Source organism: Streptomyces sp. NPDC021012 (assembly GCF_044333355.1).
In the GTDB taxonomy this organism is placed as follows: Bacteria; Actinomycetota; Actinomycetes; order Streptomycetales; family Streptomycetaceae; genus Streptomyces.
This window is the reverse complement of record NZ_JBIRQU010000005.1, coordinates 342004-397701: the sequence shown is the minus strand read 5'-3', so window position 1 is coordinate 397701 and position 55698 is coordinate 342004. Positions and strand designations below refer to the sequence as shown.

The window sequence follows — 55698 nt, the reverse complement described above, 5'->3', positions numbered from 1 at the left end:
CGTGTTGTGGCCCTTCTCGACGTCGCCGTAGGCGAAGACGGAGAAGGGTGCGGGCGCCTCGCCGTCCCAGAGCGCCTCGGCGGCGGCCATCTTCATCGGCTGCTGCTTGAACATGACCTTGCCGAGCAGGTCGCCGCTGATGGCGGTGCCGAGGCCGGCGATGATCAGGGTGACCAGGCCGAGCCGCAGCGAGGTCCGCATGATCGGGATGTGCTTCTTGCGCGCCAGGTGGAACGCGGAGATGCCCACCATGAACGCGCCGCCGACCAGGAACGCCGCCGTGATCGTGTGGAAGAACTGGGTGAGCGCGGTGTTCTGGGTGAGCACGTGCCAGAAGTCGGTGAGCTCCGCCCGGCCGCGTTCCTTGTTGATCCGGTAGCCCACGGGGTGCTGCATCCAGGAGTTGGCCGCCAGGATGAAGTACGCGGAGAGGATGGTGCCGATCGACACCATCCAGATGCAGGCGAGGTGGATCTTCTTCGGCAGCTTGTCCCAGCCGAAGATCCACAGACCGATGAAGGTCGACTCGAAGAAGAAGGCGATGAGCGCCTCGAAGGCGAGCGGGGCACCGAAGATGTCGCCGACGAAGCGGGAGTAGTCGGACCAGTTCATGCCGAACTGGAACTCCTGCACGATGCCGGTGACCACGCCCATGGCGATGTTGATCAGGAACAGCTTGCCCCAGAACTTCGTCGCCCTGAGGTACTTCTCCTTCTCCGTGCGCACCCAGGCGGTCTGGAGCCCGGCAGTGAGCGCGGCGAGGGAGATCGTCAGGGGGACGAAGAGGAAGTGGTAGACGGTCGTGATGCCGAACTGCCAGCGCGCCAGAGTCTCTGGCGCCAGAGCTAGGTCCACGTCGGTTTCTCCTTACATCGCCGTGAGCGCCGTGGTCACATCGGCAGTTTGCCCTGTTAATCCCACTTATTTCGGGACGAACAGGGACACGCTTGTGAACGCGTTCACATTCACAAGCATTATGGCTCATACGAAATCCGTACCTTCGGTCGGGGTCCCCCTGTCGAAGGCCACCTCTTCCCAGAGCCTTCAACATATTGTTGAATCCGGGGCATGACCCTTCGGATACGCATCATCTGGCCGGCCGGACACACCACGGCCACCCTTGAGGAGACCCCCACGAGCAAGGCGCTCGCGGGGGTCCTCCCGATCTCCTCCACCGCCCGCACCTGGGGCGAGGAGGTCTACTTCGACACGCCGGTCTCCGTCCCCGTCGAGGACGGCGCGCGCCAGGTCGTCGAGCCCGGCACGGTGGCCTTCTGGACGGACGGCGACGCGCTCGCCCTCCCCTACGGCCCCACCCCGATCTCCCGGGGCGACGAATGCCGGCTGGCGAGCCCCTGCAACCTGCTGGGCGCGCTCGACGGCGACCCGCGGATCCTGGCCACCGTCAGGGACGGCGACCCGATCCGCGTGGAGCTCTCCTCGGACCGATCAGAGAGCTCGGACTGATCAGAGAGCCTGGCGGAAGCCCTCCGCCGCCTTCAGGAACAGGTCGTTCGCCTCGCACTCACCGATCGTGACGCGCACGCCCTCACCCGCGAACGGCCGCACCACCACGCCGTGCCGCTCGCACTCCGCCGCGAAGTCCATGGTCCGCTCGCCGAGCCGCAGCCAGACGAAGTTCGCCTGGGTGTCCGGCACGGTCCAGCCCTGGGCCACGAGCCCCGCATGGACCCGCTCGCGCTCGGCCACCAACGAGCCGACCCGGCCGAGCAGTTCGTCCTCGGCCCGCAGCGAGGCCACCGCCGCGTCCTGCGCCAGCTGGCTCACGCCGAACGGCACCGCCGTCTTGCGCAGCGCCGCCGCCACCGGCTCGTGGGCGACCGCGAAACCGACCCGCAGCCCCGCCAGGCCGTACGCCTTGGAGAAGGTGCGCAGCACAGCCACGTTCGGCCGGTCGCGGTACAGCTCGATGCCGTCCGGGATCTCGGTGTCGCGGACGAACTCCCGGTACGCCTCGTCGATCACGACCAGGACGTCGGAGGGCACCCGGTCGAGGAAGCGCTCCAGCTCCGCCCGGCGCACCGCGGTGCCCGTGGGGTTGTTGGGGTTGCAGACGAAGATCAGCCGGGTCCGGTCGGTGATCGCCTCCGCCATCGCGTCGAGGTCGTGCACCTCGCCCTCGGTCAGCGGCACCTGCACGGAGGTCGCCCCGCTGATCTGCGTGATGATCGGGTACGCCTCGAAGGAGCGCCAGGCGTAGATCACCTCGTCGCCCGGGCCCGAGGTGGCCTGGAGCAGCGACTGCGCGACGCCGACCGAGCCGGTGCCGGTGGCCAGGTGGGAGACGGGCACGCCGAAGCGGTTCGCCAGCTCCTCCGTCAGGCCGGTGCAGGCCATGTCGGGGTAGCGGTTGAAGTTCGCGGCAGCGGCCAGCGTCGTCTCCATGACCCCCGGCAGCGGCGGGTAGGGGTTCTCGTTGGAGGACAGCTTGAAGGCCACGGGACCGCCCGCGGCGGCCGGCTTGCCCGGCTTGTAGGTGGGGACACCGTCCAGCTCGGCGCGCAGCTTGGGGCTGCCGGTGCTCGTCCCGCTGGTCTCGCTCACAGTGTGGCCTCCTCGACCGTCCGTACCGCCAATACTCCTCACCTTAAGAGGATTCGCCCCCGCTGCGAATGGGCTGTGGACAACAGGAGGGACACGCTGTGGACACGGCCCCCGCTCCCTCCCCCGAAGAGGGGGGCGCGCACCAGGGTGGCGCGCGCCGGTGGCGGGCGCCGTGGCGCGCATCCCCCGTAGAGGTGAGTTGAGACCTCTTCGAGACCTCGTACCCTCGCCAGGCCTACGCCGTTCGATCGCCATAGATCACACAGAGAAGTCCCTAACCACCTTTGATTCCCTGCCACTTGACCCTTTTCGATCATGCAGAAACGTGCCTGTCAACGCCTGCATATGCGACCGTCCCGACCGCCCCTCATCGCCCTACTATCGGCTCGCCATGACAGCAGCAGGGAAGCACCAGGTGAGCCGGGCACAGACCCGGGGAAGCCGGCAGGGCCGGGCAGGCATCCGGGACGTGGCCGCCGCCGCCGGGGTCTCCATCACGACTGTCTCCGACGCGCTCAACGGCAAGGGCCGACTCCCGGACGCCACCCGCCGCCACGTCCGCGAGGTCGCCGACAGGCTGGGCTACCGCCCATCCGCGGCGGCCCGCACGCTCCGTACCGGCAAGTCGGGACTCATCGGCCTGACCGTGACCACGTACGGGGATGAACCTTTCACCTTCACCGAATTCGCGTACTTCGCGGAGATGGCCAGAGCAGCCACATCGGCGGCACTCGCCCGGGGCTACGCCCTGGTCATCCTCCCCGCCACCTCCCGCCATGACGTCTGGTCGAACGTCGCCCTCGACGGCACCGTCGTCATCGACCCCTCCGACCACGACCCGGTCGTCACCGAACTGGTCCGCCAGGGCCTGCCCGTCGTCTCCGACGGACGCCCCGCCGGCACCCTTCCGGTCACCGCCTGGGTCGACAACGACCACGAAGCCGCCGTCCTCGACCTGCTCGACCACCTCGCCGACGCCGGCGCCCGCCGGATCGGCCTCCTCACCGGAACCACCACCGACACGTACACCCGCCTGTCCACCACCGCCTACCTCAACTGGTGCGAACGGGTGGGCCAGGACCCCGTCTACGAGGCCTATCCGGCGCACGACCCGTGCGCGGGCGCCGTCGCGGCCGACCGGCTGCTCGCCCGCCCGGACCGTCCCGACGCCGTGTACGGCCTCTTCGATCCCAACGGAACCGACCTCCTCGCGGCCGCCCGCCGCTACGGACTGCGCGTCCCGGACGACCTGCTGCTGGTCTGCTGCAGCGAGTCCACCGTCTACGCCACCACCGAACCGCCCATCACGACGCTCTCCCTCAAACCGCGCCGGATCGGCACCGCCGTCGTCCAGCTCCTCATCGACGCCATCGAGGGGATCGACACCGACGGTCCGGTCGAGCAGGTGATACCGACCGAACTCATCGTCCGCACCTCCTCGCAGCGGCGTTCGCCGCGCACCACGGTCAGCCCGCCGCGCTCACCCGCGAAGGACTGAACCCGCCGCCATCCGACTCGCCGTCCTCGCCCCTGCCCGTGGGCGGGGACGGCGAAACCGGTCGCCACACCGGTCTCGACCCTGGACTGGACCTTCTCAATTCGGGCGAAACAACCGGTTAACCCGGAGTGGACCCGGATTCACCACCCCTGGTGCGTCACACAGGAGGACCCTCATTCCTATGATGGGCGGACGACACCGCGGACCACCCCGACCAGGCCGGTCCGCGATGTGCAGGGCATCGCGACGGTGGTGGAGGGGTCGATGACTCAGGGGGCCGGTCAGGAGCCCGTGGTACGCACGGCGACATTGCGTGACTTCCGCGTACCGCCGTACGCCCGCGTGCCCGTACAGGGCCACGCCGCCGGGCCCCTCTCCCCGGAGGAACCGCCCCTCGCGGCCTCCCCCGTCGAAGCGGTCCCGGTCCCCACCCTGCCGCCCGCGCCCGTCGAAGGCGACCTGGCGCAGACCGCGCCGATGGCCGCGCCGGCGCAGGGCGCTGCGGCGCCCGTCGAAACCGTCCCGGTGCAGACCCCGCCGGCCGAGCCCGCACCGGTCGAGTCCCTCCAGGTCGTCTCCGTCACCGCGCCGCAGGCACCCGCGCCCACCAGCCAGCCCGTGCCCGCCGCGCCGCAGGCACCCGCAGCCCAGGCCGCACCGCCCGCCGCGCCCCCGGCCCCCGTACCCCCCGCGCCGCAGGCACCCGCGCCCCTGCCCGCCGCACCGACCCTCCACCTGGGGCAGCGTCTCGCCCCGGCGTTCGCCGCCCCGGAGGGGTCCTCCATCGTCTCCGTCGCCACGGGCCACCCTGGCAACGCCTTCCCCGAGGGCGAGCTGCCCGAGGGGTACACGCCGACCGAGCGCGACCTCCCGGTCATCAACCGCGGCGACACCGTCCAGGTCCCGGTCACCCCCGAGCCGGCCCCCGCCCCGGCGCCCTCGAACGGCGACGGACCCGGCCCCCTCTACGTCGTCGGCGACGTCCACGGCTACCTCGACGAGCTCGTCGCCGCCCTGCGCGCCCAGGGCCTCATCGACGAGAACGGCGGCTGGTCCGCGGGCAACGCCCGGCTCTGGTTCCTCGGCGACTTCACCGACCGAGGCCCCGACGGCATCGGCGTCATCGACCTCGTCATGCGCCTCTCCGCCGAGGCCGCCGCCGCGGGCGGCTACTGCAAGGCCCTCATGGGCAACCACGAACTGCTCCTCATCGGCGCCAAACGCTTCGCCGACACCCCCGTCAACTCCGGCGCGGGCACCGCCACCTTCCAGGCCGCCTGGCTGCTCAACGGCGGCCAGAAGCACGACATGGACCGCCTCCAGGACGTCCACCTCCAGTGGATGTCCCGGCTGGACGCCGTGGTGCGCGAGGACGACCACCTCCTCCTGCACTCCGACACCACCGCATACCTCGAATACGGCGAGACCATCGAGGACGTCAACGACACGGTCCACGAGATCCTCAACCGGAACGACGCCGACGAGGTCTGGGACCTCTTCCGGAAGTTCACCAAGCGCTTCGCGTTCCGCGACGACGGCGGCCCGCAGGCCGTCCAGGAGCTGCTCTCCACCTACGGCGGCCGCCGGATCGTGCACGGCCACAGCCCCATCCCGTACCTCCTCGGCCAGGTCGGCACGGAGGACGGCGAGGACGGCTCGGGCCCGGTCGTCGACGGACCGCACGTGTACGCCGACGGTCTCGCGATCGCCATGGACGGCGGAGTGACCATGGCCGGAAAGCTACTGGTCGTCCAACTCCCCCTGAACGGCTGACGCATAACCCTGCGCATCCGGGGAAGTCGATTTCCGGAAACAACCTGTCAGGCCGTGGTGTCACCGCAATACCATCGGGTCATCCGTAGCAGGCTCTCCTCCGTTTCCGCCCAGCCGACCGTTTCCCACGGCTGACCCGGGCCTACGGAGCATCGGGGGATGCACATGAACGTGGCTCCGCACCTGCTGACCGAGGATCGCGCCGAGTACGAGCGGATCCTCGACGACGCACTGAGCACCGCCCACGCACGTCCGGATCTCGCCGGGGTCGGAACCCGGCTCACGGTCGCGCAGCTGCGCGCCATGACGATGAACGCGACAGCGCTGATCACCAGCGCGGCGGCGAACGAGTACGAGCACTTCGTGAAGGTCCGCGAGGAGAACCGGACGACCCTCACCTCACCCCGCACACCAGCGGCGGATCCCGGCACGGGCGCCGGCGTCGTCGCCATCGTCACCGTGATGGTGCCCGTCCTCGCGGGCACGGCCGCCGCGATACTCCTGCTGGTCGGGGCGGTCCTGCACGCCCTCACCCCCACCGTGGTGTTCGGCGAGACCCTGCTGACGGCAGGCCTCGTCTTCGCCGCCCTCGCCGCCGCCGGCCTGCTCAGCGCGGGCGTCGGCCTCCTCCTGACCGCCCTGCGCAACAGACCGGCCGCGGCGGGCGGGACCACCACGGCCGACGACGAACTCACCCTCGCCCGCGAAGTCTGGCGCCGCGCCCTCCTGGAGCGCGGCATCCTCCCCTTCCTCCGCGACGCCCTCGCCGCGGTCGGCCCCCCGGACACACCGGAGCCCTGAACGCGACGAGGTCCCCGACACGCCGGAGCCCTGAGGACCGGGCGCCGGGACCGGGACCCGCCCGGCCCCGACGCAAGGCGGTGACTACTCGGCCAGCGGCAGGTAGACGCGGTTCCCGCTCGCCGCGAACTCCTTCGACTTCTCCGCCATGCCCGCCTCGATCTCCTGCTGCGTGCCGCCGTGCTCGCGCCGGATGTCCTGGGAGATCTTCATCGAGCAGAACTTCGGACCGCACATCGAGCAGAAGTGCGCGGTCTTCGCGGGCTCCGCCGGGAGCGTCTCGTCGTGGAACTCGCGGGCGGTGTCCGGGTCGAGGGCCAGGTTGAACTGGTCCTCCCAGCGGAACTCGAAGCGCGCGTCCGAGAGCGCGTCGTCCCACTCCTGCGCGCCCGGGTGCCCCTTGGCGAGGTCCGCCGCGTGCGCCGCGATCTTGTACGTGATGACGCCCGTCTTCACGTCGTCCTTGTTCGGCAGGCCCAGGTGCTCCTTGGGCGTGACGTAGCAGAGCATCGCCGTGCCCCACCAGGCGATCATCGCCGCGCCGATGCCCGAGGTGATGTGGTCGTACGCCGGGGCGACGTCCGTGGTCAGCGGGCCGAGCGTGTAGAACGGCGCCTCCTCGCAGATCTCCTGCTGGAGGTCGATGTTCTCCTTGATCTTGTGCATCGGGACGTGCCCGGGGCCCTCGATCATCGTCTGCACGTTGTGGCGCTTGGCGATCGTGTTGAGCTCGCCGAGGGTCTTCAGCTCCGCGAACTGCGCCTCGTCGTTGGCGTCCGCGATCGAGCCGGGGCGCAGGCCGTCGCCGAGCGAGTACGTGACGTCGTACGCCGCGAGGATCTCGCAGAGCTCCTCGAAGTTCGTGTAGAGGAAGTTCTCCTTGTGGTGCGCCAGGCACCAGGCGGCCATGATCGAGCCGCCGCGCGAGACGATGCCGGTCTTGCGGCGCGCGGTGAGCGGCACGTACGGCAGGAGGACGCCGGCGTGGACCGTCATGTAGTCGACGCCCTGCTCGGCCTGCTCGATGACCGTGTCCTTGTAGACCTCCCAGGTCAGCTCCTCGGCCCGGCCGTCGACCTTCTCCAGGGCCTGGTAGAGCGGCACGGTGCCGATCGGCACGGGGGAGTTGCGCAGCACCCACTCGCGGGTGGTGTGGATGTTGCGGCCGGTGGACAGGTCCATGACCGTGTCGGCGCCCCACTTGGTCGCCCAGGTCATCTTCTCCACCTCCTCCTCGATGGAGGAGGTGACGGCGGAGTTGCCGATGTTGGCGTTGACCTTCACCAGGAACCGCTTGCCGATGATCATCGGCTCGATCTCCGGGTGGTTCACGTTCGCCGGCAGCACGGCGCGGCCCGCGGCGATCTCCTCCCGTACGACCTCGGGGGAGACGTTCTCGCGGATCGCGACGTACTCCATCTCCGGGGTGATCTCCCCCCGGCGGGCGTACGCGAGCTGGGTCACGGCCTCGCCGGCGCGGCCCCGGCGCGGCAGGCGCGGGCGGCCCGGGAAGACCGCGTCGAGGTTCTTCAGCCCGCCGCCGCGCGGGGAGGTGTGCTTGATGCCGTCGTCCTCGGGGCGGACCGGGCGGCCCGCGTACTCCTCGGTGTCGCCGCGCGCGATGATCCAGTTCTCGCGCAGCGGCGGAAGGCCCCGCCGGACGTCGGTGTCGATGGCGGGGTCGGTGTACGGACCGGACGTGTCGTACAGCGTGACGTCCTTGCCGTTGGTGAGGTGCACCTGGCGGACGGGCACCCGGAGGTCGGGGCGCGAGCCCTGGACGTACCCCTTGTGCCAGCCCGGCGTGCGCTCGCCCTGGCCGTCGTTCTGGTCGGAGGCAGGCGTGCGTGCATCCTGAATGGTCATGAGACCGATCTCCCTACGCCGGCATTACCCGGTAACAGGTTCGGCGGTCGGCGCAGCCTCCTCCCGTACGTGCGTACGGTGATCAGCGCCCTCTCAGCCCGGTGCTCCGAGCTCCCGCGTGTGCAAAGGTGCCACCACGCTAGCGTCATCCCTGGCGTGCTGAACAGTGGGCCCCCGCCGTTCTTGCGATGATCGGCCGGTGACTTCCCCCCATCAGACCCCCGAACCGCACGGTCACGGACACGGCCAGGGGCACTCCCATTCCCACGGCCACGGGCCCGCCGCCCCCGTCTCCCGGCATCTGCGCAAGGTCATCGCCGCGATCCTGATCCCCTTCACCACCGCCGTCGTGGTCGGTCTCGCGGTCCTGTGGCCGAGCGGCACCCCGGCGCACGAGCGCACCGGCGTCGGCTTCGACCGGCAGACCGAGCAGGGCAAGGTCGTCTCCGTCGTCCACGTCGACTGCAAGGACGTCAACGCCGCTCAGGTCCCGCCGACCGGCGACACCTCCACCCCGGAGGGCCGCGAGGCGGTCAACGCCCAGCAGGGGCAGTGCGAGAAGGCGACGGTCGAGGTCACCACCGGCCCGGACGAGGGACGCAGATTCGTCGAGATCGTGCAGCCGGACGCGCCGCGCCAACTGCACGAGGGTCAGGGCGTGGTGGTGGCGTACGCCCCCGACGCCCCGCACGACCTGCAGTACTCGGTGACCGATGTGAACCGCAAGGTGCCGCTGGCGGTGCTCGCCGGCATCTTCGCCCTCGCGGTGGTGGTGGTCGGCCGGATGCGGGGCGTCATGGCGCTCATCGCGCTCGCCGTGAGCTTCCTCGTGCTGACGTACTTCATCCTGCCGGCGATCCTGCAGGGGTCGAACCCGCTGGTCGTGGCGGTGGTCGGGTCGAGCGCGATCATGCTGATCGCGCTCTACATGTGCCACGGGCTCTCGGCCCGCACCTCGGTCGCCGTGCTCGGCACGCTGATCTCGCTGCTGCTGATCGGTCTGCTCGGCTCGTTCTTCATCGACTGGGCCTCGCTCAGCGGCAACACCGACGACAACACCGGTCTGATCCACGGCCTGTACCCGGAGATCGACATGTCCGGCCTGCTGCTCGCCGGGATCATCATCGGTTCGCTCGGTGTGCTCGACGACGTGACGGTCACCCAGACCTCGGTGGTCTGGGAGCTGCACCAGGCCGATCCGGGCATGGGGCCGCGCGGCCTGTACCGGGCCGGGATCCGGATCGGCCGCGACCACATCGCCTCGGTCGTGAACACGCTGGTGCTCGCCTACGCGGGTGCCGCCCTGCCGCTGCTGCTGCTCTTCTCCATCGCGCAGAGCAGCATGGGGACGGTGGCCAACAGCGAGCTGGTCGCCGAGGAGATCGTCCGGACGCTGGTCGGGTCGATCGGTCTGGTGGCTTCCGTTCCGCTCACCACGGGACTTGCGGCCCTGGTCGTCTCCGCCGACCGGCCGGCGTCCGGGGGCGGGAAGCCGGCGGCGGTGCGGGGAGGGCGGCGCCGCCGCGCCAAGTGAGGCGTACGCGGGTGAGGCGTAGGCGTGTGAGGAGTGCGTGCGTCCCGATGCTCAGGCGGGGCCGGCGTTCTCCTCGGCCAGGATCCGGCCCAGTGCGGCCTCCAGGTGATCCTCGAAGTCACCGAGTGTCCGTTCCTGACCGAGCGGAACCAGCTTGTCCGTTCGGTCGAGGAAGGCGACCAGCGGCGGCGCGCTGGCCCGGAACAGGGCGCGGTCACCGCCCACCTGGAGCCGGATGGAGACGTCCGAGAGTCGCTCGGGCTCGGTCGGGGCGATGTGCACATCGCCGTCCCCGCTCGGCCGGTTGATCCCGTCGAGCAGCAGTTCCCTTCCGAATGCCCAGGTCACGGGCGCGTCCCCGGGGAGGTGGAAGGTCATCCGCACCGCGTAGGGATCCCGGGTCTCATACCGGAGTTCGACCGGGATCTTGAAGGAGAGCTCCTCGGAGACGAGGAAGCTCATCAGGACCTCGGCCTGAACCGACTCTCGCATCGTGTACCCCGCAGTAGATGAAGCAGTTGTGTGAACACAGCTGCTGAAAGCTGTGACCGAAACGGCCAGGAATGATCCCCCGTGGCCCTCTTGACGCAATCGTGCTGTACGCACTAGCAGATCACAAGGAGTGATTTTTCAGATACTGATAGAGAACGCGAGCGAGTTGAAGAGCCTTCCGATCTCCGTGCGTAGCCGCTCGACTGCTGGGAGCAACCGTTCTTCCTGGTGGAGGGGGACGGAAATGGCCACGGTGGCCGCCGTGGAACCCGCGGTGATGGGGATGGCGGCACAGATCGTGCCGAGCGCATATTCCTGACGCTCCACCAGGGGTTCCATTCGCCCCAAACCGCCCAAACGCTGTGAAAGCGCACGGTGATTACGCACCGTGTACGGAGTGATGGCTTCCACCGGATGGCGGTCAAGGTGGTCTTGACGAGATTCCGGATCGAGTTGACTCAGCAGGCACTGCCCGATCGCGTGGGCATGCGCCGTCTCGCGGAAGTCGGCCCATTCGTCGACCGCGGGGTTGGAAGCGGTGTCGGCGATGGCGACGAGCTCGACCTCCCCCTCGCGGTAGAGGGCGAAGTAGATGGGTACGCCGATCTCGTCCCGCCAGCGGGCGAGGGAGTCTTCGATCTTGATGCGACGATTCTGCACATCTCCGCCGCCGGCCAGTCGGACGGCGGCGTCGCCAAGGACGAACACACCCTTGTCGCGGAGCAGATAGCCCTCGTGCGTCAGGGTGCGGAGCAGGTGGTACGTGGTGGGCAGCGGGAGGCCCGTCTCACGGGCGAGCTGTTTGGCGGGGGCGCCGTCCGCGTGCGAGGCCACGGCCTCCAGGAGTCTCAGCGCCCGCTGCACCGAGCCGATCAGGGTAGGCGCAGCCGTCTGCGTAGCCGTGGCCAAAGGTCACCCCCAGGCGTGACGACGGATGCAGTGCACCCGCCCGCGGGGGCCGCCCCCGCGCGCCCGCCGGGCCTGGGAAACCGCTGGTCAGTACCGAGGTCTACGCCTGTAGTCCCCAACACGGCGGAGAGATTCCACTGTAGTGGCAGCCCCGGGGGCCACACCCTGATTCGACCAGCGCGTTCCCCCGCCCGGGCTAATACCCTCCGTCGCCTTCATACCGATGAGTAGCTTGTGCTACCAGTCGCCGCGCGAGCCGCTGGAGGAGCTGAACTTCCGGACGACGTAGATCAGTCCGGCGACCAGGGCCGCGAAGAGCAGCACCTTGAAGAGCAGACTGACCACGAAGGTCAGGACGCTGGTGATCAGCCCGCCGAAGACGAACAGGGCGAGGAGCGGTATGGCGACCCACTTCACCCACCAGGGCATCCCCGCGAGAATCTCCCGTACGGCCATCGTCCCTACCTCGCTCTCGAAGAACCACTCCGCGCGCACTCCGCGCCGACACCCTCAAGGCTAGGTGCGGGAGGAAGCGGGCGGGGGCCCCGCGGCCCCCGCTCTCCCCTGATCCGACCCCTAAGGGCTCGGGGTCCTCCGACCCTCAGGCCTCCCTTGGATCCCAGCCCTCCTCCGGGTTCCAGCCCTCCTCCGGATCCCGGCCCTCCTCCGAGCCTCAACCCTCCTCCGGATCCCGGCCCTCCTCCGAGCCTCAACCCTCCTCCGGGTCCCGGCCCTCCTCCGAGCCTCAACCCTCCTCCGGATCCCGGCCCTTCGCCGCCTCTCAGCCCTCCGGCGGCGAGAAGACCACCATGACCCGCAGGTCCTCGCTGATGTGATGGAACCTGTGCTCCACCCCGGCCGGCACGTAGACCACGCTGCCCCGCGCCACCTCGGTCGTCTCCGTCCCGACGGTGATCGACGCCCGGCCGCTGACCACGAAGTACACCTCGTCCTGGCCGTGCGGCCGCTGCGGGTCGAGCTCCCCGGCGTCGAGCGCGTACAGACCCACCGACATGTTCCGCTCACGCAGGAACTGGAGGTACGCGCCCTTGTTGGCGGCGCGCTCCGCCTCCAGTTCGTCCAACCGGAATGCCTTCATCGTCCGCTCGCCCCTGCCCTTGGCCCGATCCTGTCTGCCACGATCAGACACATGAAGAATTTCGTCGTCAAGACGCTCGCGAACGCGGGCGCTCTCGGAGTCGCCATCTGGCTGCTCCAGGACATCACCCTGACCGGCGAGAGCACCGGCAAGAAGGCCTGGACCCTCATTCTCGTCGCCTTGGTCTTCGGTCTGGTGAACTTCCTGGTCAAGCCGGTCGTCAAACTGCTGACCCTTCCCCTCTTCATCCTGACCCTCGGCCTGATCACCCTGGTGGTCAACGCCCTGATGCTGCTCCTCACGTCCTGGCTGGCCGAGCAGTTCGACCTCAGCTTCCACGTGGAGGGCTTCTGGACCGCCGTCCTGGGCGGTCTGATCATCTCCGTCGTCTCGTGGGCGCTGAACGTCGTGCTCCCCGACGGCGACTGAGTGGGGACCATGGCCTACCGCGTCTGCTTCGTCTGCACGGGCAACATCTGCCGCTCGCCGATGGCCGAGCACGTCTTCCGCCGCCGGGTGGAGGAGGCCGGCCTCGGCGAACTGGTGGAGATCGACAGTGCGGGCACCGGGGGCTGGCACGAGGGCGACGGCGCCGACCCGCGCACGGTCGCCGTGCTCGACGAGAACGGATACGCCTCCGCGCACACCGCCCGGCGGTTCCGGTCCTCGTGGTTCCCCGCCCTCGACCTGGTGATCGCCCTGGACGAAGGGCACCTTCGGGAGCTCCGGCAGCTCGCCCGCACCCCCGACGAGGCGGCGAGGATACGGCTCCTCCGCTCCTACGACCCGGCCGCCGGGGCCGAACTCGACGTCCCCGACCCCTACTACGGGGGCCGCGAGGAGTTCGAGGAGTGCCTGGAGATGGTGGAGGCCGCGAGCGAGGGACTGCTCGCGGCCGTACGTGCGGAACTGGAGGAACGGACACCGTGACGGACCAGGAAATCGGCGACGGCACGCGGGCGGTACGGGCCGGGCTGCCCGAACCCGTGAAGTACGAACCGACCCTGCCGGGGCCGGTCTTCGCGGCCCACTACCACCTGCCGGGCGAGCCGACCGGCCCGTACACCTACGGCCGCGACGAGAACCCGACCTGGACCGGTCTGGAGCGGGCGATCGGCGAGCTGGAGGCGCCGGGGGAGGAGGGCGTGGAGACGCTGGTCTTCGCGTCCGGCATGGCCGCGATCTCCGCCGTCCTCTTCTCCCAGCTGAAGGCCGGCGACGCGGTCGTGATGCCGACCGACGGCTACCAGGCCCTGCCCCTCGTGCACGAGCAGCTGCGGGCGTACGGCGTCGAGGTCCGCACCGCGCCGACCGGCGGCGACGCCCAGCTGTCCGTACTGGACGGGGCCAGGCTGCTGTGGATCGAGACCCCCTCCAACCCCGGTCTCGACGTCTGCGACATCCGCCGCCTGGTGCGGGAGGCGCATGCGGCGGGGGCGCTGGTCGCCGTCGACAACACCCTCGCCACCCCGCTCGGCCAGCGGCCCCTGGCGCTGGGCGCGGACTTCTCCGTCGCCAGCGACACCAAGGGCATGACCGGGCACGGCGACATCCTGCTCGGCCATGTGAGCTGCCGGGATCCGCTGCGGGCCGCGGAGGTACGACGCTGGCGCAAGATCGTCGGCGCCATCCCCGGCCCCATGGAGGCCTGGCTCGCCCACCGGTCGCTCGCCACGCTCCAACTGCGGATCGACCGGCAGTGCTCCACCGCACTGGCCCTGGCGCAGGCGCTCGCCGAGCGCGCGGACGTGACCGGCCTTCGCTACCCCGGACTGCCCGACGACCCCTCGCACGAGGTGGCCGCCCGGCAGATGCGGCGCTTCGGACCGGTGGTCTCCTTCGAACTGGCGGACCGCAAGCGGGCCGAGCGGTTCCTGGAGGAGCTGCGGCTCGTGGACGACGCCACCAGCTTCGGCGGCGTGCGCTCCACGGCGGAGCGGCGCGGGCGCTGGGGCGGGGACGCGGTCGCGGAGGGCTTCATCCGCTTCTCGGTCGGGGCCGAGGACCCGGAGGATCTGATCGCCGATGTGCTGCGCGCCCTCGACGAGGCCGGAAGCGCGGGCTGACCAGGGCATCGAGGCATGGACCGAGGGCGCTCCGAGCCTCCCCCCTCGTGGCTCGGAACGCCCTCGGTCTTACGCGCGGAGACCGCCTGAACAAGGCTAGTTGACTGTGCGTCAGTGTCCAATCACATGAGCGACAGCGACCTATCGACTTATTTATAGTTGGACGGTCCTGAGGCGCCGTCAGCCGACCGCCTGAGTCCAACGGCCGCACGGCCGGAAGGGGGCGGACATGGATCTGGCCCTGCTGCGCACGTTCGTCACGGTGCACCGGGCCGGCTCCTTCACCCGCGCCGCCGCGCTCCTCGGCCTCTCCCAGCCCGCCGTCACCAGCCAGATCCGGACGCTGGAACGGCAGCTGGGGAGGCCTCTCTTCCTCAGACAGGCGCGCGGGGTCACCCCCACCACCATCGGCGACGAGCTCGCGCACCGCGCGGCGCCCCATCTGGACGCCCTCGTGGAGATCGCCGGGACCGGCCTCGACGAGGAGAGCGGGGTCCGCACCCTCCATCTCGCCGGGCCTCCGGAGTTCACCGCGATCCGCGCGCTGCCCGCCCTCGCCCCTCTGGTCGGCCAGGGGCTCGCCGTGCGGGCCTCCTTCCTCGGCGACGCGGAGGAGATCCTCGACGGGCTCGCCGCCGGGCACCACGATCTGGCCATCGCCACCGCCCGGCCCCGGGGCGGTCTGCTCGTCTCCACCCCGCTCTGCGACGAGGAGCACGTCCTGGTCGCGGCCCCGCGCTGGGCCGCCCGGCTCTCCCCCGAGGTGCTCCTGGGCACGGGCGCGGTGGTCCTGGAACAGTTGCCGGTGGTCGAGGTCCACGAGTCGCTGCCCTTCGTCTCCCGCTACTGGGCGAGCGTCTTCGAGACCAAACCGGCGGCCGCCGCCACCGTCATCGCCCCCGATCTGCGGGCCGTGCGGGACGTCGCCGCCTCCGGTGCCGGGCTCGCCGTCCTGCCGCGCTACCTGTGCGAGGAGGCCCTGGGGCGGGGACGCCTCGTGGCGCTGCTCGATCCCCCGGTCCCTCCGATCCGGACCTACTTCCTGGTCGCGCGTACGGGGACGCTCGCACTGTCCCCCCTGGCGCGCGCCCACGAGGAGCTGCTGCGCGCGGCCGGGAACTGGTGAGTTTCAGGACACCTCGGACGGGCCATTTTCTTCCCATGAACGAACGTCCCGTGATCAAGCGCACCGCACGCGCCATCCTGCTCGACGGGGACGACCTGATCCTCATCAAGCGGACCAAGCCCGGGATGGATCCCTACTGGGTCACGCCCGGCGGCGGCGTGGAGCCCACCGACGCGACCGTCGTCGAGGCCCTCCACCGCGAGGTGCTCGAAGAGCTCGGCGCCAAGATCACCGATGTGGTGCCCTGCTTCGTCGACACCGTCGAGCACATCGTCGACGGCGGGGTCTCCGGGGTGAAGGTCCAGCACTTCTTCGTGTGCCGGCTCGGTTCGATGGACACCTCCCTGCGGCACGGTCCCGAGATGGAGGAACCCGTCGGCGAGTACGAGATCGTCCGCGTGCCCTTCAGCCGGGTCGGCATCGCCGCCGTCCACCTCGTCCCCCTCTCCCTCCGCCACTACCTCGACGGCAACATCGAGGGCGTCCGCGCGATGCACGCCCCCGACCTGGGCTAACCGACCGTCGCGGGGGTGAGCTCCGTGAGGAAGTCGTGACGGATGCGGTCCGAGGGGACTCCCGCACCGCGCAGGGCGTCGACCCCGCGGCGGACCATGGCGAGCGGACCCGAGAGGTAGGCGTCGCGCTCGTTCCACGGGCCGTAGCGGCAGACGGCGTCCGGGAGCCGCCCCTGCTCCTCGGTCACCGCATGGACCGAGAGCCACGGGAAGGTCTTCTGGAGCCGCAGCATCGTGTCGATGTCATAGAGGTCGTGGCCGCTGCGCGCCCCGTAGAAGACGTCGACCGGGCGCCGGTCCCCGTGCTCGGCGACGTCCTCGACCAGCGCCTTGATCGGCGCTATCCCGGTGCCGCCGCCCATGCAGAGCAGGCCGGTGTCCGTGGAGTGGTCGACCGTCATGGAGCCGGCCGGCGGGCCGAGCCGCAGCACGTCCCCGGGGCGTGCCCGGTGGACCAGCGCGTTGGAGACCCAGCCGGCCGGGACGGCCTTGACGTGGAGGGACAGCAGTCCGTCCGGGCGGGGCGCCGCGGCGAAGGAGTAGTGACGCCATATCCGCGGCCACCACGGGGTCTCAAGGGTCGTGTACTGCCCGGCGAGGAAGGGGTACGGGTGGTCGGGCCTGAGCGTGACGACGGCGATGTCCGGGGTCCGCAGATCGTGGGAGACCACCTCGGCCTGCCACCAGGCGGGTGCGGTCCGCTCGTCCTCGGCCGCCGCGTCGATCATGATCTGGGAGATCGTCGTGTAGGTGCGGACCCAGGCCGCCTCGGTCTCCTCGTCCCAGGTCTTCTCCGCGTACCGCGTGAGCGCGCCGATGAGGGCCTCGCCGACGGCCGGATAGTGGGCGGCCTGGGTCCCGTACTTCCGGTGCCCCCTGCCGAGGTTCTCCAGGTACGCGGTGAGGACCGGGGCGTCGTCCATGTGCTCGGCCGCCGTCAGGAGCGCCTTCAGGAGCCGGTCCCGCTGGGTGTCCATGGCCACGGGGAACATCTCGCGCAGCTCGGGGTGGTGGACGAAGAGAAGGGCGTAGAAGTACGAGGTCACCCGGTCGGCGACCGGTGCGATCTCCTCCAGGGTGCGACGGACGAGTACGGCGTCGGCGGAGGGTCCCTCGGATATTCGGGTTTCCTTCCCGTCCGCCGCCGGGGAGTCCCGCTCGTCCGTCGTGGTGGTCGGAGCATCCATCATGTGCCTCGCCTCGCGCTGGCCGGCTTCCGTGCTCGCAGCATGGCGCCTGCGGTCGGCGCTTCGGACGGAAAGCGGCGTTCTCGGGCCATAGGCCCGGGTTTCTGGCTAGGCTGCGCTGTTTCGGACCAACGCGTAGGCCTCGCGCAGGTCCCCTCCGGAGTAGCTGTGGCGGGCGAGCCCGGCGAGATGGTGGTCCGCGTTCACGGCCACGGTCTCCGGCACGGTCGCGAAGAGCTCCGCGTCGGACATCGAGTCCCCGTACGCGACGCAGTCGGCGGGGTCCACTCCGTACCGCGCGCAGAGCTCACCCGCGATCCGCACCTTCGCCCGCGCGTCGAGAATGCCCGGCCGGTGGACCGGCGCGGTGAACGGGACCGCGGGCCAGAGCGAACCGTGCGCCGTGTCGACGCCCCAGTCGAGGAGCCGCTCGACGAAGAAGTCGGGCGAGAGCGAGATGACCGCGCAGCGCTCTCCCCGGGCCCGGATGTCCGCCCAGACCTCGCGGATGCCCGCCAGCCAGGGCGCCCCTTCGAAGGCCGCCGCGACCTGCTCGGGGGTCAGCGCGGACCACAGCTCGCGGGCCCGGACGGCGAACTCGTCCGGCGTGAGCCCCCGCAGGAACCCCTCCTCCAGGACGGCGATCTCGTCGACCAGGTCCAGTTGCCGGGAGATCTCCACCGCGGCGGCCGAACCCCGGATCAGGGTGCCGTCGAGGTCGAACAGATGCAGACGCCGTGCTCGGGGGTTCGGGGGTTTCACGTGAAACACCGTAAAGCGGTGGACGGAAGATCACCGCGTCGTCCAGCCTGAACGACATGCCGACTTCCCCCACCCCCCTCGCACAGCTCCCCGTCCGGCGCCTCGCCCTGGAGGACCTGCTCGCCTGCGCCGACCTCTCCGAGAACCGGAGCTGGCCGCGCGAGGAACACAAATGGGGCCTGCTGCTCACCGCGGGCACCGGCTACGGCATCGACGACCCCGAAGGACCGGGCCTCGCCGCCTGCTCCGTGGTCACCTCGTACGGTCCGGGACTCGCCGCGATCGGCATGGTGCTCGTCGCCGAGCGGTACGCACGCCAGGGCCTGGGCCGCCGGCTCATGCGGCACGTCCTGGCCGAGGCGGGGGACACCCCGCTCACCCTGTACGCCACCGCGAACGGGCAGCCCCTGTACGAGCAGCTGGGCTTCACCGAGACGAGCCGGTCCGAGATGGTGCGCGGGCGCTTCACCTTCACCGCGCCCGCCCCGGACGTCCCGGTCCGCCCGGCGACGGCGGAGGACCTCCCGGCGATCCTGCGCCTGGACCAGGAGGTCTTCGGCCTCGACCGCACCCACATGATCACCCGGCTCCCCGCGTTCTCCGACCACCTCCGGGTCGCGGAGGACGGCGGCGAGATCATCGGCTTCGCGGCCGCCTGGCCCAATATGGACACCCATGTCATCGGCCCCCTGATCGCCCGGGACCCCGGCACGGCCCAGGCCCTGATCGCCTCCCTGGCCACCGCCACCGACCGGCCGCTGCGCACGGACATCGACGTCCGGCACACCTCCCTGCTGAGCTGGGCCAAGGAGAACGGCATCGGCACGGTCACCACCACCTCGGTGATGGTCCGCTCCCTGCCCGACCTCCCCGGGGACTGGCGCCGCCGCTTCGCTCCCCTGACGGTCGCCGCGGGCTAGGTTTACTTGCAGGCGCGCATTATTGCGTCGCTTCGTCTACCCTGGACCGAGAGCCAGGCCGGCTACGAGGAGAGACCGAGGGAGAGCCCATGACCGCGACGGACCCCGCACTCACCGCGCTCTCCCAGCGCTGGTGCGCCCTCTCCCTGCTGCACGGCAGGATCGAGGCCCACCTCGAGCGCGCCCTGGAGTCCGGGCACGGTCTGAGCGTGCGGGAGTACTCCCTGCTCGACGTCCTCAGCCGCCAGCACAGCGGCCCCGGCGGCCACCTCCAGATGAAGCAGGTCGCCGACGCCGTCGTGCTCAGCCAGAGCGCCACCACCCGGCTCGTCACCCGGCTCGAGGACCGCGGCCTGCTCACCCGGTACCTCTGCGCCACCGACCGGCGCGGCATCTACACCGATGTGACCGAGGCCGGCCTGAAGCTCCTCGAAGAGGCCCGCCCCACCAACGACAGCGCGCTGCGCGAGGCCCTCGACGAGGCCGCGAAGAACCCGGAGCTGGCGCCCCTGGTCCAGGTCGTCGAGGGCGCGGGCGTGCCCGTGTGACACGGCCGCACGTACGCTGCGGGGCATGAGCGATCTTGAGATACGCCCCGCCACCGCGGAGGACCTTCCGGCCATCGTCGCGATGCTCGCCGACGACCCCCTGGGCGCACAGCGCGAATCCCCCGACGACCTCGCCCCGTACCTCAACGCCTTCGAGCGCCTCGCCAACGACCCGCACCAGCACGTGGTCGTGGCCGTCCGCGAGGACAAGGTGGTCGGCACCCTCCAGCTGACGGTCATCCCCGGTCTCTCCCGCCGGGGCACCACCCGCTCGATCATCGAGGGCGTCCGCATCCATGCCGACGAGCGGGGCAGCGGTCTCGGGACGCAGCTCATCGAATGGGCCGTCGCGGAGTCCGGACGCCAGGACTGCCGGCTCGTTCAGCTGACCTCCGACGTCACCCGCACCGATGCCCACCGCTTCTACGAGCGCCTGGGCTTCGAGGCCTCCCACGTGGGCTTCAAGAAGACCCTTTGAGGGCGTGTTTCACGTGAAACCGTGCGGTTTCACGTGAAACACCACTCAACGGCCCACCGGCTCAGAGACCGCGCCAGCCCGCCTCGTCCACGCCGCCCGGGACCGCGTCCCCCGGCTCGTACGGTTCCCGCGTGAAGACGAAGGACCCGAGGTCGAGATGGCTCACGCTGCCGTCGGCGCGCCGCACGACCCTGAGCGTCTCCCCCGCGTAGTAGCCGTTCAGCCCGACCCAGCCGCCCTCGGGCAGCGCGCGGAAGCGAGCCCGCCGCCCGACTCCGCTCAGGGGTTCGAGTGCCACGCTCCGCTCGGGGCCGAGCCGAAGCCCGTAGGCGTACGTGCCCCAGTACCAGGGGCCGGTGAGAGACAGCAGCTCCTCGTCGACCTCGGCCTCGGGAAGGGGCCGCCACGGCTCCGGGAACCTCGGCTCCGCCTCCGCCACGATCCGTACGAGATCGGCGGCCACGAGCCCCGTCAGCGGGCCCGAGGTGGCATTGGAGAGGGCGATCCCCGCGAGGCCGTCCTCCACGCTCACCCACACACAGGCGACGAAGCCCGGGAGGGATCCGGTGTGGCCGATCAGGGTGCGGCCGTCCTTGCGCAGCAGCTGGAGACCGAGCCCGTAGCTTCCCTCCCACTCGCCTTCCCCGGCCGGGGCCGCCGGGGCACGCATCTCCTCCACGGACGCCGTGGCGAGCACCCGCTCGTCCCCCGCCGCGAGGAAGGCGGCGAACCGGGCGAGATCGGCGGCCGTCGACCACAGCTGCCCGGCCGATGCCATCAGGCCGAGGTCCTCGGACGGCTCGGGCATCATCACGTCGGCCCAGGGATGCACCGCCCAGCCCCCGGCATGCGGAGCGACGGGATCGACCGTCGTACGGTTCATCCCCAGCGGCTCCAGGATCTCGCGCCGCAGGGCCTCCTCCCAGGACACCCCCCGGATCGCCTCGACCAGTGAACCGAGCAGCGTGTAGCCGGGGTTGGAGTAGTGGTGCCGGCGCCCCGGCGACTGGAGGAAGGGCCGCTCCCCCAGGACGTCGGAGAGCTCCGGGCGCAGCGCGGCGGAGGACCTCTCCCACCACGAGCCGGGCGTCTCGGCCGCGAGACCGCCGGTGTGGCCCAGGAGCTGGGCGATCGTCACCTCACCGACGCCCGTGCCCTTCAGGTGCCGTTCCAGCGGATCGTCGAGGCCGAGCAGGCCCTCGTCCCTCAGCCTCATCACCAGCACCGCGGTGAACACCTTGGTGATCGATCCGATCCTGAACTGGGTGTCGGCGTCCGGCGCGTGGCCGTCCACGCAGCTGCGCGAACCGCTCCACACCAAGGCTCCGTCGCGGACCACCGCCCCCACGAAGGAGGGCGTCCGCCCCTCGGACTGGGCGACCGCGACACGGTGCAGCAGGGCCCGCTCGGTACCCGGCAGCAGGGCTTCGAAAGATGTCGTCATACAGGCCATCCAACGCGATGCCCGGTTGTGCCGCTTCCCGATTTCGATCAGGTCTGGGCCATGTCCACGAAGCGGGAGTAGTGGCCCTGGAAGGCCACGGTGATCGTGGCTGTCGGGCCGTTACGGTGCTTGCCCACGATGATGTCGGCCTCGCCCGCGCGCGGGGACTCCTTCTCGTAGGCGTCCTCGCGGTGCAGCAGGATGACCATGTCGGCGTCCTGCTCGATCGAGCCGGACTCACGGAGGTCGGAGACCATCGGCTTCTTGTCGGTGCGCTGCTCGGGGCCACGGTTCAGCTGGGAGAGCGCGATCACCGGCAGTTCCAGCTCCTTGGCGAGGAGCTTGAGGTTTCGCGACATGTCGGAGACCTCTTGCTGGCGGCTCTCCTGCCGCTTGGAGCCGCCCGACTGCATGAGCTGCAGATAGTCGATGATGACGAGCTTGAGGCCGTTGCGCTGCTTGAGCCGGCGGCACTTCGCGCGGATCTCCATCATCGACAGGTTCGGGGAGTCGTCGATGTACAGCGGGGCCTGGGAGACGTCCGGCATACGGCGGGCGAGACGCGTCCAGTCCTCGTCGGTCATCGTGCCGGAGCGCATGTGGTGGAGGGCCACGCGCGCCTCGGCCGAGAGCAGACGCATCGCGATCTCGTTGCGGCCCATTTCCAGGGAGAAGATGACGCTGGGCAGGTTGTGCTTGATGGAGGCCGCGCGGGCGAAGTCCAGGGCGAGGGTCGACTTACCCATGGCGGGACGGGCCGCGATGATGATCATCTGACCGGGGTGCAGCCCGTTGGTGAGCGCGTCGAGATCGGTGAAGCCGGTGGGCACACCCGTCATCTCGCCGCTGCGGGAGCCGATCGCCTCGATCTCGTCGAGCGCCCCCTCCATGATGTCGCCGAGCGGCAGGTAGTCCTCGGTGGTGCGCTGCTCGGTGACCGCGTAGATCTCGGCCTGGGCCGAGTTCACGATCTCGTCGACGTCCCCGTCGGCCGCGTATCCCATCTGCGTGATCTTGGTGCCGGCCTCCACGAGGCGGCGCAGGACCGCGCGCTCGTGGACGATCTCCGCGTAGTACGAGGCGTTGGCCGCGGTCGGTACCGACTGGACCAGGGTGTGGAGGTAGGAGGCGCCGCCGACGCGGGTGATCTCGCCGCGCTTGGTGAGCTCGGCGCCGACCGTGATCGGGTCGGCCGGCTCGCCCTTGGCGTAGAGGTCGAGGATCGCCGCGTAGACGGTCTCGTGGGCGGGCTTGTAGAAGTCGTTGCCCTTGATGATCTCCACGACGTCCGCGATGGCGTCCTTGGAGAGGAGCATGCCGCCGAGGACGGACTGCTCGGCGTCGAGGTCCTGCGGGGGGACGCGCTCGAAGCCGGAGAGCCCGCCGTCCCAGGGACCCTCGCCGCCGCGCTCGTGCTGGTCGTCGCGTCCGCGGCCACGGCCGCGCCCTTCGCCGCGGGTACGGGTGGGCAGCCGGTCGCTCGGTCCGCTGTCGGCCCAAGGGTCGTCCATGGGCTCGGGAACGCTCACCAAGCCACCTCCTCCCGTCCGCTCCGCGGACATCGCCGTGCCACTCTGTCTTACGCCACGGCCTTCATCAACGAGTGGCTTCGCGACCGGCTTCTGGCGCGTCGGGCGCCGGACCACGGTAGGCCCGTGAGGGGCGTCAGCCAATCTGGTTATCCACAGGCCCTGTGGGTGAAGGGCCAGATGCTGTGGAGAACTCACCGGATCCTGTGCACGGAGCGGGGGACAGCCATGTGGACAAACTCATAGCACCCCCGGGCTCACGCATCTGACCTGCACGTTTCCCATCCACGGGCTGTGGGGGAGAAAAAGTTTTCCCCCTGGACCAAGATCAGAACAAACGGCCCACACCCGAAGCCCCGCACCATCGCAAAGTAAGGACTGATACTCCATTGCATCTCTTACCTGTGGAAGATTAGATTGAGCCCATGACTCAGGCCCCCGCGACCTCCAAGGCCGTCCGCCGACAGCACGACCGCGAGATCGTCTCGCTCGCCCTGCCGGCCTTCGGTGCTCTCGTCGCCGAGCCGCTGTTCCTCATGGCCGACAGCGCCATCGTCGGCCACCTCGGCACACCTCAGCTCGCGGGCCTCGCGATCGCCGCGGCACTGCTCTCCACGGCCGTCAGCGTCTTCGTCTTCCTCGCCTACGCCACCACGGCCGCCGTCGCCCGGCGGGTCGGCGCGGGCGACCTCCAGGCCGCCATCCGACAGGGCATGGACGGCATCTGGCTCGCGCTCCTCCTCGGCGCCGCCGTCGTCGCGCTGACCCTGCCCACGGCTCCATGGCTCGTCGACGTCTTCGGGGCCTCGGACACCGCGTCCCCGTACGCCGTCACGTACCTCAGGATCTCCAGCCTGGGGATCCCCGCCATGCTGGTGGTCCTGGCCGCCACCGGCGTCCTGCGCGGCCTCCAGGACACCCGTACACCGCTCTACGTGGCGATCGCCGGCTTCGCGACCAACGGCGCGCTCAACCTCGGCCTGGTCTACGGGGCCGGCCTCGGCATCGCCGGCTCCGCCTGGGGCACGGTCATCGCCCAGTGCGGCATGGCCGCCGCCTACCTCGTCGTGGTCGTACGGGGCGCCCGGCGCCACGGCGCCTCCCTCCGCCCCGACCCGGCCGGCATCCGCGCCTCCGCACAGGCCGGCGTCCCACTCCTGGTCCGTACGCTCTCGCTCCGCGCGGTCCTGATGATCGCCACGGCGGTCGCCGCCCGGCTCGGGGACGCGGAGGTCGCCGCCCACCAGATCATCCTGTCCCTGTGGAGCCTGATGGCCTTCGCGCTCGACGCGATCGCCATCGCGGGCCAGGCCATCATCGGCCGTTACCTCGGCGCGGACGACGCCACCGGCGCACGGCAGGTCTGCCGCCGGATGGTCCAGTGGGGCGTGCTCTCCGGTGTGGTGCTCGGCGCACTGCTCATCATCACCCGCCCCCTGTTCATCCCGCTCTTCACGAGCGACACCACCGTCCAGGACACCCTGCTCCCGGCCCTGCTCGTGGTCGCGGTCTCCCAGCCGGTCTCCGGAGTCGTCTTCGTCCTCGACGGCGTCCTCATGGGCGCGGGAGACGGCCCCTACCTGGCCTGGGCCATGCTGCTGACCCTGGCCGTCTTCGCTCCGGTCGCCCTCCTGGTCCCGACGCTCGGCGGCGGGCTGACGGCGCTCTGGTGGGCGATGACCCTGATGATGACCGTGCGGATGGCGACCCTCTGGTTCCGTATGCGCTCCGGCCGCTGGATCGTCACCGGCGCCACGCGCTGACGCCGTACGCGTTTCACGTGAAACAGCGGAAGGGAAACAGCCGAAGAGAAACAGCGGAAGGGCCGCACCCCGAGGGGTACGGCCCTTCCTCACTGCTGAGCGCAGACTGCCAAGGGCAGCGTTACGCGGCGACGACCTCGACGCCGAGCTTCGCGGCAACCTCGGGGTGCAGACGCACGGACACCTGGTGCGAGCCCAGGGTCTTGATCGGCGAACCGAGCTCGACGCGACGCTTGTCGACGTCCGGGCCACCCGCGGTCTTGATCGCCGAGGCGATGTCGGCCGGGGTCACGGAGCCGAAGAGACGGCCGGCGTCGCCGGAGCGAACGGCCAGGCGCACCTTCGTGCCCTCGAGCTGGGCCTTGATCTCGTTGGCCTGCTCGATGGTCGCGATCTCGTGGATCTTGCGGGCGCGGCGGATCTGCGCCACGTCCTTCTCGCCACCCTTGGTCCAGCGGATCGCGAAACCACGCGGGACCAGGTAGTTGCGAGCGTAGCCGTCCTTGACGTCGACGACGTCGCCAGCGGCACCGAGGCCGGAAACCTCGTGGGTCAGGATGATCTTCATTAGTCGGTCACCCTTTCCTTATCGCGCGGTGGACGTGTAGGGCAGCAGCGCCATCTCACGGCTGTTCTTGACGGCCGTGGCGACGTCACGCTGGTGCTGCGTGCAGTTGCCGGTCACGCGGCGGGCACGGATCTTGCCGCGGTCGGAAATGAACTTCCGCAGCATGTTCGTGTCCTTGTAGTCCACGTACGCGGTCTTGTCCTTGCAGAACGCGCAGACCTTCTTCTTAGGCTTGCGCACAGGCGGCTTCGCCATGGTGTTTCTCCTGTGTGATCAAGAAGTGGGAGTACGAGCTGCTTCGAGGGCGTGCGCCCTAGAAGGGGGGCTCGTCCGAGTAGCCGCCGCCGGAGTTTCCACCCCAGCCGCCACCGCCGCCGCCCTGCTGGCCGCCGCCGGAGGGGCCGCCGGTCGCCCACGGGTCGTCGGCGGGAGCACCGCCACCACCCTGCTGGCCACCGCCGCCGGAGTTTCCACCCCAGCCGCCACCGCCGCCGCCCTGCTGGCCGCCGCCGTATCCACCCTGGCCGCCGCGACCGGTGGTCTTGGTGACCTTGGCCGTGGCGTTCTTGAGGCTGGGGCCGACTTCCTCGACGTCCAGCTCGTAGACCGTGCGCTTGACGCCCTCACGGTCCTCGTAGGACCGCTGCTTCAGCCGGCCCTGCACGACGACGCGCATGCCTCGCTGGAGCGACTCCGCGACGTTCTCCGCCGCCTGACGCCAGACCGAGCAGGTCAGGAAGAGGCTCTCGCCGTCCTTCCACTCGTTGGTCTGACGGTCGAAGGTGCGGGGGGTGGACGCGATACGGAACTTCGCGACCGCCGCACCGGACGGGGTGAAGCGCAGCTCGGGGTCGTCGACAAGATTGCCGACGACCGTGATGACGGTCTCGCCTGCCATGGGGGAACCTCTCGGCGGGTTTGCTTCTGGCTGCTTTGCTGCTACTCGAACCCGATGACCTCTGAGCTAGAAGCTCAGTGGGTCTCGGGGCGGAGGACCTTGGTCCGGAGGACCGACTCGTTCAGGTTCATCTGGCGGTCGAGCTCCTTGACGACCGCAGGCTCGGCCTGCAGGTCGATGACCGAGTAGATGCCCTCGGGCTTCTTCTTGATCTCGTACGAGAGACGACGACGGCCCCAGGTGTCGACCTTCTCGACCTTTCCGTTGCCCTCACGGACGACGGAGAGGAAGTTCTCGATCAGGGGGGCGACAGCGCGCTCCTCCAGATCGGGGTCGAGGATGACCATCACCTCGTAGTGACGCATGTGGAACCCACCTCCTTTGGACTCAGCGGCCACGGTCGTTCCGTGGCAGGAGGGTCGTGATGCGTGAGCAACGGTATCCGCCACCACTGACAGTCCCCCTCGGCGAGCGAGGAGCGCTGTCGGGGATCCCGGAGGGACCTGGGCAGACACCGGCGCAGCTGTACAGAGTACCCGCACATCGGCTTGCGGTTGAAATTCCCGGGTGAGGGGACGCAATCTGTACACAACGGATGTCGGCGGCGCTAGGATGCGCCGCCTTCCGGCAGCCACGCCAGGAGGTGCCCCATGGCACAGGCAATGCGACCCGACCCCGGCCACTCTCTCTTCGCGACCGACGGCAAACCCCATCCGCTCCAGGACACCCTGATGGTGGTGACACTGGTGCTGGGGATCGTCTCGTTCACGACCGCGCAGTTCTACAACCTGCACCTGCTGAGTTCGTGGTCAGGCCTGATCGGCATCCTGACGGGCGCCTACGGCCAGTTCATCTCCGTGACGACCCGCGAGCGCTTCCTGATGATCCTCGGACTGGGCGCCTCCGCGGTCGGCTTCTACCTCGGAATGGCGCACGGAGGCCTCTTCGGCGGCGTCATCAGCTGAGCCCGGCCGCACGTCGGCGCACACACACTTATTCGGGGCGCTCCCCGGTCACAGTAGGCTTCGGCGCGAGAGCCGGAGCCCCTGACCGATGGGGACACACCTGCCGAGGAGCGCCCCGCATGAGCCTGACCCTGAGGACCATCAGCCGTGAGCAGCATCTGGCATTCATCCAGAGCCAGCCCGCCGCGAGCCACTGCCAGGTCCCGGCATGGGCTGATGTGAAGACCGAGTGGCGCTCGGAGAACCTCGGCTGGTTCGACAAGTCCGGCGAGCTCGTCGGCGCCGGTCTGGTGCTCTACCGCCAGCTGCCGAAGATCAAGCGCTACCTCGCCTACCTGCCCGAGGGGCCGGTCATCAACTGGTACGCGCCGAACCTCGACGACTGGCTGCAGCCGATGCTGGCGCACCTCAAGCACCAGGGCGCGTTCTCGGTGAAGATGGGCCCGCCGGTGGTCATCCGCCGCTGGGACTCGGCCGCGATCAAGGCCGGCATCCAGGACCCGGACGTCAAGCGCCTCAAGGACGTCGAGGCCACCCACATCGAGCCGCGTGCCTTCGAAGTCGCGGACCGGCTGCGGAAGATGGGCTGGCAGCAGGGCGAGGACGGCGGCGCCGGCTTCGGCGACGTGCAGCCCCGCTACGTCTTCCAGGTCCCGCTGGCGAACCGCTCGCTCGACGACGTCCTCAAGGGCTTCAACCAGCTGTGGCGCCGGAACATCAAGAAGGCCGAGAAGGCCGGTGTCGAGGTCGTCCAGGGCGGCTACGAGGACCTGGCCGAGTGGCAGCGGCTGTACGAGATCACGGCCGTCCGCGACCACTTCCGGCCGCGCCCGCTCTCGTACTTCCAGCGCATGTGGACCGTCCTCAACAACGAGGACCCCAACCGCATGCGGCTCTACTTCGCGCGCCACAACGGCGTGAACCTGTCGGCCGCGACCATGCTCGTCGTGGGCGGTCACGTCTGGTACTCCTACGGCGCCTCCGACAACATCGGCCGCGAGGTCCGGCCCTCGAACGCGATGCAGTGGCGGATGCTGCGCGACGCGTACGCCATGGGCGCGACCGTCTACGACCTCCGGGGAATCTCGGACTCGCTCGACGAGACCGACCACCTCTTCGGGCTCATCCAGTTCAAGGTGGGCACGGGCGGCGAGGCCGTCGAGTACGTCGGCGAGTGGGACTTCCCGCTGAACAAGCTGCTGCACAAGGCGCTCGACATCTACATGTCGCGCCGCTGACCGTTCCGTAGGCTTCTCAGTCGTACACACCTTTGATCCACCGCTGCCGTCAGAAAGGTTCCGGGCCGGCCATGGCGCTCTCCCTCTACGTCGACACCGCTCGCTGGCGGGCGCACCAGAAGTCCGTCATCGACCAGTTCCCCGGGATCATCCCGGTGTGCAAGGGCAACGGTTACGGCTTCGGGCACGAGCGGCTCTCGGACGAGGCGGCCCGGTTCGGCGCCGACATGCTCGCCGTGGGCACCACGTACGAAGCCGCGAAGATCAAGGACTGGTTCGGCGGCGACCTGCTGGTCCTCACCCCCTTCCGACGGGGTGAGGAACCGGTTCCGCTGCCCGACCGGGTGATCCGTTCCGTGTCGTCCGTGGACGGCGTCGCCGCCCTGGTGGGCGCCCGCGTCGTGATCGAGTGCATGAGCTCGATGAAGCGGCACGGCGTGCGCGAGGAGGAGCTCCAGCAGCTCCACTCCGCCATCGAGAACGTCCGCCTGGAGGGCTTCGCCCTGCACCTTCCCCTGGACCGCCCGGACGGCACGGACGCGGTCGAGGAGGTCATCGCCTGGATGGACCGGCTGCGGAACGCCCGGCTGCCGCTGCACACCATGTTCGTGAGCCACCTGCGGGCCGAGGAGCAGGCCCGGCTCCAGCAGCAGTTCCCGCAGACCCGCTTCCGCGCCCGGATCGGCACCCGGCTGTGGCTGGGCGACCACGAGGCCACCGAGTACCGGGGCTCCGTCCTCGACGTGACCCGGGTCGCCAAGGGCGACCGGTTCGGCTACCGCCAGCAGAAGGCCGCGTCGGACGGCTGGCTGGTCGTCGTCGCCGGCGGCACCTCCCACGGCGTGGGCCTGGAGGCCCCGAAGGCGATGCACGGTGTCATGCCGCGCGCCAAGGGCGTCGCCCGTGCGGGCCTCGCCACCGTCAACCGGAACCTCTCGCCCTTCGTCTGGGCCGGGAAGCAGCGCTGGTTCGCCGAGCCGCCGCACATGCAGGTGTCGATCCTGTTCGTGCCGGCCGACGCCCAGGAGCCCCGGGTGGGCGACGAGCTCGTGGCGCATCTTCGCCACACCACGACGCAGTTCGACCGGCTCGTCGAACGCTGAGCCGACCGAAGGCCGAAAGCACTCACCCCCGGGAGCAGGACTCCCGGGGGTGAGTGCTTTCGGTCACTCGGAGGCTCTCCGGCGCTCGTCCGCGGCGCCCCAGCTCACCTTCTGCCCCTCCGCCACGGCCGGGGCGGCGTGCCGGGCCGGATGGGCCGCCCTGCCCGCCACGACGACGTCCTCGGCGCCGTCCAGGACGCCCCCCGAGGGGTCGTCCGCGCCGTCCTGCCGGACGGGGTCCTTCTCGGGCGCCAGGACGTCCCGTACGACCATCGCGCACAGGTACAGCGTGCCGAGCAGGTGCAGGACGATCGCGAACTGGTAGCCCTCCACCGGGAGGCCCTGCTTGTTGGCGCCGGTGGTGTAGGCCAGGTACATCCAGACGCCGACGAAGTACATGACCTCGCAGGTCTGCCAGACCAGGAAGTCACGCCAGCGGGGCCGGGCGAGCGCGGCCAGCGGGACCAGCCACAGCACGTACTGCGGCGAGTAGACCTTGTTGGTCAGTACGAACGCGGCGACGACCAGGAAGGCCAGCTGGGCGAAGCGCGGCCTGCGCGGCGCCGTGAACGCCAGGAACGCGAGACCGGCCACCGCCGCCGCCATCAGCAGCAGCGCGTACAGATTGGCCCGGCCCGGCGTGATCACGTCGCCGCTCCGCTGGCTGACCAGCAGCCAGATCGAACCGAAGTCGACGTTCCGGTCCCGGCTGAACAGGTAGAACTGCTTCCACCCCTCCGGCGCCGGCAGCATCACGGGCAGGTTCACGAGCAGCCACGCGCCGGCCGCCCCGAGCAGCGCCGTCCCGTACTCCCGCCACTTCCCGGCACGCCAGCAGAGCAGCAGCAGCGGGCAGAGGAGCAGTATCGGGTAGAACTTGGCGGCCGTGGCCAGGCCGAGCAGGACGCCGAAGGCCAGCGGCCGGCTCCGCGACCACATCAGGACGGCGGCGGCGGTCAGCGCGACGGCCAGCAGGTCCCAGTTGATCGTGGCGGTGAGCGCGACCGAGGGGGCGAGCGCGACCAGGAGGCCGTCCCAGGGGCGCAGGCGGTGCGTCCGGGCCACGCAGACCGCCAGGACGGCCGCGCACACCATCAGCAGGCCCGCGTTGACCAGCCAGTACGACTGCTCCTGCTGGTTCAGCTCGCCGCCGCCGGGCGTCAGCCAGGCCGCGACCTCCATGAACAGGCCGGTCAGGACCGGGTACTCCAGGAACGGTATGTCGCCGCCCAGCCGGTCGAAGTAGGGGATCAGACCGTCCGCGAAGCCCCGCCCGGCGAAGAGGTGCGGGATGTCCGAGTAGCAGGCGTGGGTGTACTGGGAGGTCGTGCCCCGGAACCAGGCCCAGTTGTAGCAGGGCAGCTTCTGCACCATGCCGAGGGCGTACATGCCGATGGCCACGAGCGCGATCACCCGCACCGGCGTCCACTGGCCCGTGCCGGCCGCCGCCCGGCGCCCGTAGGGGCCGCCGATCAGCTCGCTGCCCGCGGCCGCCACCTTGTCCCGGTGGGTGGGGATGACCGTCTGCGAGCGGTCCTGCGGTGCGCTCGACTTCTGGAGGCTCGGCATGGGGGACATCCTGCCGTACGACTCCGGGAAAACGGCGAGGGCCGCCGCGGCCACTCCGTACGGGGAAGGTACGAAGGGGACGCGGCGGCCCTCAGGACGTGCGCGGGGCGGAGGGATCAGGGAACCCAGCCGCCGCCGGGTTTGCCGTTCCCGTTGCCTCCGGAACTGGTGTCCGTCGGCGAGTCGGTCGGCGTCGGCGCATCGGTGGTGGGTGGCGCGGTGGTGGGCTCTCCGGTGTTGCCGCCCGGGTTGCCGTTGCAGTTCAGGTCCCAGACGCTACAGGTCGTCTTGCCCGGCTTCGGCGACTTGGTCGGCTTCGTCGGGGGAGTCGTCGTCGGAGTGGCCGGGGGAGTCGTCGTCGGCATCGTCGACTCGGTGGGCGTCGGGGTGGCCGTCGGGCTCGGTGTGGGGCTCGCGGCGCCACCGCCGAAGACGGGCTTCGCGCCCTCCAGCTTCTCCGGCTCCGGGAAGTCCACGACCGGCATGTCCTTCACGGCATCCGTCATGTACTCCCTCCAGATCTGCGAGGGGAACGACGAACCGTGGATCGTCGGCTGGGCACCCGTACCGTACATCTTCTCGAACTTGCGGCCCTGCTTCGTCTCGTCGTCGTCGAAGCGGTACATGTCGATCGCGGTCGCCAGCTGCTTCGTGTAGCCCACGAACCAGGCCGACATGTTGTCGTCGGTCGTACCGGTCTTGCCGGCCACATCGCGGCCCGGGATGCGGGCCTTCTTACCGGTGCCCCGGTCGTCGGACACGACGGTCCGCAGCACGTCGGTGACGTTGTTCGCGATGGCCGGGCTGAAGGCGGCATTGGGCTTGGCCTTGTGCTGGTTGATGACGGCGCCGTCCCGCTCCACCTTCTCGACGGAGTACGGGTCGTTCTGCACACCCTCGTTGGCGAAGGTGGCGTACGCGCCGGCCATGCGGATGGCACTCGGGCTGGAGACACCGAGGGAGAAGGACGGGAATTCGCCCTTGACCAGGGACTCCTCGCGGAGGCCGGCCTTCTCGGCCGCGTCACGGACCTTGTCGATGCCGACGTCCATGCCGAGCTGCACATACGGCGAGTTGGCCGACTTCATCATGGCGTAGCGCAGGGAGATGGGGCCGTAGCTGGCGTTCTCGTCGTTGCTCTGCTTCCACTCGTTGCCATCGTCGTCGAGCCAGATGTCCCCGTTGTACTTACGGATCGTCAGGTCGTCCTTGCCGTTGTAGAGGCTCTTGTCCGGGTCGACGATCGTGCGCTCGGACGCGTCCTGATCCGGGGGGCCGTTCTTGTCCCGGACGCCGTCCTTCATCGCGGCCGCGAGCACGAAGGGCTTGAACGTCGATCCGACCTGGGCACCGGTGCTGTCCGCGTTGCTCCGGAAGTGCTTGGTGGCGTCGACGCCACCGTAGAGCGCGACGATCTTCCCGGTCGCGGTGTCGACGGAAGCACCACCGAACTGGACGTGCGTGTCCGTCGTCGGGCGCTTCTTCGGGTCGATGTTGTCCTTGATCTTCTTCTTGATCACGGACTCCAGCTTGTCCACCTTCGGCTTCTCGAAGGTGGTGTGGATCCCGTAGCCGCCGCGCGCCAGATCCTGCTCGGTGATGCCGAACTGGTTCTGCATGTTCACGTTGGCGGTGGAGACCAGGTAGCCGATCTGGCCGCCCAGGTTGGCGCTCTTCTTGGGCCCCTGCACCTTGGGGAAGGTGGTGTACTTCGCCCGCTCCTCGGCCGTGAGATGCCCGTCCTTCTGCATCTCGTCGAGGATCCACTTCCACCGCTTGGTCGCCCGGTCGGTGTTCGCCGCAGCCGTGGCCGCGGGGTCGATCTCGGGGTAGCCGGCCGGATCGAAGTACGTCGCGCCCTTCAGCACAGCCGCGAGGAGCGCCGACTCACTGGGGTTCAGGTCCTTGGCGTCCTTGTTGAAGTAGGCACGGGCCGCCGCCTGGATGCCGTACGCACCACGTCCGTAGTACGAGGTGTTCAGGTAGCCGGCCATGACCACCTCCTTGTCGACGTCGTTGCCGACCTTCATGGAGATGAAGAGTTCCTTCACCTTCCGTGTGACGGTCTGCGACTGGTCGTCGAGGCGGTTGTTCTTCACGTACTGCTGGGTGATGGTCGAACCACCCTGGGTCTCGCCGCCCTTGGCCATGTTCCACACGGCGCGGGCGATACCCATGGGGTCGACACCGGAGTCCGTCCAGAAGGTCTTGTTCTCCGCCGAGATCACCGCGTTCTGCATGGACTTCGGGATGTCCGCGAACTGGACAATCTGACGGTTGGCGCCGCTGCCCGTCGCGACCATGCGGTCGCCGTTGGCCCAGTAGTAGATGTTGTTCTGCGATTTCGCGGTGTCGGCTTCCTTGGGGATCTCCACCTGCGAGTACGCGAACGCGGCCGCGCCCATCAGGCTCGCGACGAAGAACAGGAACGTGCCCGTCACGAGCTTCCACGAGGGCAGCCAGCGACGCCAGCCCCACTTGTTGTGGCGCGGGTAGTCGATGATCCGCTTCTTGCCCGGCGGGCGACCGCCGGAGCCCCGCCCCGGACCGCTGCCGCGACCGCCGCCGCCACCGCCGCGCCGTCCTCCACCGGGACCGCCGGGGCCGCCGGGACCGCCGGGGCCGGAATCGGCTCCCCTGCGACGGCTGCCGCGCTGGGCGGCCCGTCGGGCCTCCGCGCGTCCGCCGTAGGGACGCTGCTCCTCTCCATAGGAGGAGGGGGGACCGTACGAGGCCGAAGGGGCCCCCGTACCGACGTCATGGGCCGGGGCCGACCTGCGGCCCATCGGCTGCTGGGCAGCGCGCCGTGCCGCCGCGCGACCGCCCGTGGGCGGCTCCTGCGGCGGCATTTTGCGACGATGCTCGCTCATCGAACGACTACTCCTCGGGCAGGCGCGTACGCCTGGAAGCGGCAGTTGAGTTCCGGTCCCCCCGAAATGCGCACGGTCGGCACCTCACCGGAGGTCCCTCCGTGTCGCAGCCGGTCACCCGCAGCACTGACGCCCCAGGGCATCGCTCGGTTCCCGGTGGTCTGCATGCCGCAAGACTACGCACGGCCAAAACCCGCCTAGAGCCGGACTTCACCCCAAATCAGGCAAGTCGAACGCTGTGAATTGACGATGTGACGCCGGTCACGTTGACCCGGCTTGTCGAGACAGGAGGGCCGTTCTATCGTGCTGATGTATCGAGTCGATACATCAGCACGGCATAAGGGCCCCGGAAGCGGAGGAGGAGGCGACGGATGAGCAGGCGCTCCGGCATTCTCGAGTTCGCCGTTCTCGGCCTGCTGCGCGAGGCCCCCATGCACGGGTACGAGCTGCGGAAGCGCCTCAACACCTCACTGGGCGTCTTCCGGGCCTTCAGCTACGGAACGCTGTATCCCTGCCTCAAGACGCTGGTCGCCAACGGCTGGTTGATCGAGGAGCCGGGCAGCGCCCCCGAGGAGGCCCTCGCCGCTTCACTCGCAGGACGCCGGGCCAAGATCGTCTACCGGTTGACCGCGGCAGGTAAGGAGCACTTCGAGGAGCTCCTCTCCCACACCGGCCCGGACGCCTGGGAGGACGAGCACTTCGCGGCGCGCTTCGCCTTCTTCGGCCAGACCGAGCGCGAGGTGCGGATGCGCGTCCTGGAAGGCCGCCGCAGCCGGCTGGAGGAGCGTCTGGAGAAGATGCGTGCCTCCCTCGCCCGGACCCGCGAGCGCCTGGACGACTACACGCTTGAGCTGCAGCGCCACGGCATGGAGTCCGTGGAGCGCGAAGTGCGCTGGCTGAACGAGCTCATCGAGAGCGAGCGGGCGGGGCGGGATCAGCGATCCGGCCCCGGCACCGCCACTCTGCACGACAACGATTCTGGAGAGACGGGCGGCCTGCCCCGGCACGGGGGCAGTACCCGGCCGGATCCGTCCGACGACACCGCCAAGTGAAACCCTGCGTACAGCAGGGCTTCCGTGATCACACAGGGAGCAACCGGAATGGGTTCGGTTCGCGTAGCCATCGTCGGCGTGGGCAACTGCGCCGCCTCGCTGGTGCAGGGCGTCGAGTACTACAAGGACGCCGACCCGGCGTCCAAGGTGCCCGGCCTGATGCACGTCCAGTTCGGCGACTACCACGTCCGTGACATCGAGTTCGTCGCCGCCTTCGACGTCGACGCGAAGAAGGTCGGCCTCGACCTCTCCGACGCCATCGGTGCCAGCGAGAACAACACCATCAAGATCTGCGACGTTCCGAACAAGGGCGTCACGGTCCAGCGCGGTCACACGCTCGACGGTCTCGGCAAGTACTACCGCCTGACGATCGAGGAGTCCGCCGAGGAGCCCGTCGACGTCGTCCAGGTCCTCAAGGACCGCCAGGTCGACGTCCTCATCTGCTACCTGCCCGTCGGCTCCGAGGACGCGGCGAAGTTCTACGCCCAGTGCGCCATCGACGCCAAGGTCGCCTTCGTCAACGCCCTTCCGGTCTTCATCGCCGGCACCAAGGAGTGGGCGGACAAGTTCACCGAGGCGGGCGTCCCGATCGTCGGCGACGACATCAAGTCGCAGGTCGGCGCGACCATCACGCACCGCGTGATGGCGAAGCTGTTCGAGGACCGCGGTGTCCGTCTTGAGCGCACGATGCAGCTCAACGTCGGCGGCAACATGGACTTCAAGAACATGCTGGAGCGCGACCGCCTGGAGTCCAAGAAGATCTCCAAGACCCAGGCCGTCACCTCGCAGATCCCGGACCGCGAGCTGGGCGAGAAGAACGTCCACATCGGCCCCTCGGACTACGTGGCCTGGCTGGACGACCGCAAGTGGGCGTACGTCCGCCTCGAGGGCCGCGCCTTCGGTGACGTTCCGCTGAACCTGGAGTACAAGCTCGAGGTGTGGGACTCCCCGAACTCGGCCGGTGTCATCATCGACGCCCTGCGCGCCGCGAAGATCGCCAAGGACCGGGGCATCGGTGGCCCGATCCTCTCCGCGTCCTCGTACTTCATGAAGTCCCCGCCGGTCCAGTACTTCGACGACGAGGCCCTGGCCAACGTCGAGAAGTTCATCAAGGGTGAGGTCGAGCGCTAAAGCTCCGCACGCTTGTCGATCGAGGGTCCCCGAGGCACTGCCCGGGGGCCCTCTTCGTATGTGAGTCTTGCTGCCATGTCCGTCGTACGTGATCTGCGCGTACTCCTGCGCCTGGCGAACTTCCGCCGCCTGCTCGCCGTCCGGCTGCTCTCCCAGTGCGCCGACGGCGTCTACCAGGTGGCGCTGGCCACGTACGTCGTCTTCTCCCCCGAGAAACAGACCTCCCCCGGCGCGATCGCCTCCGCCATGGCGGTGCTCCTGCTCCCGTACTCCCTCGTCGGACCCTTCGCCGGAGTGCTCCTCGACCGCTGGCAGCGCCGCCAGGTCTTCCTGTACGGGAACCTCCTGCGCGCCCTGCTCGCCTGCGGGACCGCCCTGCTCGTCCTCGCCTCCGTACCGGACTGGCTCTTCTACGCCTCCGCCCTCTCCGTCACCGCCGTCAACCGGTTCGTCCTCGCGGGGCTCTCGGCCTCCCTCCCGCACGTCGTCGACGAGGAGCGGCTCGTCGTGGCGAACTCCCTCTCGCCCACTGCGGGCACCCTCGCCGCGACCGTCGGCGGCGGTCTCGCGTTCGGCGTCCGGCTCATCGCCCACGACTCCGACGCGGTCGTCGTGGCCTTAGGCGCCGTCCTCTACCTCTGTGCCGCCCTCGCCTCCCTGCGGATGTCCCGGGAGCTCCTCGGCCCCGATCCCGACGCCGCACCGCAGGCGCTCGCCTCGGCCCTCAAGGCGACGGCCCTGGGACTGGCCGCGGGGCTGCGCCACCTCGCCGAGCGCCGGCCCGCCGCCCGGGCGCTCACCGTGGTGACCTTCATGCGCTTCTGTTACGGCGCCCTGCTCGTCAGCGTGCTCATGCTCTGCCGCTACTCCTGGAGCTCCACGGACTCCGAGGGGCTCGGCCTCCTCGGACTCGCCGTCGCCGCGTCGGGCGCCGGCTTCTTCGCGGCCGCCGTCCTCTCCCCCTGGGCGGTCGGCCGGTTCGGGCCCTTCGGCTGGATGACCGTGTGCACGGCCGCGGCCGCCGTCCTCGTACCGGCACTCGGCCTGACCTTCACCCCGACCCCCTCCCTCGTCGCCGCCTTCCTCCTCGGGCTCATCACCCAGGGGGCCAAGATCGCGACGGACACGGTGGTCCAGACGGCCGTCGACGACTCCTATCGCGGCCGGGTCTTCTCGCTCTACGACGTGCTGTTCAACGTCGCCTTCGTGGGTGCGGCGGGCGTCGCGGCGCTGATGCTGCCGCCCGACGGCCGCTCCCCCCTCCTCGTCGTGCTGGTGGCCGCGATCTACGCGGCGCTCGCCCTGGCCCTGGGCCGGGAACGCCGGAAGGGGTGATGTTTCACGTGAAACACCACCCCTCCAGAGCGTCGATCGGGCCCGTGTTTCACGTGAAACATCGGCCCTTATGGGCGCCGGTCCGACTCAGTCGCGCGCTGCCCACCACTCCTTGAGCGCGGCGACGGCCTGGTCGTGCCCCATCGGCCCGTTCTCCAGCCGGAGCTCAAGCAGGAACTTGTACGCCTGACCGATGGCCGGCCCCGGTCCGATGCCCAGGATCTCCTGGATCTGGTTGCCGTCGAGGTCGGGGCGGATCGCGTCCAGTTCCTCCTGCTCCTGGAGCTGGGCGATACGGGCCTCAAGGTTGTCGTAGGTCCGGGAGAGCGCCGCCGCCTTGCGCTTGTTCCGCGTGGTGCAGTCCGAGCGGGTCAGCTTGTGCAGCCGCGAGAGCAGCGGACCACCGTCGCGGACGTAGCGCCGCACGGCCGAGTCGGTCCACTCGCCGTCCCCGTAGCCGTGGAAGCGCAGGTGCAGTTCCACGAGGCGCGAGACGTCCTTGATCATCTCGTTGGAGTACTTGAGCGCGGTCATGCGCTTCTTGGTCATCTTCGCGCCGACCACCTCGTGGTGGTGGAACGAGACCCGGCCGTCCTTCTCGAAGCGGCGGGTGCGCGGCTTGCCGATGTCATGGAGCAGGGCGGCGAGGCGCAGCACCAGGTCGGGCCCGTCCTCCTCCAGGTCGATCGCCTGGTCCAGCACGGTCAGCGAGTGCTCGTAGACGTCCTTGTGCCGGTGGTGCTCATCGCTCTCCAGGCGCAGTGCCGGAAGCTCGGGCAGCACGTGCTCGGCGAGGCCCGTGTCCACGAGGAGCCCGAGGCCCTTCCGGGGGTGCGCCGAGAGCAGCAGCTTGTTGAGCTCCTCACGGACGCGCTCGGCGGAGACGATCTCGATCCGGCCCGCCATCTCCTTCATGGCCGCGACGACCTCGGGGGCGACCTCGAAGTCCAGCTGAGCGGCGAAGCGCGCGGCCCGCATCATGCGCAGGGGGTCGTCGGAGAAGGACTCCTCCGGCGTGCCCGGCGTGCGCAGCACCCGGGCGGAGAGGTCCTCAAGACCGCCGTACGGGTCGATGAACTCCTTCTCGGGGAGAGCGACGGCCATGGCGTTGACCGTGAAGTCACGCCGGACGAGGTCCTCGTCGATGGAGTCGCCGTACGAGACCTCGGGCTTCCGGGAGGTCCGGTCGTACGCCTCCGAGCGGTACGTGGTCACCTCGATCTGGTAGCCGTCCTTCTGCGACCCGACGGTCCCGAAGGCGATGCCGACCTCCCACACGGCGTCGGCCCACGGACGGACGATCTTCAGTACGTCCTCGGGGCGGGCGTCGGTGGTGAAGTCCAGGTCGTTGCCGAGCCGGCCGAGCAGGGCGTCCCGCACCGAGCCGCCGACCAGCGCGAGGCTGAACCCGGCCTCCTGGAAACGGCGGGCGAGGTCGTCGGCGACAGGGGACACACGCAGCAGTTCACTGACCGCGCGGCGTTGCACCTGGCTCAGTGCAGTGGGGGTGTCTTCGTTGGCGTTCGGCACAACAGAAAAGGGTACGTGCCCGGGCTCACCGCGACGTTCCCGTTTTCAGCTGGAGCAGTCCCCGGCACTTGCCCCCGGCGTGCCTCGTTACCATGCCTGGACACAGCAACCGGGAACCACCGACACCACTGGCACCACAGACAACGACGAGGACGGGCGAACGCGTGGCCGAGGCGGCAGACATCCAGGGAACCGGTCCCTCACCTGCCCGCCGATGGCTGCGGCGCACGATCACCGTCGCCTTCGGGGCGCCGCTCCTCGCCGGCCTGCTCCAGGCCCCGGCCGTCGCCTCACCGGCGGCCCCCGCCGCGGACGCCACCGGCTCCAGGACCGTCGATGTGTCGCTCGACACGCTCTCTCCGAGCGCGCCCGTCGAGGGGGACACCGTCACCGTCACCGGCACGGTGACCAACCGGGGCAGGAAGACCGTCACCGACGCGACCGTGAACCTGCGCGTCGGGCCGAGGATGACCAGCCGCAGCGAGATCGAGCAGGTCACGGGCCGCACCGGCTTCCGGAACGACAGCGACCCCGCCCCCCTCGAAGACGCCCCCGCCGTCAAGATCCCCCGGCTCGGCGCCGGCCTCAGCACGGACTTCTCCCTGTCCGTCCCCGTCGCCGACCTCGGGCTGGACGCGGAGGGCGTCTACCAGCTGGGCGTCTCCCTCACCGGGCAGACCTCGGACAAGCAGTACGACCGGGTGCTCGGCATCGAGCGGACCTTCCTGCCGTACCAGCCCGAGGCCGCGGAGAAGAAGACCCAGCTCACCTACCTCTGGCCGCTGATCGCCTCGGCGCACGTCTCGGCGCAGACGGCCACGGACGACCAGCAGACCCCGGTCTTCGAGGACGACGACCTGGCGGCCGAGCTGCGTCCGGGCGGGCGCCTGGACCAGCTGGTCGCGCTGGGCAAGGACCTTCCGGTCACCTGGGTCGTCGACCCGGACCTGCTGGCCTCCGTCGACGCCATGGCGAACGGCTACCGCGTCAAGGACGGAGACCAGGTCGTTCCCGGAAGGAACCAGGCCGTCGCCGAGCGGTGGCTGGACGCGCTGGAGAAGGCGGTCCAGGGGAACAAGGTCGTCGCCCTCCCCTTCGCCGACCCCGACCTGGCCTCCCTGGCCCATCGGGGCAAGGACGTGCCCGGCTCCCTCGAACACCTCCAGTCGGCGACCGCCCTGGCGGGCATGACCGTCGAGACCGTCCTGCACGTCCAGGCGTCCGCCGACTTCGCCTGGCCCGCCGACGGAGCCGTGGACCCCTCCATCGTGGCGGTCGCGACCTCGGCCGGCGCCGACAAGGTGATCGCCCGCAGCGACAGCGTCCGCGACGACCTCCCCTACACGCCCACGGCCGCCCGCCCCCTCGGCAGCGGCAGCACCACGGCCGTGGTGAGCGACGCGCTCCTGTCCACCGCCTTCGAGGGGGACATGGTCCGCGCGGAGAACTCCACGCTCGCGGTCCAGGAGTTCCTCGCCCAGTCGCTCGCGATCACCCTGGAGCAGCCGGAGGACCAGCGCAGCATCGTGGTCGCCCCGCAGCGGATGCCGAGCGTCGCCCAGGCCCAGTCCATGGCGACCGCCCTGGAGGGCCTCTCCGGGCGGCGCTGGACCCAGCCCAGCGACCTCCTGGCGGCCGCAGCGGCCAAGCCGGACCCGGACGCCTCCACCGCGGTGCCGAGCCGGTCCCGCTACCCGAAGCAGCTGCGCGACCGGGAGCTCCCGGTGCAGGCCTTCCGCGACATGAAGACCACGCGGGACGAGCTGGACGACTTCAAGGTCGTCCTGACCCAGCCGGAACGCGTCGTGACGCCGTTCGGCAACGCGATCAACCGCGAGATGTCGACCTCCTGGCGTGGCGAGGCCCGGGCGGCCGCGATCTACCGGAACAACGTCCTGGACTATCTGCAAACCCTCACCAAGGGCGTCCAGCTGGTCGACAAGTCGGACCTCACGCTCTCCGGCCGCAGCGCGACGATCCCCGTGACCGTCCAGAACAAGCTGCTCCAGGGCGTGGACCACCTGAAGCTGCGCCTGACCTCCGGCAACAAGAACCGGCTGGAGCTGAACGGCGAGCGGTACGCCGAGCTCCCGGTGAAGGTCGGCGGCGGGCACAGCCAGTCGGTGAAGTTCACCGCCTCGGCCAACGTCAACGGCCAGGTGCCGATGACGGCCCAGCTCTACACCGAGGACGGCACCCCGTACGGGCAGCCGATGAACTTCACCGTGAAGGTCTCCGAGATCACTCCCACGGTGATGCTCGTCATCGCCGGCGGTGTCCTGCTCCTCGTCCTCGCCGGTGTCCGCATGTACAGCCAGCGCAAGCGGGTGGCGGCCCGGAACGCCGAAGCGGAGGCCGCCGAGGAAGCCGCCGAGGCGGAGGAGACCGCCGAGGACGAGACCGCTTCGGAGCCCGGCGAGGATGCTCCCGGCGAAGCGGAATCCGACGGGGACGTACCCGGGCAGCCGAGTGACCCGACGGCGGACACCGGGCCCGAAAGCGGCGACCCGTCGGGCCCGGGTGAGAAAGTGGACCGTTGAGCGATGTCGTGGCCGGTCGGCCGGGGACGATGAGGTGGGGTAACCATGAACGCGCCGTACGACGGTGACCGCGGCCAGGGCGCGGGCGGCCCGGCGCCGTCCGGTGGGACGCCCGCGGCGCCTCCCGGTGCCGGCCACCCGCCGGTGCCGCCCCCGCAGCAGGGCGCCCCTGCCGCGCAGGGACAGGACCCCTACGCGCAGAGTCCGTACGCCCAGGACCCCTACGTCCAGGACCCGTACGTCCAGGACGCCTACGCCCACGACCCGTACCGGGCCCAGGACATGTCGGCGCAGGACCCGGTGTCCGAGGCGCTCTACGACCGCGCCGCGCACCCGCCGCCCCCGCCCGGCACCTACCAGGACCCCCACGCGCTCTACCAGCAGCCGGCCGCACCGCAGCACGCCCCCGACCCCCGGGTGTGGGCACAGACCCCGGCGCCCGAGCCGGACGGCCCCTCGCGCCACCTGCCGTACGGCGACGACGCGCGCACGGTCCAGTTCACCGGGGTCGACGACCTGGTGACCCGGGCCGGCGAGGAGACGCCCGAGCCGGACGCGTTCGCGCACCTCTACCGGGACCAGCAGGCGCCCGGCCAGGTGCCCCAGCCCGCCCCGGAGCCGGACCCGCTGCCCGCGCCCGCCCCCAAGAAGGGCGGCCGTGCCTCCGGGCTGCTGAAGTCGAGCGCCGTGATGGCGGCCGGCACCCTGGTCTCCCGGCTGACCGGCTTCGTCCGCAGCCTGGTGATCACCGGTGCGCTCGGCGCGGCCCTGCTCGGTGACACCTTCACCATCGCCTACACCCTGCCGACGATGATCTACATCCTCACCGTCGGCGGCGGCCTCAACTCGGTCTTCGTCCCCCAGCTCGTCCGCTCGATGAAGAACGACGAGGACGGCGGCGAGGCCTATGCCAACCGTCTGCTCACCCTGGTCATGGTGGCGCTCGGCCTCATCGTGGCCCTGGCCGTCTTCGCGGCACCGCTGCTGATCCGGCTGATGTCGAACACCATCGCCGACGACGCCGCGGCCAACAGCGTGGCCGTGACCTTCGCCCGCTATTGCCTGCCCACGATCTTCTTCATGGGCGTGCACGTGGTGATGGGCCAGATCCTCAACGCCCGCGGCAAGTTCGGCGCGATGATGTGGACCCCGGTCCTCAACAACATCGTCATGATCGTCACCTTCGGCCTGTTCATCTGGGTCTACGGCACCTCCGCCGAGTCCCACATGGGCGTGCAGACGATTCCGGACGAGGGCATCCGGCTGCTCGGCATCGGCACCCTGCTCGGCCTCGTCGTCCAGGCGCTGGCGATGATCCCGTACCTGCGCGAGACGGGCTTCCGCTTCCGGCCCCGCTTCGACTGGAAGGGCCACGGGCTCGGCAAGACGGTCAAGCTGGCCAAGTGGACCGTCCTCTTCGTCCTCGCCAACCAGGCGGGCGTCCTGGTCGTCACCCAGCTCGCCACCGCCGCCGGTGAGGAGTCCGGGAAGAACGGTGCCGGCTTCCTCGCGTACTCCAACGCCCAGCTGATCTGGGGCATGCCGCAGGCCATCATCACGGTCTCCGTGATGGCCGCGCTGCTGCCGCGGATCTCCCGCGCCGCCCACGACGACGACCCCGGCGCCGTCCGGGACGACATCTCGCAGGGCCTGCGCAACTCGGCCGTCGCCATCGTCCCGGTCGCCTTCGCCTTCCTGGCGCTCGGCGTCCCGATGTGCACCCTGCTCTACGCCTCCAGCGGCATCGAGGCCGCCCAGGGCATGGGCTTCATCCTGATGGCCTTCGGCCTCGGACTGATCCCCTACTCCGTCCAGTACGTCGTGCTCCGCGGCTTCTACGCCTACGAGGACACCCGGACGCCCTTCTACAACACGGTGATCGTCGCCGCCGTCAACGCGGCCGCCTCGGCGGTCTGCTACGTCGTGCTGCCCGCCCAGTGGGCCGTCGTCGGCATGGCCGCCTCGTACGGACTCGCCTACGCCGTCGGCGTCGGCATCGCCTGGCGCCGGCTCAGCAAGCGCCTGGGCGGCGATCTGGACGGCACCCACGTGATGCGGACCTACGCGCGGCTCTGCATGGCCTCCGTGCCCGCGGCGATCGTCGCCGGCGCCGTCGGTTTCGGCCTGCTGAAGCTGCTCGGCGAGGGCGCCCTGGGCTCGCTCGTCGCCCTCCTTGTCGGCGGTGCGGCACTTCTCGGCGTCTTCTTCGTCGCGGCGAAGCGCATGCGGATCACCGAACTGAACACCCTGGTCGGCATGGTCCGCGGACGCCTGGGACGCTGAACCGGCGGCCCCGCACAACCATCAGCGGGGATCGTGTGTCGTGCATAGCGTCCGACTGTGGGCACAATTGGCTTGGCTGTTGGATGTGGCGCAACGGATGGGGAGGCAGGAACGACGGTGGCGGAACGTAGCACGGCTGCCGTCGACGTGGCCGACAACAGCGGTGACGACCCGCTGACCGCCAAGGCGGACACGGCCGCGACCGACGGGGTGGCGGAAGAGCAGAAGACGGCGGAGAAGACCGCCGAGGCCACGGAGAGCAAGGCGGTCGAACGACAGAGCGGCGAGCAGCCCTCCATCACGGCACCCGAACTGCACAGCGGCCACAAACTGGCCAGACGCTACCGGCTGGAGGAGTGCGTCACCCGTCTGGACGGCTTCAGCAGCTGGCGTGCCGTCGACGAGAAGCTGCGCCGGGCGGTCGGGGTCCACCTGCTGCCGGCCGACCACCCCCGAGCCCGGTCGGTCCTGGCCGCGGCCCGCTCCGCGGCCCTCCTCGGCGACCCCCGGTTCGTCCAGGTCCTCGACGCCGTCGAGGAGAACGACCTCGTGTACGTGGTGCACGAGTGGCTGCCGGACTCCACCGAGCTCACCGCGCTGCTCGCGGCCGGCCCGCTGGAGCCCCACGACGCGTACCAGCTCGTCAGCCAGGTCTCCCAGGCCATGGCCGCCGCCCACCGCGAGGGCCTCGCCCATCTGCGGCTCACCCCGAGCGCCGTCCTGCGCAGCTCCACCGGTCAGTACCGGATCCGCGGCCTGGCCGTGAACGCCGCCCTGCGCGGCATCACCGCCGACCGTCCGCAGCGCACCGACACCGAGGCCATCGGCGCCCTGCTGTACGCCGCGCTCACCCAGCGCTGGCCGTACGACAGCGACGCCCACGGGCTCTCCGGGCTCCCCAAGGGCGTCGGACTGCTGCCGCCGGACCAGGTCCGCGCCGGCGTCCACCGCGGTCTCTCCGAGATCGCCATGCGCGCCCTCGCCAACAACGGGGCCACCGCCTCGCGGCAGGAGCCGCCCTGCACCACTCCGGACGAGCTGGCCAGGGCCGTGGCGGCGATGCCCCGCGTCAAGCCGCCGGAGCCGGAGTTCACGCCCCCGCCCGAGTACCAGCCGACGACGTACCAGCAGGGCACCTACGGACGCCCCCAGCCGCGTCCCGTGATCACCCAGCCGGTCGTCATCCCGCCGCCCCCGCTCCAGAGCCGTACGGGCCGGGCGATGAAGTGGGCCGTCTCGGCCCTCCTCATCGCCGCTCTCGGCCTCGGCAGCTGGCAGATCGCGGACCGGCTGCTCCAGCCGAAGGGCACCGACGAGACGCCCACCGTCCAGCCGACGCTCGACGACGAGAAGCCCAAGCCGCCGAAGCCGCTCGCCATCCAGGAGGCCGAGGAGTACGCCCCCGACGGCAGGGCACAGGACGCGAGCGAGGTCGCCAACACGTACGACAGCGACAGCTCCACGTACTGGCGCACCAGGACGTTCCAGGACGGCCCCGTCCTCGCCCCCTACAAGCAGGGCGTCGGCATCGTCTACGACCTGGGCAGCGAGCAGAACGTGACGTCGGCGTCCATAGCGCTCCGCTACAGCGGCCCGAAGACCGCGATCACCCTGTACGCGACGGACTCGCTGAACCCCTCGGGTTCCGTGGAGTCGATGAAGCCGATCGCCACGGTCGAGACCTCGGGCTCGACGGCGAAGCCGGAGACGAAGACACCGGTCAAGACGCGCTACGTGCTCCTCTGGCTGACGGCCGCGCCGTACGCCGGCGGTGACCAGTACTTCGGCGCCGGCTACAAGCAGGCCATCACGAACGTGTCCTTCCAGGGCACCGCCCCGTAGCCACCGCCTCGCACCCTCCATGAGCGCCGAGCCCAGCTCGGCGCTCATTTACTTCCGGGCACGGACCGGATTGAATGCCTGCACGGCTGCCGATCGAGGAGGGGAACCGTGGCGCCTCCGGCTGACGACCCCCGGACGGCTACGGACGAGGAACTCCTCGCCCGCCATGTCGCCGGAGACCCGGACGCCTTCGGTGAGCTCGTGCGGCGCCATCGCGACCGGCTGTGGGCGGTGGCCCTGCGGACGCTGGGGGACCGCGAGGAGGCCGCTGACGCCGTCCAGGACGCCCTGATCTCCGCCTTCCGGGCCGCCCACACCTTCCGCGGCCAGTCGGCCGTCACGACCTGGCTCCACCGCATCACGGTGAACGCCTGCCTCGACCGGGCGCGCAAGACCGCCTCCCGCAGGACCTCGCCCGTCGACGACACCGACCGCTTCGAACAGCTCCTCGACCCCCACGAGTCGGCCGAGGCGCCCGTGGAGCGCCAGGACCTCCACCGTCAGCTCCTCGCCGCGCTCGCCACGATCCCCGAGGACCAGCGCGCCGCCCTCGTCCTCGTCGACATGCAGGGATACCCGGTCGCGGAGGCGGCCCGTATCCTCGGCGTCCCGACCGGGACCGTGAAGAGCCGCTGTGCGCGCGGGCGTGCACGACTCCTTCCGATGGTCACTCATCTGCGCGTCGACACCGTGGGTAACGAGGCCGTCGAAGGGGGAAGGAACCGGACGCCGGGGACATCCGTCCCACCGGTGCCGGGGCCGACGGATACCGGACCGACAGATCCAGCTGCTGTGAAGGGCGGAGGTGGGCGCACGTGACTTCCACGGCCGGCAAGGCCGACACCACACAGCACCCGGACGTCTCGGAGATCTCCGATCTGACCGAGGGGCTGCTCTCGCCGACCCGCTCGGCAGCCGTACGACGGCACCTGGACGGCTGTCCCCTCTGCGCGGACGTGCGGTCCTCCCTGGAGGAGATCCGGGGCCTCCTCGGCACCCTGCCCGGGCCGCCCCGTATGCCCGCCGAGATCGCCGGACGGATCGACGCCGCCCTGGCCGCCGAGGCCCTCCTCAACGCCACCTCCCCGGAGAGCGACACCCCTGTTTCACGTGAAACATCGCGCTCCGCCGCCGAGGCCACGACTTCCTCCCCGGCCACGGACCGTCCCGCCGGACGCCCTCGGGCGGGTACCGGCCCCGGTCGCCCCGGCAGGCCCCGCCGCCGCCGGATCGCCCTGATCTCCGCGATCGGCGCCGCCTTCGGGGCGGTGGTCCTCGGCACGAGCCTGTATCTCAGCCAGGTGAGCGATGTGACCGCCGGGAGCGCGGCGGACCACAGCACCAAGAAGGTCGAAGCGGCCGCGAGCGCACCGCTCAGTCCCTTCTCCGGCGCACCCGTCGAGGACCGCGTCCACGCCCTGCTGGCCGAGAGCCGCGCGCCCAAGACCCCCCAGGGGGTCGGGCCGGAATCCATGTCCGCCCAGACCGGTGGCGATGCTTCCCGGAGCGCGGGGAACAGCGCCGTCCCCGGCTGTGTGCTGGCCGGCACCGGCCGCAGCGAGGCAGTGCTCGGCTACGAGCGGGGGGAGTACCGGGGCACACCCGCCTACCTGCTCGTCATGGCCGATCCGAAGGACACCACATGGGTCCAGGCCTATGTGCTCGACGCCTCCTGCGCCGACCGTCCCACGGCGAGCGGAAGCCCGGCCGCCGAGCTCCTGGTGAGCCAGACGTACCCTCGCTCCTGACCTCTCTCCCTGCCCGGCCACGGTGCCGCGCGGCGGTCTCGGGAATGCACGCCCCTTAGGATCCGTTGGGTGGGGTGAGAGCGACCGAGACAACCGCCCCCGTAGGCAGTGGCAGTCTGCAGAGACGAGGAAGAAACCCGTGAGCGACGTCCGTAACGTGATCATCATCGGCTCCGGGCCCGCGGGTTACACCGCTGCGCTCTACACGGCCCGAGCGTCGCTGAACCCCCTGGTCTTCGAAGGCGCCGTCACCGCCGGTGGCGCGCTGATGAACACCACCGAGGTCGAGAACTTCCCCGGTTTCCGTGACGGCATCATGGGCCCGGACCTCATGGACAACATGCGGGCCCAGGCCGAGCGCTTCGGCGCCGAGCTGGTCCCGGACGACGTCGTCGCCGTCGACCTGACCGGTGACATCAAGACCGTCACCGACACCGCCGGCACCGTGCACCGCGCCAAGGCCGTCATCGTCACCACCGGTTCCCAGCACCGCAAGCTCGGCCTCCCCAACGAGGACGTGCTCTCCGGCCGCGGTGTCTCCTGGTGCGCCACCTGCGACGGCTTCTTCTTCAAGGACCAGGACATCGCCGTCGTCGGCGGCGGCGACACCGCGATCGAGGAGGCCACCTTCCTCTCGCGCTTCGCCAAGTCCGTCACGATCGTCCACCGCCGGGACACCCTGCGTGCCTCCAAGGCCATGCAGCAGCGCGCCTTCGCCGACCCGAAGATCTCCTTCGCCTGGGACAGCGAGGTCACCGCGATCCACGGCGACCAGAAGCTCAGCGGTCTGACCCTGCGCGACACGAAGACCGGTGAGACCCGCGAGCTCCCCGTCACCGGCCTCTTCATCGCCGTCGGCCACGACCCGCGGACCGAGCTCTTCAAGGGCCAGCTGGAGCTGGACGACGAGGGCTACCTCAAGGTCGACGCCCCCTCGACGCGCACGAACCTCACGGGTGTCTTCGGCGCCGGTGACGTCGTCGACCACACCTACCGTCAGGCCATCACGGCCGCCGGCACCGGCTGCTCCGCCGCGCTGGACGCCGAGCGCTTCCTCGCCGCCCTCGCCGACAGCGAGAAGCTGGCCGAGACCCCCGCAGTCTGATCCCCCTTCCTCTCCCCACCCCACACCCCGCGAAACAAAGGAGGTCGCCGTGGCCGGCACCCTGAAGAACGTGACCGACGCAGACTTCGACGAGGTCGTCCTCAAGAGCGACAAGCCCGTCCTCGTGGACTTCTGGGCGGCCTGGTGCGGCCCGTGCCGTCAGATCGCCCCGTCGCTGGAGGCCATCGCCGCCGAGCACGGCGACCAGATCGAGATCGTGAAGCTCAACATCGACGAGAACCCGGCCACGGCCGCCAAGTACGGCGTCATGTCCATCCCGACGCTCAACGTCTACCAGGGCGGCGAGGTCGCGAAGACCATCGTCGGCGCCAAGCCGAAGGCCGCCATCCTGCGCGACCTGGACTCCTTCATCCAGGCCTGACGCTCCCCTGTTTCACGTGAAACAGCGACGGCCCACCCCTCTCGGGGTGGGCCGTTCTCGTGTCCCCGGGCTAGAGCGGCCGTAGCGCGGGCTCCTTCTGCACGGCGCCGAGCAGGCGATCCAGGGCCATTTCGACGTCCTCCTTCCAGGAGAGCGTCGTCCTCAGCTCCAGCCTCAGCCGGGGAAAGGCGTGGTGCGGGCGGACGGTCTTGAAGCCCACCGCGAGGAGATGATCCGCCGGCAGCACACAGGCCGGCTCCTTCCACCGGGCGTCCCCGAACGCCTCGATCGCCTTGAAGCCCCGCCTCATCACGTCCTTGGCCACGGTCTGCACCATCACCCGTCCCAGGCCCTGCCCCTGATAGCCCGGCATGATCCACGCCGTCATCAGCTGGACGGCATCCGCCGCTACAGGGCTCGTGGGGAAGGCCGTCGAGCGCGGCACATAGGCCGGGGGAGCGTAGAGGACGTAACCGACCGGCACTTCGTCGACATAGACCACCCGGCCGCAGGAACCCCACTCCAGGAGAACGGCCGAGATCCAGGCCTCCTTCTCCAGCTCCGGGCGCCCCGCCTTCACGGCCGCCTCACCGCTGACCGGGTCGAGCTCCCAGAAGACACAGGAGCGACACCGCTTGGGCAGATCCGGAAGGTTGTCCAGCGTGAGCGGTACGAGCCGACGCCCCACGGCTGCTCCTCGTTTCCCTCGCCATCGAGCACGGATACGCCTTCGGGAATCGTATCGATCGGGCGATCGGGGCGATACCGCTCATGAGCAAAGGGCGGGCCGCGTTCCGGTGAAGACCGGAGCACGGCCCGCCCTGGGCGGCCTCAGCGAACAGGAAGGGGGATCAGCCCTGCTCGGCCTTCTTGTGGTCCAGGACCCGTCCCTCTCCGGGAGCCAGGGTCGAGAGGATCCGCTCCAGATCCTCCATCGAGGCGAACTCGACGACGATCTTGCCCTTCTTCTGCCCCAGGTCGACCTTCACCCGGGTGTCGAAGCGGTCCGAGAGCCGGGAAGCGAGGTCCGTGAGCGCGGGCGAGACACGGGCACCGGCCCGCGGACCCTTCGGCTTGACCGCGGACGCGGTCTCCTCGGAGCCCATGAGGCTCACGATCTCCTCGACGCTGCGCACCGAGAGGCCTTCGGCGACGATCCGGTACGCCAGCTTGTCCTGGGCGTCCGCGTCCTCCACACCGAGCAGGGCCCGTGCGTGGCCGGCGGAGAGCACACCGGCGGCGACCCGGCGCTGGACCGGCAGAGAGAGGCGCAGCAGACGCAGCGTGTTGGAGATCTGCGGGCGGGAACGTCCGATCCGCTCCGCGAGCTGGTCATGGGTGCAGCCGAAGTCCTTGAGCAGCTGCTCGTAGGCGTGGGCCTCTTCGATCGCGTTCAGCTGGGCCCGGTGCAGGTTCTCCAGGAGCGCGTCCAGGAGCATCTTCTCGTCGTCGGTGTCCCGGACGATCGCCGGAATCCGCTCCAGGCCCGCCGTCGTCGACGCCCGCAGACGGCGCTCACCCATGACGAGCTCGTAGCGGTCGGCCTCGACCTTGCGCACGACCACGGGCTGGAGCAGGCCGACCTCCTTGATGGAGGTGACGAGCTCCGCGAGGGCGTCCTCGTCGAAGACCTCACGGGGCTGATGCCGGTTGGGGACGATGGCATCGATCGGGAGCTCGGTGAAGTAGGCCCCTTCCGGAGCCTTCGGCAGGGCCGCCGGCTCGGGCTCGTTCCACGTCGGCGACGACTCCGGGGCCTTCGGGCTCTGCGGCAGCGTCGCCAGCTTCGCGGCGGCCACCCCTCGTTCCACCTGCCGTTCCTGGGGAGCAGCAGGAATCAGCGCACCGAGCCCACGCCCCAATCCCCTACGTCGCTCGCTCACTGGATCCCCTCCGACATGCTGCGCTGGCTGTTCTGGTGCCCTACATGGGCGTGTTGCGGGTCGTAGTGCACGGCGACCCCCCGCAGGGCGATCTCACGGGCCGCTTCGAGGTACGAAAGGGCGCCGCTGGAACCCGGGTCATAGGTGAGGACCGTCTGCCCGTAGCTCGGGGCCTCCGAGATGCGGACGGACCTCGGAATGCTGGTCCGCAGCACCTCCTCGGCGAAGTGGCTGCGCACCTCTTCGGCCACCTGGGAGGCGAGCCTCGTCCTGCCGTCGTACATGGTGAGCAGGATCGTCGAGACGTGGAGCGCCGGGTTGAGGTGACCTCGGACCAGGTCGACGTTCCGCAGGAGCTGACCGAGTCCCTCCAGCGCGTAGTACTCGCACTGGATCGGGATCAGCACCTCCGCGCCCGCCACCATCGCGTTGACCGTGAGGAGGCCGAGCGAGGGCGGGCAGTCGATCAGGATGTAGTCCAGCGGCTGCTCATAGGCCTGGATCGCCCGCTGGAGCCGACTCTCACGCGCCACCAGCGACACCAGCTCGATCTCCGCGCCGGCGAGATCGATGGTGGCGGGGGCACAGAAGAGGCCCTCGACGTCCTTGACCGGCTGCACCACATCGGAGAGCGGCTTGCTATCCACCAGCACGTCGTAGATCGAGGGGACCTCGGCGTGGTGGTCGATGCCCAGTGCCGTCGAGGCGTTGCCCTGGGGGTCCAGGTCGATGACCAGGACCCGGGCGCCGTGCAGTGCCAGGGAGGCGGCAAGGTTGACCGTCGTGGTCGTCTTGCCCACGCCGCCCTTCTGGTTGGCGACCACCATGACACGGGTCTGGGCCGGGCGGGGAAGTCCCTCACCGGCACGACCCAGTGCCTCTACTGCCAGCTGGGCGGCACGACCGATGGGGGTGTCGTCCATCGGGGGCGGTGTTTCACGTGAAACATCCTCCCCCGCCGATTCGGTTCGGGGACCGGGGACCGGATCGGTCATCGGTCCCGCGATGTTGGCGTCGGACCGCAAGGATTCACTCTCCTCGGCTTCAGGCTCGCGATGAGGAGAGCCTGCCATGCTTTCGGGGTCGTGAACCAGCGAGGTAGGTGGTTCTGTGGGTGAATCCACCTCTGTGGACAACTCCGTAACCCTCACGGGTGGCTTCACGCGAGGTCGACGGTCCCGGGGCGTGGCAGCCGCGCGACCGCGGCTGATGATCCCCTGCAGCAGTGAGCGACGTTTCACGTGAAACACCATGCCGCTGCCGCCCGGCCGGGACCGTTCGACACTCCGAAATGGTACGTATCCGGCGCTCAGCGGCGCCGACGGGTCTTGCTGGTGCGGGCGGCCTTGGCCCGCTTGGCCGCGAACCGCACACCACCGGGGCTCTCGCCGACCTCCACCCGGACGACCGTGGTCATCGGGTCGACGACCCCCTCACCCACGTGCAGCACCGAGGCCTCCACCACACCGAGCCGGGAGAGCGCGGAGCGAGCACCGTCGATCTCCTCCTGCGCGGTGTCGCCCTTGAGCGCCAGCATCTCTCCGTACGGGCGCAGCAGGGGAACGCCCCAGCCGGCCAGCCGGTCGAGCGGCGCCACCGCGCGGGCGGTCACCACGTGCACGGGCGTGATCTTGCCGAGCATCTCCTCCGCACGCCCCCGGACCACGGTCACATGGTCGAGGCCGAGCAGCTCGACGACCTCCTGGAGGAAGTTCGTCCTACGCAGGAGCGGCTCCAGAAGGGTGATCTTCAGGTCGGGCCGGACCAGAGCCAGCGGGATGCCGGGCAGACCGGCGCCCGAGCCCACATCGCAGACGGTGACGCCCTCGGGGACGACCTCCGAGAGGACGGCACAGTTCAGCAGGTGGCGCTCCCAGAGACGCGGGACCTCGCGCGGGCCGATCAGGCCACGCTTCACACCCGCGTCCGCGAGCAGCTCCGCGTACCGCACGGCCTCCGGGAAGTACTCACCGAAGACTGTCCGCGCCTGCTCCGGCGCTTCGGGAAGCGCCTGCTCCGGCACCTCGGGGAGCTCCGCTGACTCCGTCACGGGAACCGTCCTTCCGTACCGCACGCCTCGCGTGCGAGCGCACTGTGGTGGCTGAGTTTCAAGGCTGACAAAGATCGGCCCCGCCTGCGAACAGACGGGGCCGAGACTACGTGAGGGTTCAGGCCGGGAGCACGACGACGAAGCGCTGCGGCTCCTCGCCCTCGGACTCGCTGCGCAGACCGGCGGCGGCGATGGCGTCGTGCACGACCTTGCGCTCGAACGGCGTCATCGGGTCCAGCTTGACCGGCTGACCGTTGGCCTTCACCTCGGCCGCGGCCTTGGCGCCCAGCTCGGCGAGCTCGGCACGCTTCTTGGCCCGGAAGCCCGCGATGTCGAGCATCAGCCGGCTACGGTCACCGGTCTCGCGGTGCACGGCCAGCCGGGTCAGCTCCTGGAGCGCCTCCAGGACCTCCCCGTCGCGGCCCACGAGCTTCTGCAGGTCACGGCTGCCGGAGTCGCTGATGATCGAGACCGCAGCCCGGTCCGCCTCGACGTCCATGTCGATGTCGCCGTCGAGATCGGCGATGTCGAGCAGGCCTTCGAGGTAGTCGGCCGCGATCTCACCCTCCTGCTCCAGGCGGGTCAGGGTGTCGCCACCCTCGGCGGCGGCGGAGGTGGTGCCTTCCGTCACGGATGGACTCCTTCTTGCTTCTGGGAGGGCTTACTTCTTGGAGGACGGGTGCTTGGGCCGCTGCGGGCCCTTGCGCTGGCGGTTGCCGCCCGAGCTGGCGCGGCTGCGGCCGGAGGCCTGACCCTGCGTGCCGCCCTTGGCGGGGGTCTCCGGCTTCTTCTCCAGCGAGGTCTTCGACTCGGTCTCCGAGACGCTCGTCTCGGTGGTCTCCGCCTGCTCCTCGACCTCGGTGTCCTTCGCCTGCGGGGCCGCGGAGGCCTGGCGCTGGGCCTTGGTCTGGCGCTTGGGCTGCTGGCGCTTGGCGGCGGCACCGCCCTCGGCCTCGGCCACGAGGGTGTCGCCCTTGATCACGGTGCCGTCGGCCTGGGCGGCGAAGCCGGCCTTGGAGAGGCCCGCGAAGAAGCGGCGCTCGTTCTCGTTGCGGTCACTGCCCTTGGCGACGATGACCTTGACGATGTTCTTCCGGCGGCGGCCCTTGACCTCACCGCTGTGCGTGACGCTCTTCAGCAGGCGCTGGAGGTAGGCGTCCTGGGCCTTGCTGCCCGGCGTCGGGTTCTGGTTGATGACGTACATCTGCTGGCCCATGGTCCACACGTTGGTGGTCAGCCAGTAGACGAGGACACCGACGGGGAAGTTGATGCCCATGCCCGCGAAGATCAGCGGGAAGATGTACATGAGCATCTTCTGCTGCTGCATGTACGGGGTCTTCACCGAGAGGTCGACGTTCTTCATCATCAGCTGGCGCTGGGTGAAGAACTGCGAGGCCGACATCATGATGATCATGACCGCGGTGACGATGCGCACATCGGTGATCGAGGCACCCAGAGCCTGGACCTCGGCGGCGCTGTTCGTGAACTTGGCGGCCAGCGGGGCACCGAAGATGTGGGCCTGACGGGCGCTCTCGAGCAGCGACTGGTTGATGACGCCGATGGTCTCGCCGTTGGCGATGGCCGCGAGCACGTGGTACAGCGCGAAGAAGAACGGGGACTGCGCCAGGATGGGAAGGCACGAGGAGAGCGGGTTGGTGCCCGTCTCCTTGTACAGCTTCATCATCTCTTCGGACTGACGCTGCTTGTCGCTCTTGTAGCGCTCCTGGATCGCCTTCATCTTCGGCTGGAGCGCCTGCATGTTCCGCGTCGACTTGATCTGCTTCACGAAGAGCGGGATCAGGCAGATGCGGATCAGCACCACGAGGGACACGATGGACAGACCCCAGGCCCAGCCCGTGTCAGGACCGAAGATCGCCCCGTACATCTTGTGGAACTGGACGATGACCCAGGAAACGGGCCAGGTGATGAAGCTGAACAGACTGGCAATCGTGTCCACTAATCAGGCTCCTTGAGCATTGGGCGAGGTCTCGGCGGCCGGGCTCGTCGTGGCGGGGGAACCGCCCTTGTCGCCGCGCAGCGCGTTCCGCAGCATCTCGTGCCAGCGGGGGCGCTTGCGCGGGGGGACGTGATCCACACCGCCGGGCGACCACGGGTTGCACCGCAGGATCCGCCAGGCGGTCAGGGCCGTGCCCTTGATCGCGCCATGCCGGTCGATGGCCGTGAATCCGTAGTGGGAACACGACGGGTAGTACCGGCAGACGGGGCCCAGAAGAGGGCTGATCGTCCACTGGTACAGCTTGATGAGAGCCAGCAGCGGGTACTTCATCGCGTGCCCCCTCCCAGCAGCCGCTGGAGAGCGGCGTCCAGGTCTCGGGCCAGCTGTGCGTGGTCGGCGTCACCGGCTCCGGGCAACGCCCGTACGACCACCAGGCTACCGGGGGGCAGCTCGTCGATGCGGTCGCGGACGAGATGGCGCAGGCGTCGCTTCACCTGGTTGCGTACGACCGCACCGCCCACGGCCTTGCTCACGACGAAACCCGCACGCGTCGGGGGAGCGCTCTCCCCAGGCGCGTGCGGGTCCGTTGCACTGCTGCGCAGGTGGACGACGAGGAGCGGGCGACCAGCCCGGCGGCCTCGGCGTACCGCGGTTGCGAAGTCCTCGCGCCGCCTCAGCCGATTCTCGGTAGGCAGCACGTCATGACCTGTTTAAGTGGATCAGGCGGACAGGCTCGCGCGACCCTTGGCACGGCGGTTCGCCAGGATGGCGCGG

The 55698-nt window shown here is 69.9% G+C and carries 54 protein-coding genes and 1 riboswitch (2 of these 55 cut by a window edge); of the genes, 27 read left to right on the top strand and 27 right to left on the bottom strand.

The window, feature by feature from the left end; genetic code table 11:
• On the bottom strand, nt 1-855 hold the 5' portion of the coding sequence (locus ACH4TP_RS19325; RefSeq protein WP_389222504.1) for a cytochrome ubiquinol oxidase subunit I. Its footprint begins 654 nt before the window's first position; only the first 855 of its 1509 coding nucleotides appear in the window; the start codon lies at nt 853-855; its stop codon lies off the left edge, out of view.
• A 213-nt stretch (nt 856-1068) separates the two neighbouring features.
• Between ACH4TP_RS19325 and ACH4TP_RS19320 the strand changes: the two genes are divergently transcribed.
• Entirely contained in the window at nt 1069-1467 is a 399-nt protein-coding gene (locus ACH4TP_RS19320) for a cyclophilin-like fold protein (RefSeq protein ID WP_389222506.1), read from the top strand.
• Here ACH4TP_RS19320 and hisC read toward each other — a convergent pair whose 3' ends face one another.
• On the bottom strand, nt 1468-2565 hold the full coding sequence (gene hisC, locus ACH4TP_RS19315; RefSeq protein ID WP_389222508.1) for a histidinol-phosphate transaminase: 1098 nt from the start codon (nt 2563-2565) through the stop codon (nt 1468-1470).
• Between the two features lie 391 nt (nt 2566-2956).
• On the opposite strand from hisC, the gene ACH4TP_RS19310 reads away from it, so the two are divergent.
• The 3 genes from ACH4TP_RS19310 (at nt 2957) to ACH4TP_RS19300 (ending at nt 6637) form a co-directional block, all read left to right on the top strand.
• Nucleotides 2957-4063 (top strand): LacI family DNA-binding transcriptional regulator, encoded by a 1107-nt coding sequence (locus ACH4TP_RS19310; protein ID WP_041130217.1) that lies wholly within the window; start codon nt 2957-2959, stop codon nt 4061-4063.
• 264 nt (nt 4064-4327) lie between these two features.
• Nucleotides 4328-5836 (top strand): metallophosphoesterase, encoded by a 1509-nt coding sequence (locus tag ACH4TP_RS19305; protein ID WP_398438598.1) that lies wholly within the window; start codon nt 4328-4330, stop codon nt 5834-5836.
• A 159-nt stretch (nt 5837-5995) separates the two neighbouring features.
• Nucleotides 5996-6637 carry a hypothetical protein gene (locus ACH4TP_RS19300; RefSeq protein WP_389222512.1) on the top strand — a complete coding sequence of 214 codons (642 nt, stop codon included), beginning with the start codon at nt 5996-5998 and terminating at the stop codon, nt 6635-6637.
• An 84-nt stretch (nt 6638-6721) separates the two neighbouring features.
• On the opposite strand, the gene thiC is transcribed toward ACH4TP_RS19300, so the two are convergent.
• Nucleotides 6722-8503 carry a phosphomethylpyrimidine synthase ThiC gene (thiC, locus tag ACH4TP_RS19295; RefSeq protein WP_389222514.1) on the bottom strand — a complete coding sequence of 594 codons (1782 nt, stop codon included), beginning with the start codon at nt 8501-8503 and terminating at the stop codon, nt 6722-6724.
• Nucleotides 8497-8631: riboswitch (TPP riboswitch) on the bottom strand. (Overlaps the previous gene by 7 nt.)
• A gap of 71 nt (nt 8632-8702) precedes the next feature.
• Here thiC and ACH4TP_RS19290 point away from each other — a divergent pair.
• Nucleotides 8703-10037 carry a YibE/F family protein gene (locus ACH4TP_RS19290; RefSeq protein ID WP_389222516.1) on the top strand — a complete coding sequence of 445 codons (1335 nt, stop codon included), beginning with the start codon at nt 8703-8705 and terminating at the stop codon, nt 10035-10037.
• 51 nt (nt 10038-10088) lie between these two features.
• Here ACH4TP_RS19290 and ACH4TP_RS19285 read toward each other — a convergent pair whose 3' ends face one another.
• The 4 genes from ACH4TP_RS19285 to ACH4TP_RS19270 all read right to left on the bottom strand — a co-directional run bounded on the left by ACH4TP_RS19285 (nt 10089) and on the right by ACH4TP_RS19270 (nt 12537).
• A complete protein-coding gene (locus tag ACH4TP_RS19285; RefSeq protein WP_086823848.1) occupies nt 10089-10529 on the bottom strand; it encodes an SsgA family sporulation/cell division regulator in 441 nt (146 codons plus the stop codon).
• A gap of 138 nt (nt 10530-10667) precedes the next feature.
• Complete coding sequence (locus ACH4TP_RS19280; RefSeq protein ID WP_398438597.1) at nt 10668-11438, bottom strand: IclR family transcriptional regulator; 771 nt, start codon at nt 11436-11438, stop codon at nt 10668-10670.
• 237 nt (nt 11439-11675) lie between these two features.
• On the bottom strand, nt 11676-11894 hold the full coding sequence (locus ACH4TP_RS19275) for a DUF5326 family protein (protein ID WP_388851286.1): 219 nt from the start codon (nt 11892-11894) through the stop codon (nt 11676-11678).
• A 325-nt stretch (nt 11895-12219) separates the two neighbouring features.
• Nucleotides 12220-12537 carry a cupin domain-containing protein gene (locus ACH4TP_RS19270; protein ID WP_389222521.1) on the bottom strand — a complete coding sequence of 106 codons (318 nt, stop codon included), beginning with the start codon at nt 12535-12537 and terminating at the stop codon, nt 12220-12222.
• Between the two features lie 51 nt (nt 12538-12588).
• On the opposite strand from ACH4TP_RS19270, the gene ACH4TP_RS19265 reads away from it, so the two are divergent.
• From ACH4TP_RS19265 to ACH4TP_RS19245, 5 genes are all read left to right on the top strand, one after another.
• Nucleotides 12589-12966 (top strand): phage holin family protein, encoded by a 378-nt coding sequence (locus ACH4TP_RS19265; RefSeq protein ID WP_398181001.1) that lies wholly within the window; start codon nt 12589-12591, stop codon nt 12964-12966.
• A 9-nt stretch (nt 12967-12975) separates the two neighbouring features.
• Complete coding sequence (locus ACH4TP_RS19260; protein WP_398438596.1) at nt 12976-13467, top strand: low molecular weight protein-tyrosine-phosphatase; 492 nt, start codon at nt 12976-12978, stop codon at nt 13465-13467.
• Nucleotides 13464-14603, top strand: a complete 1140-nt coding sequence (locus ACH4TP_RS19255; protein WP_398438595.1) for a cystathionine gamma-lyase — start codon at nt 13464-13466, stop codon at nt 14601-14603. Before ACH4TP_RS19260 ends, ACH4TP_RS19255 begins: the two co-directional genes overlap by 4 nt.
• A 229-nt stretch (nt 14604-14832) precedes the next feature.
• Complete coding sequence (locus tag ACH4TP_RS19250; RefSeq protein WP_398438594.1) at nt 14833-15729, top strand: LysR family transcriptional regulator; 897 nt, start codon at nt 14833-14835, stop codon at nt 15727-15729.
• 35 nt (nt 15730-15764) lie between these two features.
• Entirely contained in the window at nt 15765-16244 is a 480-nt protein-coding gene (locus tag ACH4TP_RS19245) for an NUDIX domain-containing protein (protein WP_389222529.1), read from the top strand.
• Here the strand turns inward: ACH4TP_RS19245 and ACH4TP_RS19240 are convergent.
• Nucleotides 16241-17434 carry a globin domain-containing protein gene (locus ACH4TP_RS19240; RefSeq protein ID WP_398181013.1) on the bottom strand — a complete coding sequence of 398 codons (1194 nt, stop codon included), beginning with the start codon at nt 17432-17434 and terminating at the stop codon, nt 16241-16243. The genes ACH4TP_RS19245 and ACH4TP_RS19240 overlap by 4 nt on opposite strands.
• A gap of 105 nt (nt 17435-17539) precedes the next feature.
• A complete protein-coding gene (locus tag ACH4TP_RS19235; protein WP_398181016.1) occupies nt 17540-18202 on the bottom strand; it encodes an HAD family hydrolase in 663 nt (220 codons plus the stop codon).
• Nucleotides 18203-18249: 47 nt separating this feature from the next.
• On the opposite strand from ACH4TP_RS19235, the gene ACH4TP_RS19230 reads away from it, so the two are divergent.
• The 3 genes from ACH4TP_RS19230 (at nt 18250) to ACH4TP_RS19220 (ending at nt 20139) form a co-directional block, all read left to right on the top strand.
• The gene (locus ACH4TP_RS19230; protein ID WP_398438593.1) at nt 18250-19113 is read left to right on the top strand and encodes a GNAT family N-acetyltransferase; all 864 of its coding nucleotides are present in this window, start codon (nt 18250-18252) and stop codon (nt 19111-19113) included.
• 89 nt (nt 19114-19202) lie between these two features.
• Complete coding sequence (locus tag ACH4TP_RS19225; protein WP_398181022.1) at nt 19203-19661, top strand: MarR family winged helix-turn-helix transcriptional regulator; 459 nt, start codon at nt 19203-19205, stop codon at nt 19659-19661.
• A gap of 25 nt (nt 19662-19686) precedes the next feature.
• Nucleotides 19687-20139, top strand: coding sequence for a GNAT family N-acetyltransferase (locus tag ACH4TP_RS19220; protein ID WP_398181025.1), 453 nt, complete (start codon nt 19687-19689; stop codon nt 20137-20139).
• 61 nt (nt 20140-20200) lie between these two features.
• Here ACH4TP_RS19220 and ACH4TP_RS19215 read toward each other — a convergent pair whose 3' ends face one another.
• Nucleotides 20201-21583, bottom strand: a complete 1383-nt coding sequence (locus tag ACH4TP_RS19215) for a serine hydrolase domain-containing protein (protein ID WP_398438592.1) — start codon at nt 21581-21583, stop codon at nt 20201-20203.
• A gap of 47 nt (nt 21584-21630) precedes the next feature.
• Nucleotides 21631-23112, bottom strand: a complete 1482-nt coding sequence (gene dnaB / locus ACH4TP_RS19210) for a replicative DNA helicase (protein ID WP_389222545.1) — start codon at nt 23110-23112, stop codon at nt 21631-21633.
• A gap of 425 nt (nt 23113-23537) precedes the next feature.
• Here dnaB and ACH4TP_RS19205 point away from each other — a divergent pair, with 425 nt between their 5' ends.
• Nucleotides 23538-24875, top strand: a complete 1338-nt coding sequence (locus ACH4TP_RS19205; protein WP_398181031.1) for an MATE family efflux transporter — start codon at nt 23538-23540, stop codon at nt 24873-24875.
• Between the two features lie 121 nt (nt 24876-24996).
• Here ACH4TP_RS19205 and rplI read toward each other — a convergent pair whose 3' ends face one another.
• The 4 genes from rplI to rpsF form a co-directional block, all read right to left on the bottom strand.
• Nucleotides 24997-25443: a 50S ribosomal protein L9 gene (gene rplI / locus ACH4TP_RS19200; protein ID WP_053640001.1), complete on the bottom strand. Its 447-nt coding sequence runs from the start codon at nt 25441-25443 to the stop codon at nt 24997-24999.
• Nucleotides 25444-25461: 18 nt separating this feature from the next.
• On the bottom strand, nt 25462-25698 hold the full coding sequence (gene rpsR, locus ACH4TP_RS19195; protein WP_005315025.1) for a 30S ribosomal protein S18: 237 nt from the start codon (nt 25696-25698) through the stop codon (nt 25462-25464).
• Nucleotides 25699-25756: 58 nt separating this feature from the next.
• Nucleotides 25757-26341 (bottom strand): single-stranded DNA-binding protein, encoded by a 585-nt coding sequence (locus tag ACH4TP_RS19190; RefSeq protein ID WP_123453610.1) that lies wholly within the window; start codon nt 26339-26341, stop codon nt 25757-25759.
• Nucleotides 26342-26415: 74 nt separating this feature from the next.
• Complete coding sequence (gene rpsF, locus ACH4TP_RS19185) at nt 26416-26706, bottom strand: 30S ribosomal protein S6 (protein WP_005482942.1); 291 nt, start codon at nt 26704-26706, stop codon at nt 26416-26418.
• Nucleotides 26707-26991: 285 nt separating this feature from the next.
• Here rpsF and ACH4TP_RS19180 point away from each other — a divergent pair, with 285 nt between their 5' ends.
• From ACH4TP_RS19180 to ACH4TP_RS19170, 3 genes are all read left to right on the top strand, one after another.
• Nucleotides 26992-27306 carry a hypothetical protein gene (locus tag ACH4TP_RS19180; RefSeq protein ID WP_041130195.1) on the top strand — a complete coding sequence of 105 codons (315 nt, stop codon included), beginning with the start codon at nt 26992-26994 and terminating at the stop codon, nt 27304-27306.
• A 119-nt stretch (nt 27307-27425) separates the two neighbouring features.
• Nucleotides 27426-28544, top strand: coding sequence for a peptidoglycan bridge formation glycyltransferase FemA/FemB family protein (locus tag ACH4TP_RS19175; RefSeq protein WP_225801147.1), 1119 nt, complete (start codon nt 27426-27428; stop codon nt 28542-28544).
• A gap of 71 nt (nt 28545-28615) precedes the next feature.
• A complete protein-coding gene (locus ACH4TP_RS19170; RefSeq protein ID WP_389222550.1) occupies nt 28616-29647 on the top strand; it encodes an alanine racemase in 1032 nt (343 codons plus the stop codon).
• Between the two features lie 63 nt (nt 29648-29710).
• On the opposite strand, the gene ACH4TP_RS19165 is transcribed toward ACH4TP_RS19170, so the two are convergent.
• Together ACH4TP_RS19165 and ACH4TP_RS19160 are read right to left on the bottom strand one after the other, a co-directional pair.
• On the bottom strand, nt 29711-31216 hold the full coding sequence (locus tag ACH4TP_RS19165; protein WP_398438591.1) for a glycosyltransferase family 87 protein: 1506 nt from the start codon (nt 31214-31216) through the stop codon (nt 29711-29713).
• Nucleotides 31217-31332: 116 nt separating this feature from the next.
• On the bottom strand, nt 31333-34086 hold the full coding sequence (locus ACH4TP_RS19160) for a transglycosylase domain-containing protein (protein WP_398438590.1): 2754 nt from the start codon (nt 34084-34086) through the stop codon (nt 31333-31335).
• Nucleotides 34087-34457: 371 nt separating this feature from the next.
• On the opposite strand from ACH4TP_RS19160, the gene ACH4TP_RS19155 reads away from it, so the two are divergent.
• The 3 genes from ACH4TP_RS19155 to ACH4TP_RS19145 all read left to right on the top strand — a co-directional run bounded on the left by ACH4TP_RS19155 (nt 34458) and on the right by ACH4TP_RS19145 (nt 37604).
• Nucleotides 34458-35138, top strand: a complete 681-nt coding sequence (locus tag ACH4TP_RS19155) for a helix-turn-helix transcriptional regulator (protein WP_389222556.1) — start codon at nt 34458-34460, stop codon at nt 35136-35138.
• Between the two features lie 48 nt (nt 35139-35186).
• Complete coding sequence (locus tag ACH4TP_RS19150; protein WP_389222558.1) at nt 35187-36269, top strand: inositol-3-phosphate synthase; 1083 nt, start codon at nt 35187-35189, stop codon at nt 36267-36269.
• A 75-nt stretch (nt 36270-36344) separates the two neighbouring features.
• Nucleotides 36345-37604, top strand: a complete 1260-nt coding sequence (locus tag ACH4TP_RS19145; RefSeq protein WP_398181046.1) for an MFS transporter — start codon at nt 36345-36347, stop codon at nt 37602-37604.
• A gap of 87 nt (nt 37605-37691) precedes the next feature.
• Here the strand turns inward: ACH4TP_RS19145 and ACH4TP_RS19140 are convergent, their stop codons facing one another.
• Complete coding sequence (locus ACH4TP_RS19140; RefSeq protein ID WP_389222562.1) at nt 37692-39134, bottom strand: CCA tRNA nucleotidyltransferase; 1443 nt, start codon at nt 39132-39134, stop codon at nt 37692-37694.
• A 164-nt stretch (nt 39135-39298) separates the two neighbouring features.
• On the opposite strand from ACH4TP_RS19140, the gene ACH4TP_RS19135 reads away from it, so the two are divergent.
• The 7 genes from ACH4TP_RS19135 to trxA all read left to right on the top strand — a co-directional run bounded on the left by ACH4TP_RS19135 (nt 39299) and on the right by trxA (nt 49034).
• Nucleotides 39299-41674, top strand: coding sequence for a DUF6049 family protein (locus tag ACH4TP_RS19135; RefSeq protein ID WP_398181052.1), 2376 nt, complete (start codon nt 39299-39301; stop codon nt 41672-41674).
• A gap of 45 nt (nt 41675-41719) precedes the next feature.
• The gene (murJ, locus tag ACH4TP_RS19130) at nt 41720-43957 is read left to right on the top strand and encodes a murein biosynthesis integral membrane protein MurJ (RefSeq protein ID WP_398181055.1); all 2238 of its coding nucleotides are present in this window, start codon (nt 41720-41722) and stop codon (nt 43955-43957) included.
• A 117-nt stretch (nt 43958-44074) separates the two neighbouring features.
• Nucleotides 44075-45799 (top strand): protein kinase family protein, encoded by a 1725-nt coding sequence (locus tag ACH4TP_RS19125; protein WP_398438589.1) that lies wholly within the window; start codon nt 44075-44077, stop codon nt 45797-45799.
• Between the two features lie 108 nt (nt 45800-45907).
• On the top strand, nt 45908-46618 hold the full coding sequence (gene sigM, locus ACH4TP_RS19120; protein WP_398438588.1) for an RNA polymerase sigma factor SigM: 711 nt from the start codon (nt 45908-45910) through the stop codon (nt 46616-46618).
• The gene (locus tag ACH4TP_RS19115; protein WP_398438587.1) at nt 46615-47547 is read left to right on the top strand and encodes a zf-HC2 domain-containing protein; all 933 of its coding nucleotides are present in this window, start codon (nt 46615-46617) and stop codon (nt 47545-47547) included. The genes sigM and ACH4TP_RS19115 overlap by 4 nt, the downstream gene beginning before the upstream one ends.
• Before the next feature lie 139 nt (nt 47548-47686).
• Nucleotides 47687-48652 (top strand): thioredoxin-disulfide reductase, encoded by a 966-nt coding sequence (gene trxB / locus ACH4TP_RS19110; RefSeq protein ID WP_389222574.1) that lies wholly within the window; start codon nt 47687-47689, stop codon nt 48650-48652.
• A 49-nt stretch (nt 48653-48701) separates the two neighbouring features.
• Complete coding sequence (trxA, locus tag ACH4TP_RS19105; protein ID WP_389222576.1) at nt 48702-49034, top strand: thioredoxin; 333 nt, start codon at nt 48702-48704, stop codon at nt 49032-49034.
• Between the two features lie 70 nt (nt 49035-49104).
• Here the strand turns inward: trxA and ACH4TP_RS19100 are convergent, their stop codons facing one another.
• The 9 genes from ACH4TP_RS19100 to rpmH form a co-directional block, all read right to left on the bottom strand.
• The gene (locus ACH4TP_RS19100) at nt 49105-49722 is read right to left on the bottom strand and encodes a GNAT family N-acetyltransferase (protein ID WP_041130177.1); all 618 of its coding nucleotides are present in this window, start codon (nt 49720-49722) and stop codon (nt 49105-49107) included.
• Nucleotides 49723-49885: 163 nt separating this feature from the next.
• Nucleotides 49886-50917 (bottom strand): ParB/RepB/Spo0J family partition protein, encoded by a 1032-nt coding sequence (locus tag ACH4TP_RS19095; protein WP_398181069.1) that lies wholly within the window; start codon nt 50915-50917, stop codon nt 49886-49888.
• Nucleotides 50914-51990 (bottom strand): ParA family protein, encoded by a 1077-nt coding sequence (locus ACH4TP_RS19090; RefSeq protein WP_398181072.1) that lies wholly within the window; start codon nt 51988-51990, stop codon nt 50914-50916. Before ACH4TP_RS19090 ends, ACH4TP_RS19095 begins: the two co-directional genes overlap by 4 nt.
• A gap of 236 nt (nt 51991-52226) precedes the next feature.
• A complete protein-coding gene (gene rsmG, locus ACH4TP_RS19085) occupies nt 52227-52991 on the bottom strand; it encodes a 16S rRNA (guanine(527)-N(7))-methyltransferase RsmG (protein WP_389222583.1) in 765 nt (254 codons plus the stop codon).
• A gap of 94 nt (nt 52992-53085) precedes the next feature.
• Nucleotides 53086-53598: a protein jag gene (locus ACH4TP_RS19080; protein ID WP_388851190.1), complete on the bottom strand. Its 513-nt coding sequence runs from the start codon at nt 53596-53598 to the stop codon at nt 53086-53088.
• 30 nt (nt 53599-53628) lie between these two features.
• Nucleotides 53629-54924: a membrane protein insertase YidC gene (yidC, locus tag ACH4TP_RS19075; RefSeq protein ID WP_398181077.1), complete on the bottom strand. Its 1296-nt coding sequence runs from the start codon at nt 54922-54924 to the stop codon at nt 53629-53631.
• 3 nt (nt 54925-54927) lie between these two features.
• Complete coding sequence (gene yidD / locus ACH4TP_RS19070) at nt 54928-55254, bottom strand: membrane protein insertion efficiency factor YidD (RefSeq protein WP_389222587.1); 327 nt, start codon at nt 55252-55254, stop codon at nt 54928-54930.
• Nucleotides 55251-55622: a ribonuclease P protein component gene (rnpA, locus tag ACH4TP_RS19065; RefSeq protein ID WP_388851181.1), complete on the bottom strand. Its 372-nt coding sequence runs from the start codon at nt 55620-55622 to the stop codon at nt 55251-55253. The genes yidD and rnpA overlap by 4 nt, the downstream gene beginning before the upstream one ends.
• A 21-nt stretch (nt 55623-55643) precedes the next feature.
• Nucleotides 55644-55698, bottom strand: partial view of a 50S ribosomal protein L34 gene (gene rpmH / locus ACH4TP_RS19060; RefSeq protein WP_015659252.1) — the 3' end only. It continues 83 nt past the right edge of the window; the window shows 55 of its 138 coding nt (coding positions 84-138); its start codon lies off the right edge, out of view — the gene reads right to left on this strand; the stop codon is at nt 55644-55646.

Excerpts from the sequence above, each read along its gene's own strand:
- ACH4TP_RS19170 (WP_389222550.1), top strand. The coding sequence starts at position 28,616 with ATGGCGCTCTCCCTCTACGTCGACACCGCTCGCTGGCGGGCGCACCAG.
- ACH4TP_RS19180 (WP_041130195.1), top strand. The coding sequence starts at position 26,992 with ATGGCACAGGCAATGCGACCCGACCCCGGCCACTCTCTCTTCGCGACC.
- ACH4TP_RS19205 (WP_398181031.1), top strand. The coding sequence starts at position 23,538 with ATGACTCAGGCCCCCGCGACCTCCAAGGCCGTCCGCCGACAGCACGAC.
- ACH4TP_RS19215 (WP_398438592.1), bottom strand. The coding sequence starts at position 21,583 with ATGACGACATCTTTCGAAGCCCTGCTGCCGGGTACCGAGCGGGCCCTG.
- ACH4TP_RS19155 (WP_389222556.1), top strand. The coding sequence starts at position 34,458 with ATGAGCAGGCGCTCCGGCATTCTCGAGTTCGCCGTTCTCGGCCTGCTG.
- ACH4TP_RS19150 (WP_389222558.1), top strand. The coding sequence starts at position 35,187 with ATGGGTTCGGTTCGCGTAGCCATCGTCGGCGTGGGCAACTGCGCCGCC.
- ACH4TP_RS19220 (WP_398181025.1), top strand. The coding sequence starts at position 19,687 with ATGAGCGATCTTGAGATACGCCCCGCCACCGCGGAGGACCTTCCGGCC.
- ACH4TP_RS19145 (WP_398181046.1), top strand. The coding sequence starts at position 36,345 with ATGTCCGTCGTACGTGATCTGCGCGTACTCCTGCGCCTGGCGAACTTC.
- ACH4TP_RS19190 (WP_123453610.1), bottom strand. The coding sequence starts at position 26,341 with ATGGCAGGCGAGACCGTCATCACGGTCGTCGGCAATCTTGTCGACGAC.
- ACH4TP_RS19300 (WP_389222512.1), top strand. The coding sequence starts at position 5,996 with ATGCACATGAACGTGGCTCCGCACCTGCTGACCGAGGATCGCGCCGAG.
- ACH4TP_RS19090 (WP_398181072.1), bottom strand. The coding sequence starts at position 51,990 with ATGGCAGGCTCTCCTCATCGCGAGCCTGAAGCCGAGGAGAGTGAATCC.
- ACH4TP_RS19320 (WP_389222506.1), top strand. The coding sequence starts at position 1,069 with ATGACCCTTCGGATACGCATCATCTGGCCGGCCGGACACACCACGGCC.
- ACH4TP_RS19305 (WP_398438598.1), top strand. The coding sequence starts at position 4,328 with ATGACTCAGGGGGCCGGTCAGGAGCCCGTGGTACGCACGGCGACATTG.
- ACH4TP_RS19240 (WP_398181013.1), bottom strand. The coding sequence starts at position 17,434 with ATGATGGATGCTCCGACCACCACGACGGACGAGCGGGACTCCCCGGCG.
- ACH4TP_RS19260 (WP_398438596.1), top strand. The coding sequence starts at position 12,976 with ATGGCCTACCGCGTCTGCTTCGTCTGCACGGGCAACATCTGCCGCTCG.
- rpsR (WP_005315025.1), bottom strand. The coding sequence starts at position 25,698 with ATGGCGAAGCCGCCTGTGCGCAAGCCTAAGAAGAAGGTCTGCGCGTTC.
- ACH4TP_RS19250 (WP_398438594.1), top strand. The coding sequence starts at position 14,833 with ATGGATCTGGCCCTGCTGCGCACGTTCGTCACGGTGCACCGGGCCGGC.
- yidD (WP_389222587.1), bottom strand. The coding sequence starts at position 55,254 with ATGAAGTACCCGCTGCTGGCTCTCATCAAGCTGTACCAGTGGACGATC.
- ACH4TP_RS19160 (WP_398438590.1), bottom strand. The coding sequence starts at position 34,086 with ATGAGCGAGCATCGTCGCAAAATGCCGCCGCAGGAGCCGCCCACGGGC.
- ACH4TP_RS19270 (WP_389222521.1), bottom strand. The coding sequence starts at position 12,537 with ATGAAGGCATTCCGGTTGGACGAACTGGAGGCGGAGCGCGCCGCCAAC.
- ACH4TP_RS19165 (WP_398438591.1), bottom strand. The coding sequence starts at position 31,216 with ATGCCGAGCCTCCAGAAGTCGAGCGCACCGCAGGACCGCTCGCAGACG.
- ACH4TP_RS19230 (WP_398438593.1), top strand. The coding sequence starts at position 18,250 with ATGCCGACTTCCCCCACCCCCCTCGCACAGCTCCCCGTCCGGCGCCTC.
- ACH4TP_RS19175 (WP_225801147.1), top strand. The coding sequence starts at position 27,426 with ATGAGCCTGACCCTGAGGACCATCAGCCGTGAGCAGCATCTGGCATTC.
- ACH4TP_RS19275 (WP_388851286.1), bottom strand. The coding sequence starts at position 11,894 with ATGGCCGTACGGGAGATTCTCGCGGGGATGCCCTGGTGGGTGAAGTGG.
- rpsF (WP_005482942.1), bottom strand. The coding sequence starts at position 26,706 with ATGCGTCACTACGAGGTGATGGTCATCCTCGACCCCGATCTGGAGGAG.
- thiC (WP_389222514.1), bottom strand. The coding sequence starts at position 8,503 with ATGACCATTCAGGATGCACGCACGCCTGCCTCCGACCAGAACGACGGC.
- ACH4TP_RS19225 (WP_398181022.1), top strand. The coding sequence starts at position 19,203 with ATGACCGCGACGGACCCCGCACTCACCGCGCTCTCCCAGCGCTGGTGC.
- ACH4TP_RS19285 (WP_086823848.1), bottom strand. The coding sequence starts at position 10,529 with ATGCGAGAGTCGGTTCAGGCCGAGGTCCTGATGAGCTTCCTCGTCTCC.
- murJ (WP_398181055.1), top strand. The coding sequence starts at position 41,720 with ATGAACGCGCCGTACGACGGTGACCGCGGCCAGGGCGCGGGCGGCCCG.
- rplI (WP_053640001.1), bottom strand. The coding sequence starts at position 25,443 with ATGAAGATCATCCTGACCCACGAGGTTTCCGGCCTCGGTGCCGCTGGC.
- ACH4TP_RS19265 (WP_398181001.1), top strand. The coding sequence starts at position 12,589 with ATGAAGAATTTCGTCGTCAAGACGCTCGCGAACGCGGGCGCTCTCGGA.
- ACH4TP_RS19310 (WP_041130217.1), top strand. The coding sequence starts at position 2,957 with ATGACAGCAGCAGGGAAGCACCAGGTGAGCCGGGCACAGACCCGGGGA.
- ACH4TP_RS19245 (WP_389222529.1), top strand. The coding sequence starts at position 15,765 with ATGAACGAACGTCCCGTGATCAAGCGCACCGCACGCGCCATCCTGCTC.